Raw genomic sequence first — 57671 nt, forward strand, 5'->3', positions numbered from 1 at the left:
AGCCGTCCGATCTGATGGTCGACGAAATCCGCGCGATGGGCGGCACGCCCACGCCGATGCCGACTGCCGAGGTGTACACGGGTCTGAAGACGGGTCTGGTGGATGCCGCGGAAAACAACCTGCCGACTTATGAAGAAGGTAAGCACTTCGAAGTCGCACGGGTCTATTCCGAAACCCAGCACTCGATGACGCCGGAAGTGCTGGTGTTCTCGAAGAAGGTCTGGGATACGTTGTCGCCGCAGGAACAGGACATCATCAAGAAGGCTGCGGCCGACTCGGTGCCTTACTACCAGAAGCTGTGGACCGCGCGCGAAGCCGACGCGGGCAAGCTGGTGACCAAGGGCGGGGCGACGATCGTCACTGCATCGCAGATCGACCGGCCGGCTTTCGTGAAGGCGATGCAGCCGGTATGGGCGAAATACGAAAAGACCCCGCANTTGCAGGAAGGTCTGCGGGCTTGCGCCGCCGCGCCGTTTTTTCGTCCGCGCCGCTTGCCTGATCGCCGTCCAATCGAATCGAAATAACAGAAGTTCAAATTCGATATTGGACGCCAGGTCTCCTTCGTTTGAAGATTCCCTTCGTCGGCGTGTCGCGCGATTCGCGGCACGCATGCAGGTGATCCACAGAAAAACCAGGAGACGACGTGGTCAAACGATACCAGCTCTATATCGGCGGACGGCGCGAGGACGCGACCGGCAATCGGATGCTGCCGAGCATCAATCCCTACACCGGCGCCGTATGGGCCGACATCCCGGACGCGAGCGCGGCCGACGTCTCGCGCGCCGTCGCCGCGGCCAGCCGGGCGTTTCATGACGGCTGGCGCAACACGCCGGGCGTGCTGCGCGCGGCGCTGATGCACAAGCTCGCGACGTTGATCGAAGCGAATGCCGAGCGTCTGTCCACCATCGAGAGCACGGACAATGGCAAGATCGTGCGCGAGACGCGTCCGCAGATGTTGTGGGTAGGCCGTCAACTGCGTTACTTCGCGGGCTACGCCGACAAGCTGTTCGGCCAGCAACTGCCGCTCGATCAGCCCAATACGCTCGACTACCTGTCGCTCGAACCGTACGGTGTGGTCGGTCTGATCACCGCATGGAATTCTCCGCTCGCGTTGCTCGCTAACAAGCTTGCACCCGCGCTCGCGGCGGGCAATTGTGTGGTCGTCAAACCGTCGGAGCACGCGTCGGCATCGACGCTGGAATTCGCGTCTCTGGTGGAGGAAGCGGGCTTCCCGCCCGGCGTCTTCAACGTCGTGACGGGCGGCGCGGAAACCGGCCGCGCGCTGGTCGAAGACCCCGGCGTGTCACTGGTCAGTTTCACTGGCAGCCCGAACGTGGGCCGCCATATCGCCGCCGCTGCCGGCCGTCGGCTGGTCCCGGTCAAGCTGGAACTGGGCGGCAAGTCGCCGAACATCATCTTCGACGATGCCGATCTCGACAAGGCTGTCGTCGGCGCGCTGGCGGGCATCTTCGGTGCGACTGGCCAAACGTGTGTCGCCGGCTCGCGTCTCGTGGTGCAGCGCGGCGTGTACGACAAAGTGATCGAGCGGCTCGCGACGCGCGCCCGCGCGATCCGCATGGGCGATCCGCTCGACCCCGCCACCGAGATGGGCGCGGTCGCGAACGAACCGCAGTATCGCCGCATCCTCGCCGCGATCGACGCCGCGAAGGACGCGGGCGGACGCCTCGTCACGGGCGGCAAACGGGCCAGCGGTCCGGGCCTCGATCAAGGCTACTTCATCGAGCCGACAATCTTCGCGGATATCGACAATCGCAGCGAACTGGCGCAGGAAGAAATCTTCGGCCCGGTACTCGCGATCATTCCGTTCGATACGGAGGCCGAAGCAATCGCGATCGCCAACGACACACGCTACGGCCTCGCGGCAGGCATCTGGTCGCGTGATATCGCGCGCGTGATGCGCGTGTCCAAAGCGATTCAGGCGGGCAGCGTCTGGGTCAATACCTATCGGGCGCTGGCCGCCCAGGCGCCGTTCGGCGGCTTCAAGGAATCGGGCATCGGACGCGAGCGCGGCGAGGCCGGCCTGCACGAATACATGACCACCAAGAACGTGATGATCGATTACTCGGACGGCGTTCGCGACCCGTTCGCCATCCGCACGTAAAGACGTTCGCGGCGCGCCGACCTATTGCGCGCCGCGTCTTTGTCCTCGAAGCAATCCGCGACAACGATTATCAGGAGACACCATGAGTCAAAACCAGCGAATCGGCTTTATCGGCCTCGGCGTGATGGGTGGGCCGATGTGCACGAATCTCACGCGCGGGTCAGGTCAGCAGGTCCACGTATTCGACACGTCGAAGGAAGCGGTCGCCAAACTGGTGGAGGCCGGCGCGACGGCGGAAGACAGTATTGCGTCGCTCGCGAGCAAGGTGGACGTCGTGTTTCTATCACTGCCGTCGATCGATCAGGTCGAGACGGTATGCGCGGAACTGCGCGAGGCGGGCGACACCCTGCGCCTGATCGTCGACATGAGCACGAGTGATGTTTCGCGCACCAAAGCATTGGCGGAATCACTCGCGAAAGACGGCATCGCGTACGCCGATGCGCCGGTGGCCCGTACCGCCGAGGCGGCCGTCAAGGGCACGTTGCTCATCACCGTGGGCGGCAGCGAAGCGCTGTTCGCATCGATTCGTCCGTTGCTCGAATGCATGGGCAGCGACATCCTGCACTGCGGCGAGGTCGGCGCGGGCCAGATGGTGAAGATCCTCAACAACATGATGGTCTTCATGACGGTGAATGCGCTCTCGGAAATCATCACGATAGGCCGGCGCGCGGGGCTCGACGGCCAGGTGCTGTTCGACCTGCTGTCCAAGGGTTCGGCCGACAGCTTCGTGCTGCGCAACCACGGCATGAAGTCGTTGGCCGCCGACACGTTCCCGGAGAAGGTATTCCCGCTGCTGTATGCGATCAAGGATGCCGGCCTCGCGTTGACGCTGGCCGAGCAGGGCGATTTCAAACCGCACATCGCGCAGTACACCTACGATTTGTTGTGCGAGGCGCGCGATGCTGGCTTTGGTCAGAACTATCATCCAGCGATCGTGCAGATCGTCGATGGCCGCGCGAGCGGGAAGGCGAAATCCGCAGCCTGAATGATGAATGGCGGCCGACTTCATATTTTGCAGCCGGCCGAATGCTTAAGCGAGCGCGGCCCGCTCAGCCGGGCTCGCTCTCGTCTCCCGCGAGTCGCGGAAGAATCGACGCCACGATTTTGCGCGTCAACGCGGACGCATGACGTTCGCACCAGATCGCTTCCATGCGCACACTGCCGGCGGTCATCGGCAATTCCCGAAACCGCACGCCCGGAAACGCGCTGCGTGCATACGCGCGCGGGACGAGCGAAACGCCGAAGCCCAGGTGCACCATCTGGAAGATGATCAGCGGATTGCGCGCGGTATGGCGGATTTCCGGGCTGAAACCAGCCTGGTGGCAACACGCGACGATCGCATCGAAAACCGCCGGAGCGTGTTCGCGCGACAATCCCACCATCGCTTCATTGGCCATATCCGCGAGCTTGAAGTCCGGTTTGGTGGCCAGCCAGTGGTGATCGGGCACGACGGCGACTAACGCCTCGCTGAAGATCGGCGCGTGACTGAGTTTCATCCGATCCGGCCGCACATGAACGATGCCGAGATCGAGCACGCCTTGCGCGACGGCGACGACCTGATCCTGCGACTGCATGTCGTTCACCGAAATCTCGACGTGCGGAAACGCCTCCCGCATCAGCGTCAGAAACGTCGGCATCACGCTGAACAGCGCGGCCGTGGCCACGCCGACGCGCAGCACGCCCGCGTCGCTATTGGCGGTTCGCACGGTCGCATTGACGGCCGTGCGCAGCTGATCGAGCAGCAGCCGGCTCTCGCGCAGAAAGACCGCGCCGGCGTCGGTGAGTTTGACCTCGCGTTTCGTGCGCGCGAAGAGTTGCACGCCCATCTCCGTTTCGAGCGCCTTGATGTGCTGCGAAAGCGGCGGCTGTGAAATGTGCAGACGCTCCGCGGCGCGGCTGAAACTCAGTTCTTCCGCGACCGCAACGAAGGAGCGCAGATGCCTCATGTCCATGACGTATCGCCTGTGAACGCAGAATGACGGGAGGAGCGGCCTCGCGGACGACACCGCGCAGGCCCGGATATGGTGGGAGATTCTATAGGCAGCGCGATTGGCGATAAAGCCTCGTGCGAATGCGGTCGCGAAAACGACGAAGCCCGGCGGGTTCCATAGCCGGGCTTTGCCGCTGCGACGAGAGAGGCGCTGCGAAGAAGTATCGATGCACCCGCCGCGTCAGTGTCAGCCGAGCGCTCGCATGACATCGCGCACCGGCGTCTCGGGCGTGGCCGACAGCAAGGCATCGAGTACGGTGTCGACGCCTTGTGCCGGCAATGTCAAACCGGCGTTGCCGCGGAATTTGCGGACGATCTCCTCGAGCGACAGCGCGCGCTCACCGCTGCCGAGGTTCATCGGCACATCCGCGCGCAGCGTGCGGCCATCGCCAAGCGTGACGCTCACCGCGCCCGAGAAGTACTTCGGGAAGTTCGAAGCGGCTTCCTTAATGCACTCGGTTTTCGCGGCGAGTGACAGGATGTGCGGATCGCGCAGGCTCTCGTCGCTGAGTTCCGCGAGCGTGAAGCGATCCCGTACGAAGCACGCGGCCACGACGAACTGCGCGCTGAACTTGGCTTCATAGTCGCTTTTCGGCACGATCTTGGCGCTCGCCGGTTCTGCGACGATGGGCAGTGTGGCTTCGGGCAATTCGCATACGATGCGCTCGATCTTCGCGTCGGGGCCGAGTTCGCGGCGCAGTTGCAGCGCGGCTTCGGCGCAGCCATGAATGAAGTGGCACACGGGGTAGGGCTTGATCGACGTGTCGAGCATCGTCCAGTTCGAGCCCAGTTCGTCGGCGATCGAATCGGCGTCGACTTCGCTGGCGAAGCCTTGCAGATGGGTGTCGATGAGGCCGAAGCGGCCTTCGTACGGACGTTGCGGACCGGCGAAACCGGCCTGCGCCATATGCGCCGCCGTGATGCCGGCGAGTGCGCCCCAGCCGGGGTGCATGCGCTTGGTCCATGCGCCGTTTTCGAGGAAAACCTGCACGCCGGACGCGGTGCTCGCCGAGATCCCTTGTGCGCAGACGATCTGTTCGGCCGTGAGGCCAAGCAGCTTGCCCGCGACGACGGCCGAACTGAAATGCGACACGATGCCGGTCGCGTGGAAGCCGACGTGGTGAAAGCCGCCCTTTACTGCGCGGCCCAGCCGGATCGCGGTTTCCATCCCGGCGACGTAAGCGGTGATCATGTCTCCCCAGCTTGCGTTGCTCGATTCGGCCAATGCGAGAGCAGCGGGCAGACATGCCACGGAGGGATGAACGATGCTGGCGGGATGCGTGTCGTCGAAGTCGAGTCCGTGTATCAGGTAGCCATTGGCAAGCGCCGCATCGCGCGCAGCGAGTTGCATATCGGCGCCGATCACGGTGGCGTTGCCCGAACCCGCCGCCGCGCGGATGCCGTTCATGCCGGGTCCGGCAAACGGAAAGTGATGCGAAGCAAACGCGAGCCCGATCGCATCGACGATGTGGTGGATGGACTTGACCCGGACAGTCTCGGGGATCGCGGCAAGGGTCAGGTCGTGCGCGAAAGTCGCCAGGGCTTGCGCGATATTGCCGGCGGGCTGGCGTAGAACGGAGGTGCTATGCATGAATGGTCTCTCTGGAAACTGGCGCGACGGCGTGCTGGCCCGGCGCAAGCGCGCCGGGCCAGGTTATCGCGTGAATGAATGCGTGGTGTCGTGAACGGATGCGCTCGCGTCGCAGGTCAGTTTTCGCACGCGGCGTCGCCGATACGATAGGTCCGCGCGGCAGTGTCGTAGAACAGATCGGTTTTCTCCGACTCGCTCGAATTGGCCGCGAGCCGCTTGAAGGCGTTCCACACCGTGGCGTAGCTTGCAGACGCGCGATCGACCGGGAAGTTGCTCTCGAACATGCAACGGTTCGTGCCGAAGGCCTCGATCACAGCGTCCACCGTCGGACGCCAGGCCTGGGCGAGTGTGATCGAAGACGGCGGCGCCGGCTGGCTGACGAAGTCGTAGCCAAATACGGTCGTGCCATAGCCGCCGATCTTCATGACGATGTTCGGACATGCCGCGAGCGGCGCGAGCAGCGGCAGCCATTCTTCGAACGCGGCCTGCTGACGGCCGGCATACGGGCCGACTCCAAGCAGCCCGCCGATGTGGTCGAGCACGATGGTCGTCTCCGGCACTGCGCGAGCCAGATCGATGACGTCCTGGAGTTGCGTGTGATAGACCCACGCGTCGAACGTCAGACCGAGTCTGGCGAGACGCCGCACGCCGGCACGAAAAGCGTGGTCGGCATAGAGGCCGAGTGGCGGCCGTGACAGCACGCCATGCTGAAACGATTCATGACGCGAGGCCGCTACACGAATCCCGCGAAAGCGGCCCTTGCCGGCATCGATCTGCGCGCCCAGCACGTCTTCGATCGCGTCGCCGAGCAGCAGGTCGGCATAGCCGACGATTCCTGCCGCGACGTCGGTCTGCGCGCCGCCTGCGCGCGCGGCTTCGGCGAGCCGTACCACCGCTTCGGTTTCGCCCAGCGGCCTGAACCGTTCTTCACCGGCGTGGCGGTATTCCCAGCCGCATTGCACATACACGGTGCTCTCGATCTTGTGACCGGCGCCGGTGTCGCGCAGCAGATCGTCGAGGCCGTAGCCGCCCCAGTGATGCGAGAAGTGATGATGCGGATCGATGATCCGCCGCCCCGGTTCAAGCGGCGGCTCCTGGCCGCTTGCCAGCCATTCGGCGTGCGGATGGCGGGTTTGCAGAAGCGGCGGATTCTCCTGGGTTGGGGCCGGGGCGGCGTGCGCAGCCTGCGTTGAAGCGTTCACGAAATGTCTCCTCCGAAGGAAGTGGCCAAGGTGTTCGCAATGACGGGACAGTGGTCAGTGCGACTCGCTGGATCTATTCGTCAAGCGGATGAATGTCTGCGCACGGTGCGGATTCATTCGTCCGAAAGCAGGGAATGAGGCGCGAATCAGGCTTGGCGACAAGCATACCCAAATCGATGCGGCCTCCATAGAGGGCGATTCATTCGATATGCCTATAGATCTATCCGACAGTGCAAATTGTCCTCGGCACCCGCTTGGGAATACCTTTGCTTCCGTGCATCCCACTGCTCAATTCATCACGAGGACAACTACATCATGAATTCCGCAAAGCCACGGCAAATGGCGCTGGTCGCATTTCTTCAGGCGCAAAACTGCAGCAACTACGCGGGCTCGTGGCGGCATCCGTCGAGCATGACGGACTATCTGTCTCCCGAGTATTACCAGCGCGTTGCCCGCACGCTCGAAGAAGGCAAGTTCGACATGGCGTTCTTCGACGATCGCCTCGCGATGCCCGACATCTATGGCAATGGTCATCGCGAAACCGTCCGGTACGGCGTGCGCGCAATCAAGCTCGAACCGACCTCGGTGCTGATGGCGATGGGCATGGTGACGTCCCGTCTCGGCCTGGGCGCGACGTATTCGACCACATATTACGAACCGTTCCACGTCGCGCGTCTGTTCGCCACGCTGGACCTGATGACGAAGGGCCGCGTGGCCTGGAACGTCGTCACGTCGATGAACGACTCGGAGGCCGCCAACTTCGGCGCCGACGAGCACCTCGATCACGACGTTCGCTACGACCGCGCCGACGAATTCATGGAAGTGGTGATGGGCCACTGGGATACCTGGCGCGAAGGCGCGATCGTCGCCGACAAGCAGGAGAGCTATTTCGCCGACCCGTCGATGGTGACGCGCCTCGACCATAAGGGACGCTTCTTCAATTCACGCGGCCCGCTGACGGTGCCGCGTTCGACCCAAGGCCACCCGGTGATTCTGCAGGCGGGGCAGAGCGGGCGCGGGCTGGCCTTTGCCGCCCGTTGGGCCGAAGTGGTCTTCGCGAAGTATCCGACGCTCGAAAACGGCATCAAGCAATATCAGGCGTTGAAGGCGGGCGTGGCCGCGGCGGGGCGCGATCCGGGCTCGGTGAAGATCTGCGCCGAAGTCAAGCTCATCGTTGGCGACACCGAGGCCGAAGCGCGCGAGAAGCACGACCTGATCGCTTCGCTGTCGCGTCCGATCGACGGCCTCACGATGATCGGCGAAACGCTGAACATCGATTTCGCGGGCCGCCCGTACGACCAGCCGTTCACCGATGAAGAACTCGCCGCGGTGTCGTGGCAGAGCCTGCGCGACAAGGTGGTTCAGGTCAGCGGCAAACGCAATCCGTCGGTGAAGGACTTCGTCGAGGCATCCGGACGCGGCACGCTGCGCGATGGCCCCTGCTTCGTCGGCACCGGCGCGCAGGTGGCCGAGCAGATGATCGAATGGTTCGACAAGGCGTGCGACGGCTTCGTGTTGTCGGCGACCTATGTGCCGGGCACGTACGAGGACATCGTGCGGCTCGTGGTGCCCGAACTGCAAAAACGCGGCGTGTTCCGCAAGGAATACGAGGACGGCACGTTGCGCAGCCATCTGGGCCTGCGCAAACCGCGCGCCGGCGACTGGCGCAATCCGTCGTGATACGCGCGTGAACAGAACCACATAGGAGAATCCGTCGAAATGACGTCCAAGACAGTACGCATGATGTCGGCGAGCGGCATCCTGGGGTATGGCTTCCCGGAGGCATCGATTCGCGCGGCGATGGAGCGCAAGCCGCATATGTTCGGTGTCGACGGCGGCAGCTCCGACCCCGGCCCGTATTACCTCGGCTCGGGCAAGACGTTGAACTCGCGCCTCGCGATGAAGCGCGACCTGTCGCTGCTGCTGCGCGCATCGATCGCCGCGGGCGTGCCGATGATGGTCGGCACCGCGGGCGGCGCGGGTGGTGAGCCGCATTTGCAGGTCTGTGCCGAGATCGTGCGCGAGATCGCACGTGAGCACGACCTGCATTTCAGAATGGCGCTGATTCACGCCGAGCAACCGAAGGATTATCTTACGCGCCGGCTCGGCGAAGGCCGCATCCGTGCGCTCGACGACGCGCCGCCGCTCGACGCGGCCGCGCTCGACAGCGCGCAGCGCATCGTCGGCATGATGGGCCCCGAGCCGTATCGCGCCGCACTCGAAGCGGGCGCGCAAGTGATTCTCGGCGGACGCGGCACGGACCCGTCGCCGTGGGTCGCGCTGGCGATGCATCACGGCATGCCGGCCGCCTCGTCGTGGTACGCGGGAAAGATGCTGGAATGCGCGTGCAATGCGGCGATTCCGAAGAAGCACGACTGCCTGCTCGTGACCGTGGGCGAGGACTATGTCGAAGCGGAGCCGCTGAATCCCGAACTGCGCTGCACGCCGCTATCGGTCGCGGTGCAGGCCTTGCATGAGACGTCGAGTCCGGTGATCCGCTATGAACCGGGCGGCCTCGTCGACACGACGCATTGCCGGATCGAGGCGGTGACCGAGCGCGTCGTGCGCGTCTCGGGCATGCGCTGGGAGCCGCAGCCGTATTCGATCAAACTCGAAGGCGTGCGCAGCGTCGGCTTCAGCACCGTGACGTTCGCCGCGACCCGCGATCCTGGCCTGATCTCGCAGATCGACACGTTCCTCGATTTCGTGCGCGAATCGACGCGCACCAAGGTCACGGCGCTTGGTATCTCTGCCGACGACTATCAACTCGTGCTGCGCGCTTATGGCCGCGATGGCGTAATGGGCGCATGGGAGCCGGCGGCGAATGTCGTGCCGGTCGAGATGGCGATCATCGCGGAAGTGATCGGCAAGACGCAGGAGGTCGCCAACGCGGCGCTGTCGCTCGCGCGGGTGACGCTGCTGCATTCCGACTTTGCGGGACGCATGTGCCGCGAAGGCAACATGGCGTTCCCGTTTTCGCCGTCGGACATCGAGCGCGGCGAGGTCTACGAATTCATGCTGCAGCATGTCGTGTTTCCAGACGATCCGCTGGAGATGTTCCCTATCGAATACGAGGAAGTCTGACGATGGCCCGGCTCAAAGACATCGCGAAGGCCTGCAAGAGCAAGAACGCGGGACCGTTCCACATCACACTCGACATCATGTTCGACGACCCGGCGCTGTACGAAAAAGTGCGCGCGACGGGCGTCATCACGGCGCAGCGCATTGCGTCGCTGTATCACGTCGATGTCGAACAGGTGCGCTTTACCGAGTACCCGCCGGCACTCGCGTGGAAGGCGACGCTGCCGCGCCGCATTGCGTCGGGCGCGATCGGCGACACCGATATTTACGGCGCGCAGCAGCATGCGCCTCTGCTGGATATCGAGGTGCCGCTGTGATGCGCGGCGCCACCGACTTCGACCCTCACGGACAGACAGGCAAGGGCATCCCTATGCAAGACGCCAATTCCATCATGGAGGCACGCGCGGACGCGGAATGCTGCGATGTGCGCGAATTTCCGGAGCGCGATGCCTCCGTTTCCCGTCGGCTCGACGAACCCGCCGACGCGCGGCACCCGTTGTATGAGCCGCCGATGCCGAAGTCTGCGCGCCACATGACGCCCCGTCTGCGCGACGCCGCGACGCCCGCGTTCGACAGCTTGCCGGCAGCGATCCGTGCGATCGAGCGCGGCGAGTTCGTCCTCGTGGTCGACGACGAGGACCGCGAGAACGAAGGTGACCTGATCATCGCGGCCGATGCCGTGACGCCGGAAAAGCTGGCGTTCATGGTGCGCCACACGAGCGGCCTCATCTGCGTCGCCATGCCGGGACGCGTGCTCGACCGCCTGCGCTTGCCGCCGATGGTCCAGCACAACGACGACCCGTTTCGCACGGCGTTCGCGGTGAGCGTCGACTTGCGCCTGGGCGTGACGACGGGCATTTCCGCCGCCGACCGCGCCGCAACGATCTCGGCACTCGCGACGCAGAAATCGGTGGCGGACGACTTCGTGCGCCCCGGTCATGTCTTTCCGCTACGAGCCCGCGAGGGCGGCGTGATGGAACGCCCCGGCCACACCGAGGCCGCCTACGACCTCGTGCGGCTCGCCGGGCGCGGCTATGCCGGTGTGCTGTGCGAAGTGGTCAACGAAGACGGGACGATGGCGCGGCGGCCGGACCTGGTGCGCTTCGCCGTCGCACACGGCATTGCGCTCGTCTCGATCGCGCAACTGGTTGCGTACTGCGGCGCGGCCGACATGGCCTGAAACGCGGGAGAAAAACATGAATGTCATCGACAGCAAGAGCCTGCGCAAAACACTCGGCGCATTTACCACGGGCGTCACCGTGATTACCACGCTGGGCGGCGACGGGCGGCGTTACGGCGTCACCGCCAACTCGTTCAGCTCCGTGTCGCTCGATCCGCCGCTCGTGCTGTGGAGTCAGTCGACCACCTCGCGCAGCCATCCGGCGTTTCGCGACACGGAGCGTTTCGTCGTCAATATCCTGGCGGTGGACCAGATCCACGTGTCGGATCGTTTCGCGAAATCGGGCGACGACAAGTTCGACGGCTTCGAGACCGACGAGGGATTGGCCGGCTTGCCGATCATTCGTGGCGCGGCCGCGTATCTCGAGTGCCGCAAGATGGCGACGTATCCCGGTGGCGATCACGTCGTGTTTCTCGGGCTGGTGGAGAACCTGTTTCGCGGCGACCGTGCGCCGCTCGCCTTTTGCGACGGGCAATACCTGACGCATCTTGCCCAGCACCTGGCCGAAGCGTAGCTCGCATCCACCACCCGCGCCGATACGCCGTGCGGCGTGGGTGCGCTGTATCCGTGGCGAGCGTTCGGCCGTGCGCCTGAGGCGCTCACGCCTACGTGTTTTCCCTACGCGACGCGGCGTTTCCGACGCGGGTGCGTGGGCAGGCTGCGTGCTACCATCGCCGCTACAATTTCAACGCGGTACTGCCGATCTGTTTGGGGGCTGCGGCGCTGGACGCTGGTGCGTCCGGCGAACTTCGACTCTTGCCCGACCTCATGGATAATCCCTCGTTTCGCTTTCACCTTCCCGAGCTGGAAACGTTTCTGGTCGTGCTCGAAGAGGGGCAGTTCAGCAAAGCGGCGGAGCGGCTCTGCATTTCACAGCCGACGGCGTCCAGCCGGGTGAAGAAACTGGAATCGGTGTTGCGGGTGCAACTGCTGGTGCGTACCACGCGCAGCGTCGAACCCACCGAAGAAGGGCGGCTGCTGCAAGCCGCGGCCACCGACGCGCTCAGTGGCCTCTATGACGTATTACGCCAGTTTCGCGGCCGTTCCGAAGCCGCGCGCAATCGCGTCGTGGTGGCCGCGACGCCGATGATCGCCGCGACCTTCCTGCCGCAAATCATTCACTCCTACTGCGAGCGCTTTCCCGACGTGAGTGTCCAGCTCAAGGACATGCCGTACGAAAGCGTCCTCAAGACGGTGGCCGACGGCGCGGCCGACCTCGGCGTGGCGGCGGTCGATGGCGATTACGACAACCTCCTGTTCCGGCCGCTGGCCGAGGAACCGGTGGTGCTGATGGCGCCCGCCGCACATCCGATCACGCAAGCGCAGAGCGTGACCGTGGAGATGCTGCTGCCTTACCGGCTGATTCTGCTCGCGCGTTACAGCGATCTGCGCAAGCGGCTCGCGCAGGCTTTCGACGAACGCGGCGCCGTGTTCGATGCAACGACGGCGGCTACGCTGCCCACGCTGCTTGGCATGATCGACACCGGCGGCTTTCTCACCTTCATGCCGCGTTCGCTCGCGGAGTCGAATGCGCGCCGCAATCGCACTACGCTCGAACTCACGGACTTCCAGGCGACGCGTTGCTACGGCAGCATCGTCACGCGCAAGGCGGTCCCGACCAGTGCAATCAAAAGTTTTCGCGAGCATCTTCATCGGGAATTCGAGGCGTTGATGCAGGGTGCGGGCACGGCGGCGTAAGCTGTCGGCCATCGTTCCTGTTAACCGAGCTTTATCCCAGCCGCTTTTCTTCCTGAACTTTCGTGCTTTGATTCTCGTGTCCGGTGCACAAGTTTGCGCGTGACGTTCGCGCCGTGTCCGCAGCTAACCCGGTTTTTCATCGCGCCAAAGAAAAATGGCGTCACGGCTGAGAGACCATGACGCCATGCGAGAGGCGCGGATGTCCGGCAGAGCTACGTCGTGCTGCTACCGATGACCGGCGCACCCGACACGGCGGGCTCATTGGCCGCGTGCGTGCGCTCGCCGACGTAGCCGACCGAGTGGGCGCGGTGACGCAGCTTCATGTAGCCGATGCCGCCGAGCGTCGCGATGAACCCGGCGACCGACACCATGCCCGCAAGGTAGACCCAGGAGCCCGTTTCACGCATTAACCATTCGGCAACGAGCGGTGTAGGGGCGCTGAACAGAATCGAAGCGATCGCGCCCGACACCGCCACGCCGGTATAACGGTACTCCGCCGGAAACAGCTCGGCGCTCATGCTGCCGACCACGCCGTACGTCGTGACCTGTCCGCACACCATCGTGAGTGATAGCGCAATGCCGACCAGAAGCGGGCTCGCCGTATTCAGCGTGAGGAACAGCGGGACGCTGCCCAGCACGGCGAAGAGCGTCCCGAAGAAAAAGACGCGGTGAGCGCCGATACGATCCGCGTACGAGCAGATGATCGGAAAGGCGATCAGATCGATGAGCGAGGCGATCATCACGAGTCGGAACGTGGTGGCCTGCGGCATCTTGAGATGGAACGTCGCGTACGACACGAAGTACGTCGCCACCATGTAGAAGACCACGGCGAACGATGCGGACATCGCGGTGGCGACGAGCGTCGGCAGCTTGGCGTGACGCAGCAGGTCGGCAATAGGCATTTTTACGCGGCGCCCGGCGGCCTTCACGCGCTCGAAGTCTTCAGATTCCACGACGCCGAGACGGATGATCAGACCGATGAGCACGAGCGCGAAGCCCGCGATGAACGGCACACGCCATCCCCACGCCAGACGTTCTGCGGGCGGCAGCAGGCCGACGAGGGCCATTGCGCCGGTCGAGAGAAACAGGCCGAAGCCGCTGCCCATCTGCGGCGCGGCGCCATACAGACGGACCTTGTGTCGCGGTGCATTCTCGACGGCCACCAGCACGGCGCCGCCCCATTCTCCGCCGACCGCGAGACCCTGCAGCAGACGCAACGAAACGAGCAGTATCGGCGCGAATACGCCGATCTGCTGGTAGGTCGGCAGCAGCCCGATGGCGCCCGTTGCCACGCCCATGAGGACCAGCGTGAAGATCATGGTCGACTTGCGGCCGATGCGATCGCCGAGGTGGCCGAAAACGAACGCTCCAAGCGGACGGGCTAGAAACGCGACCCCGAACGACGCGAAGGCGATGAGCCGGGCAATGGCCGGATCCTTGTTCGGAAAGAACAGCGGCCCGAAGTAGAGCGCGGCGGCGGTGCCGTAAATGAAGTATTCGTACCACTCTACCGACGTCCCCACGCAACTGGATATGAGTGCGCGTCGCGCCTGTTTGACCTTGTCGACCCGGGTCCGGGCGTCTTGCTCTGCCATGGTGTCTCCTGATTTGAATAATGTACTCTGAACCGGTAGCCGCAATAAACGGCACCGGCCTCTGAGCCGGTTATTCACATTCTGGTCACCCAACGGCGAAGCATCTATGCGTTGACCAAATAGATTGATTGGATTTTTGGAAGAATGCCGGGCATGCGTTGGTGGATGACCGTGTCCCGACGTATTCCTTGCAGCGTGTTCAGCGAACTGGTCAGGGCGGTCATGTAAATCGCCGCGATTGCGGCGCCATGAAGAGTGAGCCGTTCGGTGCATCGCGCTGCGCTGTCACGCGAAGCCTGGCAATGCTGAAACGCGACGTCAGCGCGTTATGAACCGCCTCGCGCCATCCCCCATCCCATTCCCCCACCAGGGAAATCCCGCGTCTGCACGCAACCACAGGCACAATAGCGTGCAATAACATCGCGCGCACGTCCGGTTCTGCTTTCGAACCAGCCCATGCCGCGCCACCGGCATTTCCCTCTTGATGCAGTCATGACCCACGATAACGCCAACCACGCCGGCATGTCCGCCCCGGCACCGAACTCGCCGCGCTTCCTGCTGATTCTGATCTGCCTGTTCGCTTCCGCAGGACAACTCGCGATCGATATCTACGTGCCTGCGCTGCCCGCCATGGCGCGTTTCTTCGCCACGTCGCCGCAGGCCATTCAGACGAGCGTGACCGGCTATATGGTCGCCTACGCGCTCGGCCAGCTGATTTTTGGGCCCGTCGCCGATGCATATGGCCGCAAGCCCGTGCTGGGGTTTGGGCTCGTCATCTACACGATCGGCTGCCTGCTGTCGCTGGCGGCGCCGAACCTGGAGACGTTCATCCTCGCGCGCTGCCTGCAGGGCTTCGGCATCGCCACCACCAACCTGCTTGCGAAGGCGATCATCACCGATTCGTTCAAGGGCCAGGCGCTGATGCACGCGTTCACCTACATGTCGATTGCGTGGGGGCTTGCGCCGATCGTTGCGCCGGTGATCGGCGCCCATCTCCAGACGTGGTTCGGCTGGCGGGCCTGCCTTGTCTTCCTGCTGGTCTATTCGCTCGTGATGTGGGCGCTGTTGTGGCGCTATCGGGAAACACTGCCGCGGCCCGTGCACCTCGAACCGCGCACGCTGGTCACGAATGCGCGCAAGGTGCTCGCGAGTCCGGTGTTCCAGAGCTGCTTTCTTGCGCAAGGTCTGTGCTACAGCATCCTGCTCGTGTTCAACATCATCGGACCGTTCATGGTGCAGAACACGCTGCATAAGCCACCGACTTTCTTCGGCTATCTCGCGCTCGGCATCGGCATGATGTATTTTCTCGGCGGCCTGTCGAACCGCTTGCACGGTCCGCGTCTGCCGAGCGCGGAAGAGCGGCTGCGCATCGGTGCGCGCCTGATGGCGGCCGCCGCGGTAGCGATGCTCGTGCTTGCGCTGACAATCGGCCTGCGCGTGTGGACCCTCGCCACGCCGGTGCTCGTGATGGGCTTTTGCGCCGGCGCGATGTATCCAACGCTAATGGCCAAGGGCAATTCGCTGTTCCCCCACATCGCGGGGCTGACGAGCGCAATTCTCGGGTGCGCGCTGCTGCTCGTTTCCTCGGCGATGATGGCGCTGGCCGGCTTCGTGTCGGTGCAAATCCTGGCCCCGCTCGCGGTGTTTTTCGTGATCCTCGCGGGCATCGTGGTCCTGATGGTGACGAAGCTGCTGCGCCATCTGGCGCTGGCGCAGCCTGTCGCGGTGGCGCGCGCGGGCGGTGAGATGGTGTGAGAAACAGTGAGTCGGAGAGTGTGTCGCTCCGAACTTCGCGTCGTTGACATGCCGGTCGGCGGTCTGACTTCTCTCATGACCGCTCGATCACGACTTCGAGGTACTCGCTCGGCAGGACGAGCGTCGAGTCCCCCGACCGGTTGCGGCTGCCGATCAATGTCATCAGGTCGTCGAGAAGCGCCGCCTGCCGGTCACCATCGAGTGCGGCAAAGGCCTTGTTCATCGGCCCGTAGTATGTGCGCAATACTTCCATGAAATGCGCCGGTGAATGGTAGCGAAACGTGAAATAGCGGCTAGTCGCGACGATCTGCCGGACTTTTCCGCTAAATAGCGCCTCGAGTCGCGCCTCGGTACCCCAGAGCGCCGGTGACATCACCCCCGCAGGCGGAGGCATGTACTTGCCGATCGTCTTGAAGACCTGTCCGATGAAACTCTCCGGCGTCCAGTTCGCGAGACCGATCTGGCCGCCCCGCTTGCAGACGCGTGCCAGTTCGGCTGCTGCCTTCTCCTGATCCGGGGTGAACATCACGCCGAACGTCGACATGACGACGTCGAAGGAAGCATCGTCGTATGGCAATGCTTCGGCGTCGGCTGTCTGAAACCGTACGGGCAGCCCGTCTGCTCGCGCACGCGCACGCCCTGATTCCAGCAGCGAGCCGACATAGTCGGTGGAGGTGACGTCGCACCACCGGCGCGCGGCGGCGAGCGTTGCGTTGCCGTTGCCTGCGGCGACGTCGAGCACGCGGCTGCCGGCGCGCAAGTCGAGCGCTTCGCAAAGATTCTCGCCCACGATTTGCAGCGTGGTGCCGATGACGGCATAGTTGCCCGTCGACCATGTTGCCTGTTGACGCACCTTGAGGGCGGCGAAGTCTGCGACGGGGGAGAGAGAGGAATCAACAGCGGACATGAATAACTCCTGAAAGCAAAGGGCAGCGGTGCGGGAAGCGTGGTGGCTGCCTGTTTTTGATGACGCCGCGAATTGCACTCCGGGCATGCCCGCGCGACGATCGGGCAAATAAAAAGATGCTCTGCGAAATACGCGAGCAATCAGCAGCCGCAGTCGCCATGTGGTGATGCCGGCGCGTTCGGCAGTTCGTTGTGGAATTTCTTGAGTGCTAGTATTGGGAGGCAAGGCCAGTTAATGAATGACCAGGCGTCCAGATGTTTTGAGCAGGACGCCGAAATTGATCGGTTTCCCGGTGCTGCTGTACGCAAACGCTTTAATTTTCTGCCCCGACTCACGCAGGCATTACGCTTGCTGTACTACCCCTTGCGCTCGCGGGACATGACTCCGCCGCTCAGTCCCTGAACGCCCCACAATCCGCCATCGATCTATAACGGCCCCAATTTCCGCGCGTCTACCGCGAAAGATGCCGATTCCGGCCGCTCTTCCCACGAGGAGAAGCACGATGCAACAAACTGCCTCCACCACCGACACCCCGCATCAGAGCGCCGCGAGCCAAACCAGCCGCCAGTCTTCCGCCGACGCGGCGATGCCCGTCGAGTTGAACGTCAACGGCAACGTCTACAAGCTATTGCTCGATCCGCGCACCACGCTGCTCGACGCGCTGCGCGAACATCTGCACCTGACGGGCACTAAAAAGGGTTGCGATCACGGTCAATGCGGCGCGTGCACCGTGCACGTCAACGGGCGGCGAGTGAATGCGTGCCTGTCGCTCGCAGGCACTCACGCCGGCGACGAAATCGCGACCATCGAAGGTATCGGCCAGCCCGATGCGCTGCATCCGATGCAGGCCGCGTTTGTAGAATGCGACGGCTACCAGTGCGGCTACTGCACGTCGGGCCAGATCATGTCCGCGGTTGCCTTACTCGATGAAGCAGTCGGGCCCGGCGACGCCGACGTGCGCGAAGCGATGAGCGGCAATCTGTGCCGCTGCGGCGCCTATCAGAACATCGTCGCGGCGATTCAGCGCGTGCGCGGCCAGTCCTGAGGAGCGCCATCATGGACATGTTTCAGTTATCGCGCGCCAACGGCGTATCTGACGCGATCGCCGCAGCGGCGGCGTCGGCGACGGCCCAGCAAGGCGCGCAAGTCCGCTTTCTGGCCGGCGGCACGACATTGCTCGATCTCATGAAGCTGAACGTCGAGCGGCCCACGCGTGTCATCGACATCAGCCGTCTGCCGCTAGATCGCATCGAAGCGCTGTCCAACGGCGGCGTGAAGATCGGTTCGACGGCGCGCAACGCGGATCTGGCGTTGCACCCGCTGATTCGCGAGTCTTACGCCGTGCTGTCGCAGGCGTTGCTGGCTGGCGCGTCGGCCCAATTGCGAAACATGGCGACAACCGGCGGCAACCTGCTGCAACGCACGCGCTGCGTCTACTTTCGTGACACCGCGATGCCGTGCAACAAGCGCGATCCGGGCTCGGGATGTCCCGCGATCCAGGGATTCAATCGCACGCTCGCGATTCTTGGCACCAGCGACGCGTGCATCGCCACGAACCCGTCGGACATGAATGTCGCGCTCACCGCGCTCGACGCGACCATTCATATCGAAGGGACCGGCGGTGCGCGCAGTATCGCGATCGACGACTTTTTCCTGTTGCCTGGCGCAACGCCGCAGCGCGAGAACGTGCTCGAACCAGGCGAGCTCATCACGCACGTGACACTGCCGCCGCTGCCAGCGGGCGCACGCTCGGTTTACCTGAAGCTGCGTGATCGCGCGTCGTACGAATTCGCGTTGGCATCGGCTGCGGTCGTCGTGACGCTCGACGGCGGACGCATCGCGCAGGCGCGCGTCGCGCTCGGCGGCGTCGGCACGAGGCCGTGGCATGCGGTTGAAGCGGAGTCGGTATTGCAAGGCGCGACGCCCGACGCTGCAACCTTCCGCAAGGCCGCGGACGCCGCGCTCGCGAACGCGAAGCCGCAAAGCCAGAACGGCTTCAAGGTCGAACTGGCGCGACGCTGCATCGTCCACGCGCTGACCCAGGCCACGGCTACACCCTGAACCGCCGATCAAGAGGAACGCACCATGTCTACTTTGCCCGACTCCGTGCTGTCCGTGATCGGACGGCCCCATGCGCGTGTCGAGGGTCCGCTGAAGGTCAGCGGCGGCGCAACCTATACATCCGATGTCGATTTGCCCGGCTTGCTGATTGCGGTGCCGGTGTGCAGCACGATCGCGAGCGGCCGGCTGATGTCGCTCGACATCGCGGGCGCCGAGGCGATGCCAGGCGTGCACGCGGTGCTGCATCGGGGCAATATCGGCCGCTTCTACCGGATCTCCGGCAATTCGATGGAGACCGGCTACGTCGACGAAGCGCGGCCGCCGTTCGAAGACGACATCATCCGCTACTACGGGCAGTACATCGCGCTCGTGATCGGCGCCACCTTCGAGGCCGCGAGCGCTGCAGCGGCGGCGATCGGCGCGCGCTACGAACTCACGCCGCACGACGTGCGTGATGGCCTCGAACCTGACGACAAGCCCAAGGTCGAGAACGAACGCGGCGATCCGGATTCCGCGTTCGACACGGCGGCAGCGACCCTCGACGCAACCTACGCGACGCCGACCGAAACGCACAATCCGATCGAACTGCATGCGTCGATTGCGCAGTGGGACGGCGAAAACTACACGTTCTACGAGACGACGCAATCCATTTCGATCCACCTCGGCACGCTCTCGCAGATGCTCGGCGTGCCGAAGGAAAAGATCCGGGTGATCTCGCGCTACCTTGGGTCCGGCTTTGGCGGAAAGCTGTGGGTGTGGCCGCACACGCTGCTGGCGGCAGCCGCGACGCGTCAGACCGGTCGCCCGGTAAAGCTGGTCGTGAGCCGCAAGATGATGTTCCAGAACGTCGGCCATCGTCCGGTCACGCAGCAGCGCGTGCGCCTTTCGGCCGAACGCGACGGCAAACTCACGTCGTTGCGGCACGACTACGTCAATCACACCGCGATCGCTGACGACTACCAGGAAAGCTGTGGCGAAGTCACGCCGGTCATCTATAGCACGCCGAACCTGCGCGTGACCTCCGGCCTCGCGCACCGCAACGTCGGCTCGCCTACCGCCATGCGTGGCCCCGGCGCCGTGCCTGGCCTATACGCCATCGAATCGGCGATGAACGAACTCGCGCGCGAGCTGAATCTCGATCCCGTCGAGTTGAGGCTGCGCAATGAACCGCACGCCGACGAAAGCACCGGGTTGCCATTCTCGTCGCGGCATCTCGTCGAGTGTTTGCGCACTGGCGCCGAGCGGTTCGGCTGGTCGCAGCGTAAGCCGGGCATCGGATCGATGCAGCGTGACGGCCTGACGCTAGGCTGGGGCGTCGGCGCCTGCGTCTGGCCGGGCGTGCGCTTTTCCGCTGCGGCCAACGTCGATCTTCGAGAAGACGGCAGCGCCCGGGTGGTGTGCGGCACGCAGGACATCGGCACCGGCACGTACACGGTGCTTGCGCAACTGGTCGCGCAAGAGACCGGCATTCCACTCGAGCGCATCGAGGTCGGTCTCGGCGATTCGTCGTTGCCGCCGGGACCGGTTTCGGGTGGTAGCGCGGTGACGGCATCGGTGGTTCCAGCGGTGTTCGACGCAGTCCGTTCGGCAATCAAGCTGTTGCTATCGCGCGCCGCGGCGGTCGACGGCTCGCCATTCAAAGGCGCGGCGGAAGATACGCTCGCGTTCAGCGCGGGACGTGTGCATCGGAAGGAAGATGCTCCTGAGCGCGGCGTGCCGTTCGGCCAGATTCTCGAAGCAGCGAAAATGCGCGCGGCGTCGGGTAGCGGCAGCGCCACGGGCGGCTTCGACGATCCGCTGAAAAAGCGCTTCTCCATTTATTCATACGGCGCGCACTTCGCCGAGGTCACGTGGCAGCCGGAGATCGCGCGGTTGCGCGTGAGCCGAGTCGTCACGGTGATCGATGGAGGACGCATTGTCAATCCGCGCGCTGCCCGCAACCAGATCGAAGGCGCGGTTGTGATGGGCGTCGGGATGGCCCTGTTCGAGCACACCATGTACGACGCGCGGACGGGCGCACCGATCAATAGCAACCTGGCCGACTACATCATCGCGTCGAATGCGGATACGCCCGAACTCGACGTGACCTTTCTCGATCATCCAGACACCGTGTTCAATGAACTCGGCGTCCGCGGCATTGCGGAAATCGGTCTTGCGGGAATCGCGGCCGCGATTACCGACGCGACGCATCATGCGACCGGTGTGCGGGTGCGCAAGTTGCCGATCATGATTGAAGATCTGCTCGCGGCGGAAAGTGCTTGAGGGCAGTCGGTCATGCAAGTCTCCAGAGGACGATCGACGACCAGGAACTATACTGGGGCACCTGGAGGTTTCAATGACCGATCAAGACAAACTGCATCCGCTACGTCCGCTTCTGAAGAATTGGGTTTGGGAGCATGGCCATATCGGCACTCGCTATCTGGATTGCGTTGATGGCCAGATGAAGTTTGATGAAGGCAAGAAATCGCGGTTCGCCGCTGAAAAATATATCTATGTACCGCTTGATCAGGACGTTGCAGATGATGCATCCGTGGATGGTCCCGCTATTCAGGAGGCGGGACTCGCGCGGTTTTTGCGGGCCGCGCAGTTGGGCAAGCCAGAGGAGGCCGGCTCTGTCGCGGAGGTTCAGCGCGCGGTGCAGGACTGCGTGGAACTCGGCCTGTTCAGCGCATATCAATGGCAAGCTCAGGAAGCATTGGCCCGCTATACGCAGGAGCCAATGTTCGACGACGAAATTCGGGCGGCGGTTGTTGACGACATCCGGCGTATCTACTCCGGTATGCGGGACCAACTGGCGTTGTACGATTTCAGTGTGCTGTATGGGTTGTCCATGCCGCTGCTTATCAGCGATACGCCGTTCATCGACTGGCGAGTAGGCGCGAGTCCGGCACTTCCGTTTGTATCGCTGCCACTGGGACCTTACTGCCTGCTGGTAGGCGCGCCCTCGGGCAGGAGTAGCCGGGTTGGTCCGGTGGTATGGAAGGCTGCCAGCGCAATGGGCCCGCTGAAGGACCACAATCGGCTTATCGCGGAGCGCGCGCGTTTGTGGCTCGTGGCGACCACTGACGATCAACTCGTTGCCGTACAAAGCCGCCTCGCTGTGACATCGGACGCGAAGAGAAAGGATGCGAAGCCTTGACTGACGTGTGCGAAGTGCTGTGGTGAACGGGTCATCGCTCGTCGCTTCACCCGGGCGTTCGCACAGAGGCCTCGCGCCGCAAACGGCCACTTGATCGGTGGAGGCGAGCGTTGCCTTGGCCGCGGGCGTCAATCGTCGAGGTCAAGGACGCGAACTTCCTCACGGTAAAATGTCACATCGAGCAGGGCGCTATATACGGACACGAATACGGAGACCTGATGAGTCAATTGGACTGGTATCTAACGGCGAATTTGAAGGCGCGCCACTTGCGGTTGATCGTAGCGGTGAATGATTTTCGTAATCTGAGTGAGGTTGCGTCGAACTCTTTCATTACGGTATCTGCGGTCTCAAAGGCACTGAGCGAAATTGAGGGCGCACTGGGTGTCAAACTTTTCGAACGCACTGTGAATGGATTGAGGCCGACGGCATACGGCGAATGTGTTGTCCGCCATGCGCGCGTTCTGCTCAGTAATCTGAGTCGTGTGGCGGAAGAGATCAAAGCGTTGCAGACGGGGCGTGCTGGAAAAGTCAATGTCGGCGCGTTGCCCAGTTTGATTCCTACGATCATGCCTAAGGCGCTCGCCCTGCTCAAGAAGCAGTCGCCGCACGCGAACGTATCGATATTCGAAGGGCCGATGACCACGCTGTTGCAGGATCTGCGCCGGGGCGAACTGGATCTCGTGGTGGGACGCCTGCCGAATCAATCGGTGATGGTCGGCTTGCAGGATACGGTTCTCATGAACTCCCAGGTCAAGCTGGTGACCGGGCCCCATCATCCGCTGGTCGGAAGAAAGAATCTGCAGTGGAAAGATCTGGAGGACTTTCCGTGGGTGCTCCCGCCGCCTGGGTCCTTGCTGCGAGAACCGATCGAAAGCACGTTCGCCCGTAACGGCATGTCTATGCCGCTCAATTACATCGAGACCTTATCGGCGCATCTTATCCGCGCCTACATTCAATCTGAGGACGCGATCGCGCTCTACACGATCGATATCCAGTATCCGTACGCTGCGGTCAGTCCGATCCACGTGTTGCCGTTGGATCCTGGTTTTGTCAGAGCGCCGCTCGGCGCCGCCTGGAGAGCGGACAAGCCGCTCGTGCCCAGTGCGACGCTAATGCTACGCTGCCTTGAAGAAGTGAGCCCGTTGCTGATGTCGACTGAGGTCGAACATGCGCTTGCTGACGTGAACGCAGAGCAACGGTAATTCACCACGTGCTGGCCATCACGGGTCAGCCTCGATAGTCTCCGATGCAACCGCGCGGCGCGTCACCAACGGTGTCGCCAGTTCTCTGCGCCCGATTGACGCCCCGCGATACCTCGTCTATTCCCCACGTTTTACCGTCTGGTTAAGTCTGACGTAATTTTATTCAATCGACTCGACGGCCGCTGACTGGCAACATCCGGGTCGCCCAACAGCCGAACATTTGTAGAGAACGTGAACCACGGTCTTGACTTCTCGGCGCTGGCTACCAGGCCCAATCCGGTACGCCAGGCGGTTCGTGGCAACGCGTCGCGCGCGGCGAGCTGGCCGCGCGACGCAGGAAACGAATGCTTTGCGCCACCACCCTGGAGTGCCAGGCGCCGGACGCTGCGCGAGCATCCGTTCTCCATAACCCAGCATTCAGGAGAGACATATGTCAGCAAAGGTTCATCTCAAGATCGCAATCGCCGACCATCCGCAAACGTCCGCCGTCCGCAACGGCTCCATCCCCATCGAGGGCGTGGAGGCTGAATTCGTCACCGTCAAGCCGCAGATCGGCGCGTTCCGGCGCATGGTGCGCGACGTCGAGTTCGACGTTTGCGAGTTGGCGCCCACGACCTACATCATTGCCCGAGCCTATGGCGCACCGTTTGTCGCGTTGCCTATCTTCGTAGTGCGCCGCTTTCATCATGGCGGCCTGCTGGTTCGTCCTGACGCGGGAATCAGGACGCCGAAGGATCTGGAGGGGAAAAAAGTAGGCGTGCGTGCCTATTCGGTGACGACCGGAGTATGGACGCGACAGGTGCTGATCGACGAGTTCGGTCTCGATTCATCGAAGGTGACCTGGGTGGTCGATGACGAAGAGCACGTCACGCAACTCAAGCTGCCGTCGAACGTCATTCATGCGCCGCCGGGCACCTCGCTTGCCGCGATGATGGCGAGCGGCGAACTGTCGGCGGGTTTCGGTGCTAACGCAGGCATCGGCCGCACCGGCGATCCCACCGGTGGATGGAAGGAAGTCGCAGCCGACTATCCCGATCTGCTGTCCAACGCGACTGAACTGGAAAGCGAGTACTACGCCCGCACCGGCGTCTATCCGATGCACGGCACGATCGTCGTCAAGGACGCGGTACTGGCCGCGAATCCGTGGGTCGCGAAATCGATCTTCAACGCATTCACGCAGGCGAAGCAGGACTGGTTGGCGCGTCTTGATGCAGGTGAGGATCTCAGTGCCGGTGACAACAAATACCTGAAGCTACGCAAGATCGTTGGTCACGATCCGCTGCCGTACGGTATCGAGGAGAACCGCAAGACCATCGAAGCGCTCGAAGCCACGGCGTTCAAACAGGGTCTTACGCCGCGTCGAATGTCCATGGACGAACTGTTCGTCGATCCCCGCGTCTGAACAAGCGTCTCAAGTCCGCTTTCCAGCATCATCCCGCAGCGTGACCTCGAGTCATGCCGGGGTGAATCATGTCCGCCTGCTTCAGGTTGTTGCCGAAGGCGGATATCTTCCTTTTTTCGTTCCTTTTTCCATTCCTTTTACCAACGCGTTTGCCAAATCGCGGGGCCTGCCCGCGTCATGATGATCATCGATCGGCTTGATGAGTCACGTGGTCCAGGCGCCTCGCCCCGGACAGGCGGCCTGCAAATTTTTTCACGAGTGGGATAACGCGCGCAGCCCTTTCGCCACAGTAAGCTTGACCATCCGCTCAAGCCTCGACCCGCTTTTTTCAATAGACCTGCGGCGTCAAGCTCGCAAAAATTGCGGTGCTTCATTCAATAAACAAACCGGAGACACCGCGATCCAGCCCGAGACGACTTCCGTCTCTGGCGCGCCACAACAGTGGATCGCGGATTAAGGAGACAGAAGCGGATATGAACTACAGGATTGCATTGTGCGCGTGTGTGACACTGCTGGGTGTCTCACCGGCACGGGCTCAACAGAGCGACACAAGCTCGGTCACCCTGTATGGTTTGATCGATCAGGGTGTGGAGTACCGCAACAACGCGGCCATGGGTAAGACCACTGCCGACAGTTTTCGCATGGCATCAGGCACGGCTACTTCGTACTTCGGATTCCGCGGTACCGAGAATCTGGGCGGCGGTTTGCAAGCCATATGGGATTTGCAGGGCGGCTTTGCGCCGAATAACGGCACGTCGAGTCAGGGAGGACGATTGTTCGGGCGGCAAGCCTATGTCGGCCTGAATGGTGACTTTGGACGCTTGACGTTCGGCCGACAGTACACCATGCGTTTTTTTGCCACCTCGCCTTCCAATCCGTTCGGGACGGGCGCTCAAGGTATCACCACGCTGGATAACGGTGTTGCCAATGCTCGCGCCGATAATTCGATCAGTTACCGCTACATCTACAATGGATTTGAAGCCGGAGTGAACTGGAGCTTCGGCAGGGACGCCGTCGCCGGCAACAGTGCGCCGGCAACGAATTGCCCTGGCGAAACGACCCCGTCAAAGCAATGCAGGGAATGGTCGGTATTGCTCAAATACGACAACAAGATTTGGGGCGTAGCGACTGCTTATGAGAGAAACTATGGTGGCACTTCAGCGACGTGGGGTGGTCTCACTTCGCCGGATCTGACGGATAGCCGGTTTATTCTGGGTGGCTATTTCCACCTCTATAAGGCCAAGCTTGGAGCCGGTTGGATAAAGCGCATCGACGAAGGCATTGCGACGCCGAGAAGCAACTTGTTCTGGGTTTCCGGCACGGTACCCGTTACGCCGTTCTTTTACATCGACGGCATGCTGGCGCAACTCAAATACGAGCATTCGCCAAACAAGGCGCTTGTGGAGGTATTGCGCGCGTCCTACCACCTGTCAAAGAGCACTTTCGTTTATCTGACTGGTGAGCACATCAATAACGGTGGCACGCTCGCGCTTTCAGCGTCCACCATTACACCGGTCGTTGGCCCGCCGGCGGGTGGCGCGCAAATCTCCGTGATTGCGGGTATCAGGCACGTGTTCTGAGGGCGCTAGAGAGGGGCCTGCACGGTTCTTTATTGCCTGGCCGCTATGGAATGCGCGGCTAGAAAGATGGAACAGCATGAGCCCTCCCGTCTTTCTGCCATTCACAGGGAGGAACTCGCAGCCCCACGGGCCAGAAGCAGCCGTGGCTCGGAATGCCATTCCTTCGCGCCATGGCTGCTTCAGGCACGTAACTTTGCCGCCTCTCTTGCCGCCGACATGTCCGCCACTTTGGCGATGGCTTGCTTGCGCTTCAGGCTGCCGACTCCAATATCCATGTCCTGCAGATAAGCGATGTCGCCGTCGCTCAGCGACAAATCTCTGGAGTAGGGCCGCTGGATCTGATTGAAGTCCCAGACTGCCTGCGCAGAGGCCTTGTCAAATCTCTTCTGGGCGCGCCGACGAGCTTCGAAGAAGGCGTCGTGCGCTGTCGGCGACATGAGGTGATCGTAGAGTGCGCCGTAAGCCGCCATTACCGCGACCAATTCCTCGTGCTTGTCCCTGATCGCTGAGTCGGAAGCATAAGCGGTCTGGAAGATGAATTTGGGGAGCGCCTGCCACATGTTGGCCCCGCTGACCGCCACCAACCCATCGTCGTCGTTCAGATGCGAGACACTCGAACAGCAGGCATCGGCCTCCCTCGTTACGACCGCCTCATGACATTCATCGTTACTTCCCTTGTTGACGAAGTTCACCAGCGAAGGGTCGATGTTCGCTTCTCTCAGGAGCTGCAGCATGGTCATGTGCAACAAGCCCTTGGCGGGACCGATCGCGACCGATTTGCCTTGGAGATCGGCGAGCGTGTTGATACCGTCGGGCCTCGCGAAAACCGTCAGTGCGCACTTTCTCATTCCGGCACCGACGATCTTGACCTGGGCACCTCGTGCGATTTTGGGTAGCACCATGTTGTAGCCCGACACCATGCAGACATCCGCGGCGCCAGAGGCAATCGCATCGAATGGACCGCTGACGCCAGGGACCTCGACGATGCGTGCGTTAGCGCCGACTTTCTTCAGATAGCCCTGCTGTTCCATCAACGTGTTCAGCGTCGCGTTTTCCAACCCCGGGTTACTGACGACCCTAAGCTGGGTCGCGCCGGCTCGGGCAATATACGGCGCGGCAAATTGGCCGGTGGCAAGGCTTAGGCCTAGAAGTCCGGTGCCGCGCAGAAATTGGCGGCGGTTTAAGGTTTGCGACATGGGCAGTCTCCGTGCACCGGTTAAGTCGGCGAGTTGTATTGAGCAGTGGTTGTGGAGCGCCCCGCGATCCGCGAGAGCCTATACGGGCATTGCGAACGGCAGGCACGGCCAGGTGTGTGCGGTGCGGCTAGTTCTGGAAGACTCGTCGAAGACTTCACACGCCGACGGCGAGTCTGTCGAACGGTCCCAGTGATTTGAACCCCGGGATCTTGCGCGCAAGTTGCCCGTCGGTCGATTGAATAAAACGACTTCAAACTTAACCAGTTCGTAAAACCTGCGGAAGGTACACGATGTGTCGGAGCTTGATTGGTATTGACCATCCTGCATCATGGCCTGCGACGACCTCAGGATTCCAGGTTCGGCGGTCCATGTTGGCATGCTGCCGGACTCGGCCACGGCGCTGCTGCCGCAGGCGCTCAACCTGCTGAAGCAGCGCTCGGCGGTGCCAAGGTGCCGGTCGAAGGAACCATGGGGTTGCCGCTACCCGAGTTTTGACGAGGGAACAGGACCGGGTCGTCGGCAGCCGGCCGCGATGCAGCTACAAAGGGAATAAGCCCGACAGTCGCGGCCGCGAGGCCGGACGTCAGCATACGCGCATCCTGCCGTCTTTCCGACTGACCCTGCAGGGCTGGTCGGATGCTGCCATCATTCCTTTTAACGCAGCTTGACCATTTGCTCAAGAGCAGCCCAGTTTTTATCAATTGACCTGAAGCGGCACACTGGCAAAAATTCGTTGGGTTGATTCAATAACGAATAGCGACGACGTGACCCGCCATTGGTAGCGGTGACCGTCACCGGCTTGCCGTGATGGCGGGTCGCGCAACACTATCGGAGACATGCAGAGCTATGAACTACAGGACCGCACTACGCACTTTCGCGGTGCTGATGAGTCTTGCCACGACGGCGGTTGCTGCGCCGGCTTCTGATCAGTCGGCTGAAAAGTTCTATAGCGGAAAGACCGTCACGCTGCTTGTCAGCGCCGATGCAGGCACGCCGACCGATATCATCGCGCGGCAATTTGCGCGCTTCTTCATGAAGTACATGCCGGGGCATCCGCAGGCGGTGGTCATGAACGTGGTCGGGGCTGGCGGTATGGTCGCTGCGGCTTCGCTTCAGTCCAGGCAGCCCAATGACGGCACCGTGATTGGCTTCCTTCAGCGCAACAACCTTTATATTCCGCTGCTCGATCCGAGGCAGAGCAGATTCGACCCGAGAAAAGTGCGGTGGCTTGGTAGTCTGAACAAGGTCGACTACTGCATGGTCGCGATGACCCGATCCGGCGTGACCACCGCCGGTGATCTGTTCAAAAAGAAGATGTTCAGCGGCGCGACCGGGTTCTCCAACGAGGATCGAACGCTGCCGGCTCTGCTGAACAAGTACCTTGGCACCAAGATGAGCATCGTTCCTGGTTATACGGGACGAGGCGAGGTGTATCTTGCGATGCAGCGTGGCGAAGTCGACGGTTGGGCCTCTACCGTTGACGGGTTGAAGCAGGGCGATCCGGTACGGCTGCTAGCCAATGGAAAGATGAAAGTCCTCCTGGAACTCGGCTGGAAAAGCCCACCTGAGTTTCCCGATGTGCCGAACCTGAGCTCCTATATCACCAACCCGGAGGTCAAGGCGGTCTTCAATCTGTTCCTGCTACCTTTCGAGGCGGGTCGGCCCATCGCGGTGCCTCAAGGTGTGCCTCCCGATCGTCTTGCAGCGCTGCGCTCGGCCTTCTCAAGGACGATCGCGGATCCCGAGTTCGACGCGACGATGAAAAGCGCCGGGTTCCCGATCGATCCGATCGACGGCGACGCGGTAGAGCAGATAGTCAGCAAGCTGTACGCCACGCCCGAGCCGCAACTGGAGAGCGCCCGTCAGCTCATCTTCAGCCCCGAGTGACAGGCAACCGGGGCATGCGGGCCCCGGTTCCAGACCCCACGTTTTCTGATCTGCTGCTGACGTAGCCAGAAGAATGTCATGCATCCGTTCTGGATGATTTACGTAACAATAGTTAGAGATACTGATAAATGAAACCGGAAATAATCGATATTCATCCCCATATCATTTCGACGGACACGGTCCGCTATCCTATCGCTCCCCAGCACGGCCATCGCTCGAACTGGTCTGCTACGCGCCCGGTCACGTTCGAACAGATGATCGCCGAGATGAGTGAGGCTGGAGTTGCGAAGGCTGCAATCGTGCATTCTTCGACGACCTATGGGCACAACAACTCTTATGTAGCTGACTGCGTGGCGCAGCAGCCGAAGCGATTCACGGGTGTCTATTCTTTCGATCTGCTGGCACCCGACGCGCTGAATACTTTCGACTACTGGCTGGCCCGCGGCATGGGCGGAATTCGACTTTTCACCGGTGGCGCGACGCATCAGGGTGACGGGCGCTGGCTGGTCGATCCGGCGACTTTCCCGATCTGGGAGCGTTGTTCGGAGATCGGCATGACCATGGTGGTCCAGACGACGCTGAGCGGTGTGCCGATGGTGGCCGAACTGGCGGCGCGCTTTCCCAACGTGAGAATCGCGGTCGATCACTGCGCGCGGCCGGTCCTCGAGGGCGGGCCGCCGTATGCCGCCTGCGCGGAGTTGTTCGAACTGGCGAAGTTTGACAACGTCTATATGAAGATCACGCCGCGTACCTTCGACCTGGCGCAGGCGTCGCCGGGCGGAGCAGAGGCGTTCTTTCCCCATCTCGTGAAGGTGTTCGGCGCGGATCATCTCGCTTTTGGCTCGAACTATCCGGCCTCGGCGGGGCCGCTCAAGACGCTGATCGATCAGGGGCATGCCTGTTTCGTGTCTCTCAGCGAGGACGACCGTGCTTGGATCTGGGGCCGCACCGCGCGAATCCTGTATCCCTCTCTCGCCGATTAGAGCCTGTAACGTGCCGAAGAGACAGGTGCTGGACTTCCGGAAAGGACGACCGTTAGCCATCGTCTGCTGGTGCGCCTTTCCGGCGCCGCACCGGCGGGGTACTCGGGCAGGCGCGACGCTTACGGCGGCTGAACCCGGCCTTCTGGAAGCTGCGCTATTTGCTACGATGCGCGCATCTTCGCCCTCGGCTGGCTTTTAAAGCGGGCTTGCTGAGCTTGCTCGCTCATCTGGATGACTCATGGAATTTTTCAACGATGCAACGTTGCTGGCGGCAGGTCATGCGCTGTCGACGCTCTTGCAGTTCCACCGTCTTATCTTTCTCTGTTTCGGCGTCGTGGTGGGGCTGGCAATCGGACTGTTGCCCGGTATTGGCGGCCTGACCGGCTTTGCTTTACTGGTGCCGTTCACCTACACGATGGATCCCTATGCAGCCTTTGCGATGTTGCTCGGCATGGCTTCGGTCATCACGACTTCGGACGTGATCCCGGCCGTGCTGTTTGGCGTGCCGGGTCACGCGGCCTCGCAGGCGACCGTACTGGACGGTCTGCCGATGACCAAACGCGGTGAAGCTTCTCGCGCCCTGAGCGCGTGCTACACGTCCTCGCTTTTCGGCGGGCTGATCGGAGCAGTCATCCTTGCGGTCTCGTTGCCGCTGGTACGGCCATTTGTTCTCTCCATTGCCACCCCCGAGATGTTGGGGCTGACTATCTTCGGTGTCTCGATGGTGTCGTCGCTATCGGGTAATGCGCCACTGAAAGGCATCGTCGCAGCGTGTTTCGGCATTCTCGTCGGCATGGTCGGCACGAATGTCGAAACGGGGCAAATGCGCTGGACGGGTGATCTTCTTTATCTGCAAGATGGAATTCCATTGGTGCCGATCATTCTTGGCATCTTCGCGCTGCCCGAACTGTGTGAACTCGCTATTCGACGTACGGCGATCGCCGAGAATATGCAGTTCAGTTCGCGCGTTGGAATGCGGCAGGGCGTTGCCGACACGCTGCGAAACTGGTTCCTGGTACTGCGCTGCGGCGGGTTGGGGGCGCTCCTCGGTGCGATTCCCGGCATTACCGGCGCGGTGACTGACTGGATCGCCTATGGTCATGCGATGCAAACGGCGAAGGGCGCCAAAGAATCCTTTACCACAGGCGACGTACGCGGCGTCATTGCCCCGGAGGCTGCCAACAACGCGAGAGAAGGCGGCAGCCTCGTGCCAATGCTCGCTTTCGGTGTTCCCGGCGGCGCAGCGCAGGCAATTTTGCTCGGTGCAATGATGGTGCATGGGTTCATACCCGGCCCCGACATGTTGACCAAGCATCTGGACCTGACCTATTCGATGGTCTGGTCGATCGCTCTGGCCAATATCTTCGGCGCGGGCTTGTGCTTCCTGCTTAGCGGGCAATTTGCGAGGATCTCGACGCTGCGCTATACGCTCATTCTGCCGGTCATCATGCCGATCATCTACGTCGGCGCGTTCCAGGGTTCGCGGAGTTGGGGCGATCTGTTCGTGCTGCTGATTGCCGGGGTAATCGGCTGGACCATGAAGCGTTTGAAGTGGACGCGTCCACCGCTGATCCTCGGTCTGGTGCTTGGCGTGCTGATGGAACGTTACATGACGATCTCCTTCATGCGATATGGCACGGACTGGCTGCTGCGGCCTGGCGTCATGGTTCTTCTTGCACTCGCCGCGCTGATCTTTCTCAACCCGCTGTTCAAACTGTTACGAAGGGGCGGCCTTGCCCGGCTCAAACCGAGCGGGACGATCGCAATTAAACCCGAAGATCTCACGTATCTGTTCTTCATCGGCATAGGGATTTACATGCTGGTGACCGCGCAGGGCTGGCTTTTCATGGCGAGGATTGGGCCGACAGTCGTGGCAAGCATCCTCGTCATTGCCGGGGCGATCAGTCTCGCGAACAAGGTCTTCGTTGCGCCGCCACCCGCCGGGATGGCGCATGGCGGCGGTATCCACATGGATGTCGCGAGCAATGAGGACGGAACCCTCTCAAACACGACCACTTTGCTGCGGGCAGCAAGGTTCTTCGGCTGGTTCCTCGCGTTTCTCGCCTGCATGGCGCTGATCGGCATGATCCCAACGGTCCCGCTGATGATCGTGGCTTTCATGCGCGTCGAGGGGCGCGAGTCGTGGCGGCTCAGCGTAATCCTCGCGCTGTGCGTGACTGCGCTTATCTACGGGATATTCGATCAGATCATCCACATATCGTGGCCGAGTAGTCTCATCGGTCAGTGGTTCCCCATGCTGGCAGTCGGCGGCGCATGACGATGTCGCTGCGAGTCGCGATGCTCGAGTAGAGCGCGGAGCCTGTCCGCCGCTGTCAGGCCGACACGAAGTTAGTTTCCCGAGCAGGAGTCGATTGGTATGAAGCGTATGCCCATGCGAGTCCTGTTGCGGCATCGTTTCATTGGAAGGAGAAAGCATGATGGACAATCGACTCGAACGTATCGACCCGGAGAAAGCCACCGACGAGCAGCAGAAAGTGATCTCGCGGCTCGGCGAAGGGCGAGGGCGTATTCCGACGCCGTTCAATATCTGGCTGCACAATCCGCAGTTGGCCGAAGGCATGGAGATCATCGGCACCCATGTCGATCGCTCGCCGGTGCTCAGCGAAGCGGAGACCGAGGTGGCGATCCTTTCGACGGCGGTCTTCTGGAATGCACCCTATGTGATCGTCAACCACCGTCGCCATGCGCTGAAAGCCGGCGTTCCCGACGCCGTGGTCGCCGCCATTATCGAAAAGCGGCGCCCCGAATCGGTCGGCGGGCGTTTTGGTGCGGTTTGCGAAGCCGTCGGCGACATTCTCGCAGGAGGCGCGATCGACGACGCGCGTTTCGCCCGCTACGAAACCGAGCTTGGCCGCGCGGTGATTGCCGAGTTGCTGATTACCGTAGGCTATTTCACCTCGGTATCGCTCGCCATGACGCTGCACGCGCTCGAGCCCAAGAGCTGATAGCTCATCCCGCGCCCGGGGAGACCTGATTTCGTGACGCGGGATGCTGCTTGTGCATTACCCTGCGGCGCGACACTGCGACCTGCTTGTGCGTGTTTCACAGTTATTCGCTATCCGAATGAATGCGCGCTTGGGAAAGTCTCGGCAATGCCGTCTCCGAGCTTCAATGGGCGCCATGTCGCCAAAGATAAATATGCATATTCCCCCACACCTGCATACCGCGGCACGTAAAGCATTGGCGCGAACTCCGGCATGACGCGCGTATCTGATTCATCGTTACCCGCGATGGACGCGGACGCGGGCATGTCAGCCTTGCTGAGCCGTGCGTCATTCAGGCGGTTCATGACCGCGCGGGTCGGCTCCATCACTGCCCAGCAGATGATATTGCTTGCAGTCAGCTGGCACATGTATGACCTGACCTCCAGTGCATGGGATCTCGGCCTCGTTGGGCTCTTTCAGTTCATGCCCGGGCTTGCCACGACCTTTGTCGCAGGGCACTGTGCCGATCGCATGCATCGTGGCCGGATCGTCGCGGCGTGTCTTGCGGCCCAAGCCGTCACGGCCGCACTGCTCGTCGTAGCGACCGTCACGCACGTTGTGACGCGCGACGTGCTGCTCGGGCTCTCGCTCATCCTCGGCGCTATCCGGCCATTCCAGATGTCGGGGCAGCAGGCGCTGTTGCCCATGCTCGTTCCGCAGAAACTGCTGGCACGAGCGATGGCGCTCAGCACGGTGGTCCAGCAAATATGCGTGGTCGCCGGACCCGCACTGGGCGGCCTGTTGTTCGCGATTGGAGTCAATGCCGTCTACCTGACTTGCGCCGTGCTTTTCTGCGTGAGCGCCTTGATGTGCGCATTCGTGCGTTACGACTACGTACCAGCGCCGCGCGAGCCCGTCACGGCAGGCACGATCCTCGCCGGTTTGCGCTTCGTGTGGAGCAACCCCCTGCTGCTCGGCGGCATTTCGCTCGACCTGTTCGCTGTTCTGTTCGGAGGCGCCACTGCTCTGTTGCCTGTCTACGCGCGAGAGATTCTGCATGTCGGGCCGCAAGGTCTGGGATTGATGCGCTCTGCGCCGGCCATTGGGGCACTTTGCGTCGGCCTCGTTCTGTCGCGGCATGCCATTCGGCGCGGGGTCGGCAAGAAACTGCTGACGGCTGTGGCCGTATACGGTATCTGCATCATTGGCTTCGGGCTCTCCCGATCGTTTCCAGTGTCGTTGGTATTGCTGGCGATCGCCGGTGGTGCCGATACGATCAGCGTCGTCGTGCGGCAGACGCTTGTTCAGTTGGAGACGCCTGATCGGATGCGCGGACGAGTCTCCGCCGTGAACACGTTGTTCATTGGCGCGAGCAACCAGCTCGGGGAGTTCGAATCGGGTGTAACGGCCACGGCGTTCGGCGTGGTTGGCTCAGTCGTGTTCGGGGGATGCGCGACGATTCTTGTCAGCATCGCATGGCGCCGTTTGTTCAAGCCGCTTGCGCAACGTGACGCGTTGCACTGAGTGATGATAATGGCGGCTTCGCACAGAGCCTGATTTGCGCAGGGTTGGATCTCATCAGCATCGCGGTATCGAGCAGCGGGCGTTATCTGTCCGTTCACGGTGTCAGGCTCGGCACGCGCGCCGACTTTGAAAACATAACCAGTAAGAAGCTCCAGTGTGACGGTCGCGCTGGCGACCTTCGCTTGCTCGAACTGGAAAAGTGTTTTCGGGGAAATTTCGCGAGTGCGATTCTCGACGCGACCGGCACCGAGCGGCGCGACGTCTTCCACGCGCGCGCCGTCGACGGGTTCATGTTTTTGCGGCGCCACGCGCGTGACACATTCGTCAATTCAAATCGGCTGAAGGCCTGATGAATCGTGCTGAAGGTTTGCTGGCGCGCGGCTTACGCGCAAGCCGCAAACAACTTGCGCACCACATACGTTCCGCATCGGCGACGATTCAAACCGCCGGGCCCGCAGTTTAGACAACTTCAGCTTGTGTGCACACCCGTCAGTGCAGAACTGCCAGACCATGTACCACAATCGCGATTGGCGGTTTCTAACACGCCGATCAAGTTTATCTAACGGCCCGATCAACTTTAACGATTGGCGGTTGCCGCAATCCTCTACATTATTCCTTTATCACCTGTGCACTACCGAGGTCTGGGTGATTGGACGACGAAAGAGCATAATTTGTAGACCTTCAGGAGGATATCCATGTCTGACAAAGGGAAGTGTCCGTTCCAACACGCCGCCGGTGGCGGCACGACGAACCGTGACTGGTGGCCGGAACAGCTGAGGCTGGATTTGCTGAGCCAGCACTCCAGCAAGTCCAATCCGCTGGATCCGGACTTCAACTACGCCGAAGCTTTCAAAACGCTCGATCTCGCGGCTGTCAAGAAAGATCTCGCCGCGCTCATGACCGACTCGCAGGACTGGTGGCCGGCCGACTTCGGCCACTACGGTCCGCTTTTCATCCGTATGGCATGGCACAGTGCCGGCACCTATCGCATCGGTGACGGCCGTGGCGGCGCTGGACGCGGCCAGCAGCGTTTCGCGCCGCTCAACAGCTGGCCGGACAACGTGAGCCTCGACAAGGCCCGCCGTCTACTCTGGCCAATCAAGCAAAAATACGGCCAAAAGATTTCCTGGGCCGACCTGCTGGTCCTCACCGGCAACGTCGCACTGGAAACCATGGGCTTCAAGACCTTCGGCTTCGGCGGCGGTCGCGAAGACACGTGGGAGCCGGATCAGGACGTCTACTGGGGCAACGAAAAAACCTGGCTGGGTGGCGACGTCCGCTACGGCAAGGGCGCAGCCGGCAACGAAGACGACAACGAAGGCGTGATCGTCGCAGACGAAGAACTCCACGGCGCCGAACAAAGCCGCACCGACGCCGGGCGTAATCTGGAGAACCCGCTTGGTGCAGTGCAAATGGGCCTGATCTACGTGAACCCGGAAGGCCCGGACGGCAACCCCGACCCGCTTGCGGCAGCGCATGATATCCGCGAGACCTTCGGGCGGATGGCGATGAACGACGAGGAAACCGTCGCACTGATCGCCGGTGGTCACACCTTCGGCAAGACACACGGCGCCGGTCCTGCCGACAACGTCGGCGCCGAGCCTGAATCGGCCGGCCTCGAGCATCAGGGTCTTGGCTGGACGAACAGCTTCGGCAGCGGCAGGGGCGCCGACACCATCACGAGCGGTCTGGAAGTGACGTGGAGCAGCACGCCGACGCAGTGGGGCATGGGCTTCTTCCAGAACCTGTTCGGCCTCGAATGGGAACTGACGAAAAGTCCGGCAGGCGCGAATCAGTGGGTCGCTAAAAATGGCGGCGAGACGATTCCGCATGCGCACGACCCGTCGAAGAAAATCCGCCCGACGATGCTGACCACGGACCTGTCGCTGCGGCTCGACCCGGTGTACGAGAAGATCTCGCGCCGCTTCATGGATCACCCCGACGAGTTTGCCGACGCCTTTGCACGCGCCTGGTTCAAGCTGACGCACCGCGACATGGGTCCGCGTGCGCGTTACCTCGGTCCTGAAGTCCCCAGTGAGGAACTGGTCTGGCAGGACCCGATTCCGTCCGTCGACCATCCTCTCGTCAGCGACGCTGACGTCGCCGCGCTCAAGCAGAAGATCGCGGCTTCGGGGCTTTCGGTTGCTGAACTGGTATCGACCGCGTGGGCGTCGGCCTCCACTTTCCGTGGCTCGGACAAGCGCGGTGGCGCGAACGGCGCGCGCATTCGTCTCGCGCCGCAGAAAGACTGGGCGGTCAACCAGCCGGAACAGCTCGCCAAGGTGCTCAAGACGCTCGAAGGCATTCAGAGCGAGTTCAATGGTGCGCAGTCGGGCGGCAAGAAGGTGTCGCTTGCCGATCTGATCGTGCTTGCGGGCGGCGTGGGCGTCGAGCAGGCCGCGGAGAAGAGCGGGCACAAGGTGACGGTGCCGTTCGCGCCGGGCCGCATGGACGCATCGCAGGAACAGACCGACGTGGAATCGGTTGGCGCGCTCGAACCATTGGCGGACGGCTTCCGCAACTACCTCCAGCGCAAGTTCCCTGCATCGGCTGAAGCGTTGCTGATCGACAAGGCGCAACTCCTCACGCTCACTGCACCGGAAATGACCGCGCTGGTCGGTGGCTTACGTGTGTTGGGTGTTCAGGCGGGCAAGGAAGCTCATGGGGTGTTCACGGATCGTCCGGGCGTGCTGAGCAACGACTTCTTCCGCAATCTGCTTGACATTGGCACGCAATGGAAGCCGCAGTCCGAGGCGAATGACCTGTTCCAGGCAAGCGATCGCGCAACCGGCGAGGCGAAGTGGACGGGCACGCGCGTGGATCTGGTTTTCGGTTCCCACTCTGTATTGCGTGCGCTGGGCGAGGTCTACGCAAGCGCGGACGGTCAGGAGAAGTTCGTGCGCGACTTCGTCGCTGCATGGGTGAAGGTGATGAATCTGGACCGCTTCGATCTGGCTTCGGCCTGAAGCACCACGCCCCCGCCGGTGATGTTTGGTGGGGGCGTGGGATCGGGTTGCTGGGTGTTGTCAACGATGCGCCGCGGGGTGCAGAATCTTTCGGGTTATGGGCAGCACTTTCAGCGCTCTTCTGGCGCGCACTCTCCGCGAATTCCGATGCAAGCTGCCTCCTTGAGGGCGGATCGAAAACGAACGCCTCGGAGCGCATCGGAACGTGGCGGAGAGAGAACATAATGAAGGCCATTTGGTCGAGCTCGGGAGGCTAGGTGGCAGGCGTGTCGGTCCCGCGAACACCGCTCGCTGGCGCCGCGGAGACAGCGCCGATGCGCTCGCCAGTTCTTGCATTACCGCCGGGTGCCCGAACATGTGCAAGCCGGCGTCGTGCAGTGGATCGTCCCGTTCACGCCAACCCTCTCCACCCATATCTCGCCAGTGGGTGCGAGCGCTTGCAGAGACCTTGCAAACGGATCTATCGAGATCATTCCTTCTCAACGGCGGGACGCGTTGTGGCCTGTCTCGCAGACCAGGCGGCTTAATGAGGGCATCGAGTTGCGAAGGTTAGAGTGCACGCTGTTCACTCCCGTGAATGCGGCTGCATCTATCGCCTGCGCTGACGCCACCATTTGCGCTGTTCATGCTGCCATAAGCAGGAGCGCCGCGAATACGCCAATCGTCCGATGCTGAAGCGTCTTGCATTGTCGCATTGCTTTGCTCCGTGCCACAGACTGCCCTGATTTCGATCGGCAACCTGCCGCGCCAGGAGATATTGCCGATTACATCGGCAAGAAGTCAGTCCTGTCGCTGCAAACCTTAGCTGGTGGCCGCAGACAACTCCAGCTTATCGTGGAGCAGCCTCTGCATACGTTGCAGCGAAAAGAGGTGCAAATAAGCTCGGGACAGCCAGCCGTTTCGGTGCCATTCCATCACAGTCTCTTCTCCAAGTTGGGCGAGCCTGCCTTCGTTGATGCCAAAAAAGCCCGACACGTTCCAGCTTTTCTTATCCGCTTGCGTGAACGTGGCTGTTAAGGGATCAAGTAGTTTCAGTTCAACTAGACGCCTGCAAAAAGCGTTAGTCCTTTCGAGGTCCGCTTCGTATTCGCGCAGAAACGTTTCAACCTTCTGCCATTCCTGAGTTGCCTTGCCATCGTCATCAAAGAGTCGCCGGTAGCCGTCTCTCGCTTCGCCGACGACATAGTCTTTCTCGACACACACCAGCCGGTTAGGATCGGCCTGTTCGTTGGCGGATACCTTTGCCATGCAGAATGGAAAACGCCGGATATAGGCTGGCTGGTACGCATCCGTCTTCCAACCCGAGGCGGTATAAAACAGGTTCTCTCCTGTAGCAAGACCCAACATGGCGACCAGGCCAACGCGATCATTCAGGGACTCTTGCACAAATACCAGCGGGTAATGCCATGCTGCCGCCATCATCTCGCCGATGCTAAGTGGCACGATGGCCGTATCCTTCACGAACGGTGGCACTTCTCCCGGGGCTGAAAAGCGTACGTAGTCGATACGATTGAGTGCCTTGATATCCCGGTAACCAAAAGGAGGGCTAATATCCATCATTAAACTCCGTCAAAACGAGCATGAATTTTGCGGACAGACATCAAGGACCGTGCCGCGCCGCTAAGACCACAACCGGCTTTCAGGCCGAGAGAAGAAACTGGTATGGAATCATACGCCAGTGCTCTCGCCATAACCTACCCTCTGCAAAGTTGTTGTATTTCGTTATCCGAAATTATACATCCGAGTTGATCAGTTGTTGTTCATATCGTACCTCCCATGCTTTCGTGGCAGAAGCTGCCGCGCAACGCAAGCCACGATCGGCAACCGCTAGAACGCGAGCGCAGCGATTGTCAGGCAACGAAAGCCGCTCGATGACTCGGCGTTCGGACGATCGATCGCGAAGACCCGGTGAACAGGCTGCATACCATCGGATCGTACAGGCGCTTCATGATATTTTTCAAACCAGCGACCCCACTTCCTGCGTTCAATGTTCCTCTTCGCGATACGGCGTGCCCTTTGTCTGCCGCTGATCTTACCTTGCGATTGTTAGCGCGACAAACCCCCCAATCAAATGGCTAGTGTCCTCCCCGACTGGGGGGCTTATTAATGTTTGACACTTAGTACTCTCTATCTACGACGTCATGTCACGGCATGCGGCGGTTTCTAGCGTGAAGTTTAACGGTGGGGGTTGCATTAGGAAACTCTCGGAGGTTGACATGCTGAGACAAGGGACGTGGCGAAGACCTCGGTTGGCGATTGGAAGGCGTGAGTGGCGCGAGTTCAGCCACCGCCTATGGCGCCGAGCTGGTCCTGACAGGCCGAAAGATCTGTGCTTTTGGGCAGGGAAAGGCGCAGAAGTCCGTTGGTGTTTTCGCAGGCGTCTTATTGCCATGGGTTGGGTGGGCCGCGGAAGTACCTCATCACGCCGGTTGCGGCAATGAATTTTCCTCTACTACAGAAGTGAACAACGCGCTAATACGCCTCCGTTGGGAATTTCTTAATAACTTTGGTTCCAGGAAGGAGCAGAAGATTATGAGTATCCTGCTGGTAGACGCCGAGCCGGCACGAGTCGATGTAATTGAAAGAGTACTTCATTCGCTCGGAAAGGATGTAATTCAGGTAGGCCGTGGCGAAAATGCAGTTAAATTTTTGGAATGCGAACCAATTGACCTGGTCATCCTTGACTGGCAATTATCAGGTATGAAAGCACTGGATGTATTGCGTCGGATACGTTCGAATTTTGGAAACGAACTGCCCGTCCTGTTTCTAACGAGTCAGCTTTTCGAGGTCGACATTGTTCATGCGCTCGAAGCAGGAGCTAATGATTATGTATTAAAGCCATTCAGTCCGGCCGAACTTGGTACGAGAGTAAGCGCACTTCTGCTTGAGGCCCAGCGAAACTCCGTGGCCTCTCACTCGAAGACTATCGGTGCATACAGTCTCGACGCCGCTCAGCGGAGAATTTCTGTCGAAGGTAGAGCCGTTAAGCTGACGGAGAAGGAATTCGACATCATAGCCTACCTTTTCAACAATGTGGGTCGGGTCGTTTCACGAGACATCCTGGCGAAGTTGGCGTGGGGTAGAGAGCTGGATAGCTCATCTCGCACAGTAGATACGCATATCTACCGTCTTCGCCGAAAACTGTTGCTGAGTCCGGAAAACGGCGTACGTCTAACTGCGATTTATACGCATGGGTACCGCCTCGATGATATAGGGAAGCCCGCCACGGTGGCCAAGTTAGATAGATCAAGTGATCGTGTAGCTCAATGCATCGCAGGTTGATGAAGCCCGCTCCACCATGAAGTCTGCTTACCAAGAAGAAATGCAGTTGTATCGATTTTATCTTTGCTTGAGTTGGAAGAAAGAAGGAATTGCCTTCCTGTGCCGATTCAAATGATTTCAATCGTGTCCGAATTGCCCAGCTTGCGTACGCGGCAAGCTGACATCGACAGTACGTTACAGCCATTGAAGAGTGCCCAGCAGGATGAAAAATCTACAACAGGACGCCTGGATCGACTTGTCGGATCACCACCTGCGTGGGTTGTCCTGCGCCGTCGATTCGACCACGACCGCGCTGGCCTTTGACATCCCAGCCAACGCACACTTTGAATCAGCGCCGTTCAACGCTCCAGTGAAAATTCCATGTGATTATGGTGCGACTGAGTTCCTGATGAAATGGATTGCTGTGTGCGACGCCGGTTTGTGCCGGAGGACGGCAATCTGCTTTTTCTCCAGGCTGCGCTGCGTAGGCTTTCCGAAGCAACATCGTCGCCGAGTTTTAACCGGCACCGTCCTCAAAGAAAGGGCTCCAGGAATGCTGGACGAGCGGCTACCGGAAGGCGCCTGCAGGGCGGACCATCGTCCTGTCGGTTATGGTTGCTGATGAATCACAAAGCCGCCCTCCCACGAGACTCTCAACTACGCTCCCTACAGGCGCTTGACAACAGTCTGAAGCGCGAGCGTCGCGTTTTCCTGCTGGTGATATCACTTCTCATCTTCTCGATCGTCTGCGCCGCGAGTGTGATATTGGCAATCAGGCTTGCCAACATGCTTTCGTTTGAAGAACAGGCTGCACGTGCGGCGGCCGAGGAGGTCAACGCCATGCTTATCCAACGGTATGGCATGCTGACCACTGCGAGGCTTTTGCTCGAACTGCACGAGCAAGACCTCCTGACCGCGCCTTCGGAACATGTGACGCACCCGCAATGTACTCCGGTCTTTGCGGCGCAACCGGAGCGAACTTCGCTTCGCTTGATTTGCGATGAAGCAGTGCAATTGCTTACCACCATGGGGACTGCGCCACCGCTAGAGTTCATGGTCGTGGATGGTAGCGCCGCGTACGGCTACCAATTGGTTGCCGGTGCGCCGCCCAATAACGCACAGCATGCAGGTTATGCTCCCGGACTTCTCGTTCATGCTGTGTTGACCGTGATGGAGCAGCGAGGCTTCGGGCCACATGACGATAAGAACGGACGCGGCATCATCTGGTTTCCCGCGCTGCCCTCGCTTGGGCTTAAGCCGCAGCTGATGCTTGGCGCGACGGTGGTCTGGAAAGGCGATCAGCCGCAAACAATCGTGCTGACAAGTATCGATCCGTCTGAATTCATGTTGACTTCGGCGGCTGATCTGCTCAACCTCACGCCATCGCTGGTAAGCGCCGATGGTTCGCTGCTGGTAGGCGACATTCCTGCCGAAACGGCACGGGTCATGAACACACGTATTGCTAACCGGTCACCTGGTCGTTTTCACTGGCTTCCAGATTACGGTTGGGGCTTGTCTTTGCCCCCGCTAGCATTTGGTGTGGGCCATCTGATGTTCGCGTTGCCTTGGAGCGAACAGATTTACCTGATGCGCACCGATCTCACCATCGTGATCTTCGTGATGGTCTTGCTAGTCGGACTGTTGATAGCGGTGAGTCGTTACTGGAACCACCGATTCCTGACGCGTACGTATGCAGACGCTTCCCGTGCGCTGGAAGGCGAATTGCTGAACTATTTGCTGGTACACGCGACCCCCGTCGGCCTAGGCATCGTGCGCCAGCATGACCTCGAGATAATTCTGGCGAATCAGATCGCCCGCAACGTGCTTGGGCTCACCGATTCGGCTGCCCGCTTTCCCGAAGGCCTGTGCGAGGAGTTTGCGCGGCGCAGCATGGAGCCCATGCTACCCAAAGGCATGGCACAGGTTTCCCAGTTTCTTTTCTCTATTGCTCGCAGCGACGGAAGCAGTGCCCACCTTGAAATAACATATGCGCGTGCTGTGCTGAATCGGGAAGGCGTGCTCTTTTGTGCGATAGCAGATGTAACCGAGCAACATAAGGCTGAACAGCTGTTGCGAGAGGCGAAATTGACGAGTGAGGCAGTAGCGAAAGCCAAGGTGAGCTTTTTTGCCTCGATGAGTCACGAGATCCGTACGCCGCTCGCTTCGCTCCTCGGCAACCTCGAACTGCTCGCCCTCGGTCCGCTCGCGCCAGAACAGGAAGCCCGCACGCATGCAATGCAGATGTCCGCGACAAGCCTGCTCCATGTAGTCAATGATGTGCTGGATTTTTCGCGGATGGACCTGGATGAGCTGCAGCTCACAGAGAACTGGTATTCCGTGAAGGAATTCCTTGAGCGTATCGTGTTGGCACACGTGCCGCTTGCGCTTAGACAGGGTCTGAAGTTTTACATTGTCATTGATCGCAATGTTCCTTTCGAGGCCCTGTTCGATCAGATTCGGGTTGCACAAATCCTCAACAACCTGCTTAGTAACGCGTTCAAGTTCACCAATTCTGGCAAGATTGTGGTTCGCGTGTACTGGGTTGACGAAGCACTTGAGATTCACGTGATGGATTCCGGCCAAGGCATTCCAGACGAACTGAAGGAGCGCCTTTTTCAACCTTTCACGCAGGGCGAGGGACAAAGCCTCTCGCGAACGCCCGGCACCGGGCTTGGCCTGTCAATCTGTGCGCGCCTGTGCAAGCTGATGGGGGGCCGCATCGGGTTTGAAAGTAGCGCCGGTGTCGGTACACACATTGACGTGACATTGCCGCTACGAACGCGTGATGACCGCGGGAGCGGGGCGCTTGAGTGGACGCTACCGGAACGGCGTCCCGCGATTCTTTGCCGAGCTATAGAAAATCAGGAATGGCTTATCAATCTTTTTGATCCGCAAACGAGTGAGCCAGTCCTGCTTTCTGCTCCCTCCAAACCGCTGCCGGTCGGGTCATTTGACTATTTGCTTGCCACTGACGAGTTTGCGCCAAAGGACGTGTTGAAAGCCGGGGCCGCGTTGTCGAACGTAGTGTGGGTTGCGCAGAATGGCCCAATGGTGCCTGTCATGCGCGAAGATGGCAGCGTGGAGGTTAGCATCTATAGTGTATCCAGTATCCGGGCGGCCACCCAGATGTTGCGTACACGACCGGCGAATGCGGGGCGCACTACGGAATGCGCGAATATTCGTCTGGAAACGCACCATTCTGGATTGCTGAAAGTGCTCATTGTTGAAGATAACTTGCTTAACCGGGGGGTACTACGTGATCAGTTACGCACGCTCGGCGCGAACGTGATTGAGGCGGAGAACGGCCGGGAAGCACTTGCGCGGTTAGAAAAGGAACATGTTGACATAGTGCTTGCCGATATCAACATGCCGGTTATGAACGGCTATGAACTGATGCGCGCCGCGCGGGAAAAATATCCGTCGCTTCCGGTGTACGCGGTGAGCGCAAATGCTCGTCCAGAAGACGTCGCGCAAGGCCGCGATCAAGGTTTCATCGACTACCTGAGCAAGCCCACGCCGCTAGCCGCTCTCGCTGCGATATTAGACGCCGTACCGAGCCCCGACCGCGCGCCGCGTGATGAGCCGATTCCAGAGGCGCCCATCCCGCATTTTCCGCATGTGCCGCAGTCTTGTTGCCAGGTATTCATGGAGCAGGTAGATCACGATCTGGCCGACCTCAGCAACATTGTGGAAACACAGGACGTGTACCAACTAAAGGACTGGGCACACCGACTGTCGGGAGGGCTAGTGGTACTGGGTCCTTCCATGCTGTTTGAAGTGTGTGAAGAATTGCGGACCTTGCTTGACGCTGATGAGGAGTGGAGCGAGGAAGTTAAAGCGCTATTAGCGGTTATCGCTGAAGATTTGCTCGAAATGCGCCGGTATATCGAGCGGCAGATCACAGGGCCGGGCGATTCTGCGTGATGCCGAGGGGGGATCCGAAAGGTCGCTTGTGTTCAGTCAGACGTGCCTCACATGGCAAGCTTCGGGCTCGCTGCGAGCGGTGGAAGTAGCTTTATGTAAGCGGTCATTAGGCAGGAGATCGTACCTAACAGGGGCCACAATGACCGTAGCGAAACGGAAGCAACGCGTGTGACCGGATCTTCAACTCGTCAAGCTGGTGGACGGCTTGCTGGCAACTACCAGAAACCGTCATCAGCTGTTCTACCTCCCACTGAACATCAGCAAGAAGCGGCCGATGCCGTTCCGCGACCGGAAGGCAGCTCTGAACCGCTTCACGATCCAGTTTGAAGAAAGGCTGGTACCGGGTTAGACATAAACCCGTTTGCACGAAATCCGGGACAACCCTGCCACTTGTAATAAGGGGAACCACCGCAGACAAGGACCACAGCGGATGGTTTTTGTCTTTTCAGTCTATACGGCGTTCGCCACCTGGGCTATATCAGTCAAACAGCTTCCACCATTTCCACGATCCGGTCACCGTTGCTGAGAAGGCTGCCTACAAATGCAATTAACTTTGAGCTAGACATCAGCGGGAAGGACACGCCGTCCACAATCGTGGCTTTCTCACCATTGGGATAGGCAACGATGTCGCCGACACACGCAATCTCTTTCCCCCAAATGTTGCTTTCACTCGTTGCAGTGGCAACGCGTCCTCCCCGAGCCGTCAGTGAATCGACCGTTGCGAACATATGTGGCTGGAGAAATGTTGTGTTCGTCAGCATGACCTAGCATCCTAAAAATATTGCAGGGTCGAACTATATACAAATTGCATGCTGAGGCACATAGGGAAAATTTAAAACATTGTCAATGGCAAGCGCTTATTTTGTTCGGGGGACTTGCATGAGAGATTAAGCTTTGCTTAACAAAATCAGGGACAAGGCGTTGGATCTGCTCGTCTTGGAGGTCAAACGCCGCGGCGAGGTTGTACCCCGCGGTCGCTGCTTCAAGCCTTTGGATGAAGGCGACGAAGTCACGCTTCACCATCTTTACGAAGTGCAAAGGCATAGCTCGCCGTTGCGCAGCGAAACTCGAAGCACAGTTGTGTTCCTACAGACCCCGTTTAAGTGAAAGACGCTGTCCCGCGACTCGAAGGCCGCTCCAAGGGGCCTTGAAGCTCATTGTCGGTTGAGCTCGTGGCATGGTTTGATGATTGCGGTCGTGTGTTGTGCCCCCCGCCGAACGAACTTGATTCCTCCCTGATAGGGGGGCTTTGTTCTGTCTCAATAATTCCTATCATCTCCTTATGAAGCCGAGGAAGAATAGCGAAAGGGGCAAGCTGCCAATAGAGGAAACAATGCGCAATTCCGACGAAGAACTGGGTAGGCTGATTGCCGCTATCGACTGGCGCGCCAAGCCGTTTCAGCAGGAGATCATTGGCTTTGGAGAATCGACCTTAGCTAAGATCCTTGGCCCGGCGTCTGTATTCAAAAAGGTGTCGGGCGCGGCTCAGAGCGGAATAGAAGCTGCATATTCGTTCCTGCTGAGTCAATTTGGTTTCAAGCAGATCTTTACGTTAGCGGAGATCGCACCAATGATTTATCGGAACCGTACATGCGGTTGGACAACTGCGTTTGCATTCAGGCCACGGTTCCTGCATTCGCCAGTAAGACTATCGTCGTCGCAACGATTCGTTTCCGCCGCTGAAGGAACTTCCATGGACGATATGAACAATGAAATCCGTGCCACGCTATTTGCCCTTCAACAGCTTGCCGCTTATGCACTGGTCCTTGCAGATCACAAGAGCGCGACTCGAAACGGCTCGCTAAATGACCTGCGAGATGCGTTCATAGCACAGTTTCAATGGAGCATGGATCAAGGTCAGCCCCTCCCTCAGGAAACGGCGCAGATAGCGGCTAGATACTCGGTTGCCTACGAACAAGCCATCGAGTTGATTTTTTCCATGGCGGAGGGCTTTGCGCGCTAGGGTCTCTACTCTTGCGTCTATTCTGGCCGCCTGGTCGCAGCAGTTCATCGCCCCAGGCCTATTTCTGGCGAGACCGAAACTTTCTATCGGATGATCCATAACATGCTTTCGCCCTGTTTTTCCGACGCTCGGGTTCAACGTTCGAGCATCTGAGAATCTCGCGCGATGCCCGGTGTTTTAAGGGTCGTTGCGAAAATCGAATTATTGCTATATCGCTGCTGAACCGCGTGCGATAACTTCTGAAATGTCTAATCAGGAGCGTGCTTCTCGATGACAACCTTCCGCGAAGTGACTGACCAGGAGTGGACGCGCATCGTGCCCCTGTTGCCAGAATTAACCGAACGAAAAAAATCTCGCGGACGCCCGCCGACCGACGCGCGCGCCGTCTTCAACGGTCTGCTGTGGGTTATGTACACCGACTCACCGTGGCGCGATCTGCCGCCCCGCTTTCCGGCTTACACTACGTGCCATCGACGCTTCAAGATTTGGCGTGACTCCGGCATATTGATCGGGGTGGCAGATGCGCTGTCCGATACGATCGGTGTCGATTTAAGTCGCATGATAGGCTCACGAAAATACTGGCGCCCGGCACGTTATCGATCAGTAATGCGCAGAACAAGAGGTAGCGTCAATGTTGATGGGGAAATTGAGTCGTGCTCTCGAGATGATTGTCCTTAGCCTCTAAGGGGCAGTCGTCCCGGCCAGTGCGCTTCCAGTAGTCTATGTCACCAGACGAAGAGAGCAGCATCTGGCTATTCATGGGGTTCGTCAATGACGTGTGACATGTCAAAGGCAATCTGGACTGAAAGACGACTGCGCGCTCCCGCCGCCGGACGACGGTCTGTTCGGTGCGACCGACACGTTTAACGCCCGGACCAGCCATTTCTTTCCGGGCGCGGTAGGTGCATCCTGAAAGGAGACGTTCACTGCGAACCACTGCAATGAAACAAGCGACTTGCAAAGACCGCATCAAGACTCGAAGCTCGCGCACTCTGCGCAATGGGGCGATTCACGTGGCAGTGTCGCGACGGCGAAACGTACAAACTATGGCGTAATGAAACCTACCATTTCTTCAAGGTCGCAGGCTAATAGCAGGAAGGCGCACCTGCTGGTCGGCGCGCTCGGCAAACGCATCCAGCAGGCTTACGCCCACGGGCGCTATGCCGATGCGCTGAAGTTATGCCACCAGGCCATGCGCATCGCCCCCGGACTTGCTCAGCCCTGGATCGACGCAGCTGCCTGTCATCTCCAGTTCGACCGTTGGGACGAGGCGATCGGGTGTGCGGAGCAGGCGCTGGCACGTAAAGGCAACACGCTCGCCTTATTCGACGCGCTGGCAGAGGCGTGGGGTGGAAAGGGCGTGATGGATCAGGCCCACCGCTGGGGCAATCAGGCTCTAGCGATGCGCGCTGCCCAGTTTACCCGCGCCCCGGTACTCGAACATGATACGTTGGCGGCGCCACTTCCTCCGCCACCTTCCGCTGAAACGCGAGCACAGAATGTAATCGCTTTCTCGCTGTTCGGCGCAAGCTCGAAATACTGTGAGACTGCGGTGCTCAATGTCATTGAGCAGCCTCGTGTCTATCCACACTGGATCTGCCGATTTTACGTCGACGAAACAGTCCCGACAGGTATCCTCGAGCGGCTGCATGAGGCGGGCGCGGAAGTCGTGCCTGTCGATGGCGCGCATAGGCACTGGCCCGGGCAACTATGGCGGTTCTTCGCTTACGACATGCCCGGCCTGCACCGCGTAATTTTCCGCGATGCCGACTCTGTCGTCGGCGAACGAGAAGCCGAAGCCGTCGCACAATGGGTGGCGAGCGGCATGCATTTTCATCACATGCGTGACAACGCAACTCATACCGAGCTGTTGCTCGCCGGCATGTGGGGCGTCAGCGCCGGCGCATTGCCACCGATGCAACAGCTGGTCGAACGCTTTATGTCGCGGCCGCTCCAGTCAACGCATTTCGCCGACCAATACTTTCTGCGCGAGTTCATCTGGCCATACGCTCACCAGAGCCTGCTACAGCACGATTCGGTGTTCGGCTTTATGGATGCCCGGCCATTTCCGAGTGAAGCCATGCCAGCGGATTCGCACGTCGGCTACTCGGAAGGTTCACCGTTCTTCGATGTTCTGACCGATTTGGGAGAGGGCACGCCTGTTCATTGGGAACTCGTTGCCGTGTCTGCGGAGAATGTGCCATTCATCTGCCGCTATCCCGCCATCGTGACCGCTGGCGCCGTGCGAGGGAATTTGCCGGCCAGGTACGCCCGGAGACTTGAGCGCGGCGAACTGATCATCCGCGTTAAAGCCGATGCGAGGGCGTAGAGCAGATGTTCGCAGAGGTTGGCTCCGCATTCTGTTTGCGTGGACGTCCTGGATCCGCTATGTTGGAAATTGTTGGATTTGCTAACGATCTGGACATTGTTAGCTGCGATAGTTCGCCGCCGTTGGCGACAATGAATCCGCTGCACGAGGCTACCAACTGGAGACGACGCTGGTTTTGTCCACGGGGAGCCGACGCGGCGGAGACGCGATTCGGAGAGGCGGTTGGACGCTGCCCCAATTGTTCACACCGCAGGGGTAGTGCATAGCGTGTTCACATACGGTCGATGGAGAGGCTCGAGGACATGATGTCAACTATTGCGTTCAGCCCGGTAAGGGGGCTCATTGCACAGCCGAGGATCATGCCGTTCGGTCGCGCGCTGGTCCCGTTTGGTCACGAATGGGTGTTGCGATTGCCCGCCTTTGAAATCGTTGCGCTTTATGAGGCTGTATCTCGAACCTCTTGCCTGAGCGCCGAATTGTTTCGGTCAATGTGCTGCTGGGATCGCGCTCGCGCGAGCGTGCGCGAGAACACCCCAGGCGTTGTGTCAGACGCCGGTGTGTCGGGCGATGCCCGGAAAACGCAGGCTGTCGAGACTTATTCCGCTACCGCGACGGATCTGGGTGTGCCGGTTCATCCGGCGTGGATGGAGGCCGCGGGTTACTGCATTGTCAGCGCAGCGGTGCTACTTGCGTGGATGATGTCTCACTACGTGGTGCAACATGGTGTCGCGCTCCAGGTTCAGCAGCAGGAAGCGCCGAATTCGCTGCCTGGCGTGCCGCTGTCCGCCTTGGGTTCCGCGCTGCCGACCCGAGACCCAGAACAGCAGAGTCTGACGGTTGGTCATCGTTCCTCTGCTCGGCAGGAAAGCCTTGCCGAGCGTGTGCATGAGTTGCGAACTCAGCTATCAGCGGAAGTATCTGCCGCGGCGGCACCGAGGCAAATGCGTCCGGCCAAGCACGCAAGCCAGAAACAGGCGATGCGTGCGGCTGTTGTCAAGCAACGCGACACAGGCCAATATCGGACAATACGCGCAGATGCGTCTCTCGCGACGCACCGCCCGCATGGTGCGCATTCACTCGCCGGTATGTATTCGCCGCGTCAGCCTCTCATGGATACGAGCGATGAATACGGTCCGATCAAGGCACTAGCAAACACGTATACCAGCGCAAGCCAACGGACGGTACGTGCGGCACGCAGCGACAGTACGGACTGGGCCGCCCATGTCACACAACGACATATCATGGAAATTCCGGATCAATTTTCCAAGTAATGCGCTGACGCGTGAAACAAAAGTATGTTGACTAATTGTTTGTCCGTCAGGCGACGTCCTTACTTGCGAGCGCAATACGGTTTCGTCACTCCGGTACGCGCTCGCACGTTTGCGCTGCATATAGCCATTTTTTGCCTGCCGCCCAGCGCCGATCGGGTATTTCGCGTGTACTAGCTAGCGCCCTGTTGGTTATGCGCCAGTGTGGCTCGCCCAGCGCCTCAGTTGTAGGTGCGCCTTTGGCTTCGTGATCACATACTGTACCAACATAACGGTTTAATTTTCGACCCAGAAATCTTGCTTACCGATCAGTATGTGAACCACGTTGACTGGACGAATCCGGCTGGAAGCAACAATCGCTGCGGTGCTAATCGTTGGACGGCCCCCCGCTGAACGGACTGCTGCCCTACCTGAGTGGGGGGCTCTGTTCGTCGCTGACAATCCTTATGATTTTTTTATTCACTCGTCAACTGAGATGAAGACAAGAGCATTTGAAGTTGAGCAGATGATGTCTGGATTGACGACGTACTCGCTATTGCATTCGAAATTTTTGATGCCATTGATTATGACGCAACATCGGGAAAATCCAGACCGACCACGTCGCTGACGAGTTTTGGTTTCCAGATAGCTCGATGTTTGGGGGCGGCACAATCAGTTGCAAATTTACATACTGACTTAGTTAGTTGGGAATCTATCCACCGCCCCGTAGGTGGCCCCCCTTCGGGGACGGATGGCAACGTCGAATGTAGGAACGCGTATCTGCGCTACAACTAAGGATTTCTTTGATTTCAACCATCAAAGAGGTCGGAATCACAGCGGGCCCAGCCTATGCCGGTGCAATGAGCACTGCGGGCTGTGGCGCGATGCCGCCAATGTCCGTGTGCACTGCTCAATCGGACTGATACGGAGCGAGGCGTTGCGACGAGTCTGGACATGTTTTCCCGCTGCCGGCGTCTCGAAGTCGGCAGCCGTGATTTCTTGTGGTACGTGCCGGGAGTGTCGTGCTGCTGGCGGTCCGTAGCCGGCAACACTCGTCTTTCGGTAATCTTTGGACCGCGTGCAACGCAGACAAGGTCTCGCACCCCTTCATCAAGGATCGATCCCATTCCTGCGTCTAAAAAAAATCAAGCGAACGACGGCAGACGTCGCCGTAACTCAATTAAGACAACAGCCGACCTATAGCCGCGGGAGTCCGTGCAAAAAAAGCATTTGCCGACAGTTGACGAGAAGGTGGTCCAAATGATCCGCGAGCACTGCAGTGGGCATGAGGCGCAATCGAGAGCAATGGTGTCGGTCGCTACCGATGAGAACTCTCCCGGCGCAACGCTGCGCAACGGGGTGCGGCGAAGCGAACGCCGAAGGAGAGGCCATTGTCCGCGGTACACCACTCCGACTTTCCGATTTGATAATCGGCGCGGTTCCCCCCTAGATCCCGCTCAGCCTTTCACGACAGACTTGGCAGTAGCAGAGTTTTCACAATTGCGTATCCGGGTGCCCGGTGCACGCCATAACCACCGATCGATATGAACAAGGTTTACCTCATCGCCTGGAATGTTGCCACCAATACGCCGGCAGGCACGCTGGAAACACACCGCGCGCGTGGGAGAGGGTCTGCGAGCCTCATGTGGTCCGGTATTGCGGCGGCTGTTTCGGTCGGCATTCCCTACAGCCGGATCGCCCAGGCAGCACCTTCGGCGAGTTACATGATCGCAGCGAGCGGAGGGTCCGGTCTTGCGCAGGACTTCTCTGGGAATGTATCCGCCTCGACCAGCGGCCATTCGCTTGGGAACCATGCGAGGTTGTTCGTCCTGACGAATGAAGCGTTTTCGTCGGATGACTTCTGGCGAATTGCGGGTCCGCGGGTACCCGCATCTGATCGTCGGCCGGCCGTCTTTGGAAGTGATACCCACAGGGGTCGAGCCATCAGGCCCAAAAGGCATGGTGCCAGGCACGTGCATAGCCCTATCGTGGCCAAAGCTCGGGCGGGTGGCGGTGTGCGTTACGATTCGACGAGTGGTGCAATGTCTGCGCCGTTTTATAGCATCGTTCATCGTAAAGATACGCCACAGCCCTTTTCTGGTGACCGTGACGCACGCGTCGGAAACCTGGCTGAATCGTGGATGACAGGTCGGCCGCAGCAGTATCTGTGTGCGGCATTGACGAGGCCGGACCCGCGCACAGACGGGGCAATGGCCGAGATGGCGGTTGTGTCGGATGCTGCTCTGCTGTCGGTCGCGGACTGCTCGTATGATCTGTCGACGGCGGACAGGTACTCCGCCAACGCGTCGGAAGGTATAACACCGGGCAGCGTCACGTTGGGTCACGCCAGCCTGGACGGGGACATGTCGGGCAGCAACGCGGATGCAGTGAGGCTGTCAGCGCCCCCGGTGCCAGACTACAGTAAGAGTTGGACCGAATCCCGCAATGGCAGTGAAATGCAGGTCAGCACGAGTGCCCGCGTGTTGGCGAGCGCAGCTCCTGTTATGGCCGAGGAGGAGGCGGCGGTCGGCACGATGGCGAAGGATTCGGCTGGCCACGACGGCGACCCTTCCGCAGACTCTGGCGTGCCCGATGTATCGTCCGGTTCCGGCGGAAGCGGGCAGGACGCGGGCCCGGTTGGCAGAAAGGCAGATTGGGGAGCGTCACCAGAGGCTCTGCGAGAGGGTGGTCCGGGAGAAGGCACGGTGAACACGGCAGTGCGCAGTGGCGAAGGCAAACTCGCTCCCGCGCCGAATGAGGCGAGCGAGACGTCTGCCGCACGCGTGCCTGCCCGCGAGCTGTCGGCAGCGAACGTCGATATCGCACACCATCCGCAAGACGGATCAGCAACCAGCGCCGGCGGCACTGGCAAGGGACAGCTCGAAGACATAGGTACAAACGCGGCCGGCGCAACAGTCGACGGTGCCGCCGGAGTAACAGCTGAGGTCGGCAATCCGAAACCGGATAGGAAAACGGGCGTTGGATTGGACGTGGCTCCTGACGCAGCCCAAAATACTGCGAAAGGACAGGTCGCAACCGCTGCCGGGACGACGCCTAAGGACGGTGCGAAGTTTCATGAGATCCGCTTCAGCGGCAACAGCGTTTTTAGTTCGAAAGCGCTGCAGGACGAACTGCAGTTGTTCGCGACCGATTGGACTTCGTGGTACGCACAGAATAACGTCTACTCGCAGGACAGACTGGCGACCGGGCTGGAAAGGATCCGACAGTACTATCTGGATCACGGTTATCTGGAGTTCAAGGCAGAGTCGGTCGCGACGCCGGTCGACAACGGGGTGTCGCTGGCAATAGTGGTACATGAAGGCGAGCTTTATACGCTTTCGGCGGTCCGGATCACAGGCAGTCCGCCAGAACTCCAGGCAGAGCTTGAACGCTTGGTCCAACTCCGCGCCGGCGAGGTCTTATCTGTCGGAAAACTTCTAGCCAGCACGAATGCGATTATCGACAAGCTCGGCGAACAAGGCTACGTATATGCCACGGTGAACCCGTTGTCGCGAGTCGACGCGGACAACCATGCGGTCGACATGACACTGCAGATCGACGTGGGTCGGCGGACTTCTGTTCGTCAGATCGCCGTGACTGGCAATACAATTACCCGCGAAAAAGTGGTGCGCCGTGAAATTCTCCAGTCTGAGCACGACTGGTATGACTCGAAAAAGGTGGCGGCGTCGCAGGATCGTCTCAACCGCCTTGGCTATTTCTCCAAGGTCGAGGTGACGACGGTTCCAGTCGAGGGCGCGTCCGATCAAGTCGACCTGGACGTGAAGGTGGTTGAAAAACCGGGTGCTACGGTTAGGCTGGGCGCTGGCTATTCATCGACGGACCGGACCGTGCTATCGGCCGGTATTACCCAGGACAACGTGCTGGGTACGGGAACCAGTCTCGGGGTGGACGTCACTGCCGCGAAGCTGTTTCGTACGTTTAGTGTGACGCAGTCCGACCCGTACTTCACGTCTGGCGGGGTAAGTCGGACGACTAGCGCTTACTATCACTCCAATCAGCCGCTTTATTATTCGAGCGATTCCCGATTCAAGATAGTGACGACGGGACTCGACACACGGTTTGGCGTTCCTGTTGGGGACGCCGATAAGGCCTATGTCGGCGTGGCCTTCGAGCATTACAGGCTCGATCCCGACGACAAGGCGCCGCAGAGCTATATTGCCTACGTCAACAAATACGGCCGCGATTCGAATGGCGTACCGATCATGGTCGGCTGGTCCCATGACAGGCGGGACAGCGCAGTGTTTCCGAGCCAGGGCTACTTCGCGCAGGCAGGTGTGGAATATGGGACGCCTATAGGCGGGAACCAGTACTACAAAGCCGATATCAACGCGCGGTATTACTACGCTTTGGCGCGTGGGGTTGTGCTGAGCCTGAACCTGCAGGGCGGATACGGCGATGGACTTGGCAACAAGCCCTACCCGTTGTTCAAGAATTACTTTGCTGGAGGCATTGGGTCCGTGCGAGGCTTCGAGCCGAACTCACTCGGCCCTCGCGACCCGAAGACTGGCGTGCCGATAGGTGGCTCGAGGATGCTGACCGGTAACGTCGAATTGAAGGCGCCAGTACCGGGTTTGCGTCGTGATGACCGGCTGGGAGTGTTTGCTTTTATCGATGGGGGGAATGTATGGGGCACCCAAGGTCCCAGCGTCGGAGCAAACGGCGTGCGCTTTAGCTATGGCGCTGGCTTCGCGTGGAATTCGCCGATTGGCTCATTCAAGATAAGTGCAGGTTTTCCGATTACCAGACACAATTTCGACAACTACCAGAAAGTTCAGATGCAGTTCGCGACAAAATTCTGAAAGCACCGTCGCCCGGAGGTACCGGCGCGCGCAGCGGATGCCTGTGCCGGCGCCGCTTTTATTGAGCAGTGTTAGTGACTTGACTGGTTGGCGGCGAGCTGCGAGTGCAGGTGAGCCTGCGACCCTGAGGAAAACGCTAGCCGAACGGGGTTTAAAGGTCGATCACGCAAGCGTGCACCGCAGCATGATCAAGCTCATGTCGTTGTTCCAAACGGCGCTTCGGTAGCGGCCGACGAAAAAAAAGCGCGCCGAAAGAGGGCGCGCGTAAAAGAACCTTAGGTTGAACAACCAACGGTTACACCCAGGGGAGAGATAACCGTCGACATTCATGCTACTTGAGAGCGGAAGTCAGATTGACAACAATAGTGAATTTGATTACTTGAAATAGCGGAATACAAACCGCCTTTAGTCTTCCTCTGGCCGCGCCGCGTAGTGGCTAAGCGGGGCATCGGCGCCCGGCTGTCCAATGGCGCCTTGCGTTTGAGTGTGATCTGTTCACTTGTCAGCCCACGACGTCAGCAGGGATGAGTAACGTCTTAGGCTTTGGCGATCGTCTTCGCTTTCGACCTATTCCTGTTTGTATCCGCTACGTTTGGTCGATCTTCACGAAGCTTTTATCGAATTCGACTGCTGCCTGATCCGTTGGAACACCGCGCAGCGAGTTCAAGAGTCTTTCCGAAACTGTGTCTTACGAATGCGTCGCTCGTCGCGGTTGTTAAAGGGACCTCGTCCAGTCTGTATCCGTGGGTATAGACGGTACTCAGGCACACGCCATTATCCGGATGCAGGAATAGTTTTCGCCGAAGCCGATAGATATGCGTATCGACCGTCCGTGAGGTGATGTCCAGTTCTCGGCCCCAAACAAGCTTCGCAAAAAGGTCCCGGGAAATCACTCGCCCGACGTTCGCAAAGAGATACGCAGCCATGTCAAATTCCTTCGCTGTCAACTCTACCGGCATGTCACGAAGAGAGACGGTGCGTCGGCCCCTGTCGAGAACATATGACCCCACGGACACTGGCTTTCTTGTGTTCTCAGTGCGAGTGGTCCGACGCAATAATGCACCCGCTCTGGCGGCTAACTCGTCCGCTCGAAACGGCTTGACGACGTAGTCGTCCGCACCTGCCTCAAGCGCCTGCACAATGTCGACCTCCGAGAGTCTGGCAGTAAGAAATAACACCGCTGGTTCGCGTCCCAGATTGCCACGTATCCATTGGAGCACCTCAAACCCGGTTGTTCCTCGCAATTGCCAGTCGAGCATCACGAGATCGACTTCATTACTTCTGAGAAAGCGCATCGCGTTATCGCCGCAGTTGACCTGACTTATTCTGTGCCCCGATTCCTGCATGGCGTTCTCGACAGCGGCAGCTTGCGCAGGATTGTCTTCCACTAACAATATATTCATATATGACCTCTTTCATCCGAATCAGCAGATCGGCGAATGGAGAACCCGGCAGAAGAAATGGGAGGAGTGCGAAATTGGAACTTTGACCGTAGCAATGGAGTAGTTGGAAGGATGCAAAATCCCCGTGTAAAGCTCAACGTGGGTATATGAAGGCTTGTGCCTTTGGCACTGTCGAGCCACATAACTTGCGAGCTTCGTAAAATCAAGATAGGCGCTGTCGCGCGTCAAAGCAGCCCCCCATAAGAGGGGCGCTGCCTCTTTGAATGGGTAGGCTTGTTCTGTGGCGTGCAGGGCCAGGAAAAGCAGGGGCAGCGGAGCGGGCACGAAGCTCGAGAGCCCGGAACTGTCAACCCCGCGTCACGCCGGCATCAATCGATGTTGCGCAACGGCGGTGCGAATGCGCTCTGCCATCTGCGCGTCGAGCGGTGTGTACACGAGCATGGTGAGGTCCGGCCGCCCATCGACAGCGAACAGTGAATACTCCATCTCGATCGGGCCGAGCTTCGGGTGCAGGAGGCGTTTGACGTTCTCGCCCTCACCGTGGCTCAGTACCCGGTTTTCCCGCCACAGGCGGTCGAAGTCAGGACTCGTGCGGCACAGGTCCTCGACGAGATCACCCACTTCGGAAGTGAGCCCGGCACGCGCTACGTCTGCCCGGAATGCCGCCACGACGAAGTACGCGACGCTCTCCCAGTCGTGCTGTTTCGCGCGGACGTTC

Annotated in this window: 41 protein-coding genes (1 of these 41 running past the window's edge); 31 read left to right on the forward strand and 10 right to left on the reverse strand. The window is 60.2% G+C overall.

The genetic code is table 11. The features are described from left to right. The 3 genes from dctP to CIC12_RS18140 form a co-directional block, all read left to right on the forward strand. Positions 1-524, forward strand: a 524-nt coding sequence (dctP, locus tag CIC12_RS18130) for a TRAP transporter substrate-binding protein DctP (RefSeq protein ID WP_168665573.1), incomplete at its 5' end; no start/stop codon positions are given. A gap of 179 nt (positions 525-703) precedes the next feature. Beyond that, positions 704-2122: an aldehyde dehydrogenase gene (locus CIC12_RS18135; RefSeq protein WP_168665637.1), complete on the forward strand. Its 1419-nt coding sequence runs from the start codon at positions 704-706 to the stop codon at positions 2120-2122. Positions 2123-2204: 82 nt separating this feature from the next. Next, positions 2205-3107: an NAD(P)-dependent oxidoreductase gene (locus CIC12_RS18140; RefSeq protein ID WP_168665575.1), complete on the forward strand. Its 903-nt coding sequence runs from the start codon at positions 2205-2207 to the stop codon at positions 3105-3107. 64 nt (positions 3108-3171) lie between these two features. Here the strand turns inward: CIC12_RS18140 and CIC12_RS18145 are convergent, their stop codons facing one another. The 3 genes from CIC12_RS18145 to CIC12_RS18155 all read right to left on the reverse strand — a co-directional run bounded on the left by CIC12_RS18145 (position 3172) and on the right by CIC12_RS18155 (position 6905). Then, positions 3172-4074, reverse strand: a complete 903-nt coding sequence (locus tag CIC12_RS18145; protein ID WP_168665577.1) for a LysR family transcriptional regulator — start codon at positions 4072-4074, stop codon at positions 3172-3174. A gap of 225 nt (positions 4075-4299) precedes the next feature. Beyond that, positions 4300-5703, reverse strand: a complete 1404-nt coding sequence (locus tag CIC12_RS18150) for an MmgE/PrpD family protein (protein WP_168665579.1) — start codon at positions 5701-5703, stop codon at positions 4300-4302. A gap of 116 nt (positions 5704-5819) precedes the next feature. Then, positions 5820-6905, reverse strand: coding sequence for an amidohydrolase family protein (locus tag CIC12_RS18155; RefSeq protein ID WP_342030548.1), 1086 nt, complete (start codon positions 6903-6905; stop codon positions 5820-5822). 315 nt (positions 6906-7220) lie between these two features. Here CIC12_RS18155 and CIC12_RS18160 point away from each other — a divergent pair, with 315 nt between their 5' ends. From CIC12_RS18160 to CIC12_RS18185, 6 genes are all read left to right on the forward strand, one after another. Further along, a complete protein-coding gene (locus CIC12_RS18160; protein ID WP_202984876.1) occupies positions 7221-8585 on the forward strand; it encodes an LLM class flavin-dependent oxidoreductase in 1365 nt (454 codons plus the stop codon). Between the two features lie 39 nt (positions 8586-8624). Then, positions 8625-9989: an acyclic terpene utilization AtuA family protein gene (locus CIC12_RS18165; RefSeq protein ID WP_238812694.1), complete on the forward strand. Its 1365-nt coding sequence runs from the start codon at positions 8625-8627 to the stop codon at positions 9987-9989. Between the two features lie 2 nt (positions 9990-9991). After that, positions 9992-10303 (forward strand): DUF4387 domain-containing protein, encoded by a 312-nt coding sequence (locus CIC12_RS18170; RefSeq protein WP_168665582.1) that lies wholly within the window; start codon positions 9992-9994, stop codon positions 10301-10303. A 53-nt stretch (positions 10304-10356) separates the two neighbouring features. Beyond that, positions 10357-11166, forward strand: a complete 810-nt coding sequence (gene ribB, locus CIC12_RS18175; RefSeq protein ID WP_238812696.1) for a 3,4-dihydroxy-2-butanone-4-phosphate synthase — start codon at positions 10357-10359, stop codon at positions 11164-11166. 16 nt (positions 11167-11182) lie between these two features. Next, a complete protein-coding gene (locus CIC12_RS18180; RefSeq protein ID WP_168665584.1) occupies positions 11183-11680 on the forward strand; it encodes a flavin reductase family protein in 498 nt (165 codons plus the stop codon). Between the two features lie 254 nt (positions 11681-11934). Then, complete coding sequence (locus CIC12_RS18185) at positions 11935-12864, forward strand: LysR family transcriptional regulator (RefSeq protein WP_168665586.1); 930 nt, start codon at positions 11935-11937, stop codon at positions 12862-12864. A gap of 212 nt (positions 12865-13076) precedes the next feature. On the opposite strand, the gene CIC12_RS18190 is transcribed toward CIC12_RS18185, so the two are convergent. Beyond that, entirely contained in the window at positions 13077-14459 is a 1383-nt protein-coding gene (locus tag CIC12_RS18190) for an MFS transporter (protein ID WP_168665588.1), read from the reverse strand. 492 nt (positions 14460-14951) lie between these two features. Between CIC12_RS18190 and CIC12_RS18195 the strand changes: the two genes are divergently transcribed. Next, positions 14952-16214: a multidrug effflux MFS transporter gene (locus CIC12_RS18195; RefSeq protein WP_174772095.1), complete on the forward strand. Its 1263-nt coding sequence runs from the start codon at positions 14952-14954 to the stop codon at positions 16212-16214. Between the two features lie 73 nt (positions 16215-16287). On the opposite strand, the gene CIC12_RS18200 is transcribed toward CIC12_RS18195, so the two are convergent. Beyond that, a complete protein-coding gene (locus CIC12_RS18200) occupies positions 16288-17121 on the reverse strand; it encodes a class I SAM-dependent methyltransferase (protein WP_168665655.1) in 834 nt (277 codons plus the stop codon). Positions 17122-17623: 502 nt separating this feature from the next. Between CIC12_RS18200 and CIC12_RS18205 the strand changes: the two genes are divergently transcribed. From CIC12_RS18205 to CIC12_RS18235, 7 genes are all read left to right on the forward strand, one after another. Further along, complete coding sequence (locus tag CIC12_RS18205; protein ID WP_168665590.1) at positions 17624-18166, forward strand: 2Fe-2S iron-sulfur cluster-binding protein; 543 nt, start codon at positions 17624-17626, stop codon at positions 18164-18166. A gap of 11 nt (positions 18167-18177) precedes the next feature. Next, on the forward strand, positions 18178-19182 hold the full coding sequence (locus CIC12_RS18210; protein WP_168665592.1) for an FAD binding domain-containing protein: 1005 nt from the start codon (positions 18178-18180) through the stop codon (positions 19180-19182). Between the two features lie 24 nt (positions 19183-19206). Beyond that, positions 19207-21444, forward strand: a complete 2238-nt coding sequence (locus CIC12_RS18215) for a xanthine dehydrogenase family protein molybdopterin-binding subunit (RefSeq protein ID WP_168665594.1) — start codon at positions 19207-19209, stop codon at positions 21442-21444. Between the two features lie 73 nt (positions 21445-21517). Beyond that, positions 21518-22321, forward strand: a complete 804-nt coding sequence (locus CIC12_RS18220) for a hypothetical protein (protein ID WP_168665596.1) — start codon at positions 21518-21520, stop codon at positions 22319-22321. A 218-nt stretch (positions 22322-22539) separates the two neighbouring features. Further along, a complete protein-coding gene (locus CIC12_RS18225; RefSeq protein WP_168665597.1) occupies positions 22540-23523 on the forward strand; it encodes a LysR substrate-binding domain-containing protein in 984 nt (327 codons plus the stop codon). 430 nt (positions 23524-23953) lie between these two features. Continuing rightward, positions 23954-24925 (forward strand): ABC transporter substrate-binding protein, encoded by a 972-nt coding sequence (locus CIC12_RS18230; RefSeq protein ID WP_168665599.1) that lies wholly within the window; start codon positions 23954-23956, stop codon positions 24923-24925. 473 nt (positions 24926-25398) lie between these two features. Next, positions 25399-26505: a porin gene (locus CIC12_RS18235; protein WP_168665600.1), complete on the forward strand. Its 1107-nt coding sequence runs from the start codon at positions 25399-25401 to the stop codon at positions 26503-26505. Positions 26506-26684: 179 nt separating this feature from the next. Here the strand turns inward: CIC12_RS18235 and CIC12_RS18240 are convergent, their stop codons facing one another. Continuing rightward, positions 26685-27701 carry an ABC transporter substrate-binding protein gene (locus CIC12_RS18240; protein ID WP_168665602.1) on the reverse strand — a complete coding sequence of 339 codons (1017 nt, stop codon included), beginning with the start codon at positions 27699-27701 and terminating at the stop codon, positions 26685-26687. An 846-nt stretch (positions 27702-28547) separates the two neighbouring features. Between CIC12_RS18240 and CIC12_RS18245 the strand changes: the two genes are divergently transcribed. The 6 genes from CIC12_RS18245 to katG all read left to right on the forward strand — a co-directional run bounded on the left by CIC12_RS18245 (position 28548) and on the right by katG (position 38006). Next, positions 28548-29588: a Bug family tripartite tricarboxylate transporter substrate binding protein gene (locus tag CIC12_RS18245; protein WP_168665604.1), complete on the forward strand. Its 1041-nt coding sequence runs from the start codon at positions 28548-28550 to the stop codon at positions 29586-29588. Positions 29589-29716: 128 nt separating this feature from the next. Beyond that, a complete protein-coding gene (locus CIC12_RS18250) occupies positions 29717-30571 on the forward strand; it encodes an amidohydrolase family protein (RefSeq protein WP_168665606.1) in 855 nt (284 codons plus the stop codon). Positions 30572-30809: 238 nt separating this feature from the next. Further along, on the forward strand, positions 30810-32849 hold the full coding sequence (locus tag CIC12_RS18255) for a tripartite tricarboxylate transporter permease (protein ID WP_168665608.1): 2040 nt from the start codon (positions 30810-30812) through the stop codon (positions 32847-32849). Between the two features lie 157 nt (positions 32850-33006). Continuing rightward, the gene (locus tag CIC12_RS18260) at positions 33007-33537 is read left to right on the forward strand and encodes a carboxymuconolactone decarboxylase (RefSeq protein WP_168665610.1); all 531 of its coding nucleotides are present in this window, start codon (positions 33007-33009) and stop codon (positions 33535-33537) included. A 303-nt stretch (positions 33538-33840) separates the two neighbouring features. Continuing rightward, positions 33841-35040 (forward strand): MFS transporter, encoded by a 1200-nt coding sequence (locus tag CIC12_RS18265; RefSeq protein WP_168665657.1) that lies wholly within the window; start codon positions 33841-33843, stop codon positions 35038-35040. Between the two features lie 695 nt (positions 35041-35735). After that, complete coding sequence (katG, locus tag CIC12_RS18270; protein ID WP_168665612.1) at positions 35736-38006, forward strand: catalase/peroxidase HPI; 2271 nt, start codon at positions 35736-35738, stop codon at positions 38004-38006. Positions 38007-38807: 801 nt separating this feature from the next. Here katG and CIC12_RS18275 read toward each other — a convergent pair. Then, a complete protein-coding gene (locus CIC12_RS18275) occupies positions 38808-39566 on the reverse strand; it encodes a SapC family protein (protein ID WP_238812700.1) in 759 nt (252 codons plus the stop codon). Between the two features lie 972 nt (positions 39567-40538). On the opposite strand from CIC12_RS18275, the gene CIC12_RS18280 reads away from it, so the two are divergent. The 3 genes from CIC12_RS18280 (at position 40539) to CIC12_RS18290 (ending at position 45191) form a co-directional block, all read left to right on the forward strand. After that, the gene (locus CIC12_RS18280; protein WP_168665616.1) at positions 40539-41288 is read left to right on the forward strand and encodes a response regulator transcription factor; all 750 of its coding nucleotides are present in this window, start codon (positions 40539-40541) and stop codon (positions 41286-41288) included. 202 nt (positions 41289-41490) lie between these two features. After that, positions 41491-41889 (forward strand): hypothetical protein, encoded by a 399-nt coding sequence (locus tag CIC12_RS18285; RefSeq protein ID WP_168665618.1) that lies wholly within the window; start codon positions 41491-41493, stop codon positions 41887-41889. Next, entirely contained in the window at positions 41889-45191 is a 3303-nt protein-coding gene (locus tag CIC12_RS18290) for a hybrid sensor histidine kinase/response regulator (protein WP_168665620.1), read from the forward strand. Before CIC12_RS18285 ends, CIC12_RS18290 begins: the two co-directional genes overlap by 1 nt. A 482-nt stretch (positions 45192-45673) precedes the next feature. Here CIC12_RS18290 and CIC12_RS18295 read toward each other — a convergent pair whose 3' ends face one another. Continuing rightward, entirely contained in the window at positions 45674-45952 is a 279-nt protein-coding gene (locus tag CIC12_RS18295; protein ID WP_121324500.1) for a PAAR domain-containing protein, read from the reverse strand. 572 nt (positions 45953-46524) lie between these two features. On the opposite strand from CIC12_RS18295, the gene CIC12_RS18300 reads away from it, so the two are divergent. The 5 genes from CIC12_RS18300 (at position 46525) to bamA (ending at position 55550) form a co-directional block, all read left to right on the forward strand. After that, the gene (locus CIC12_RS18300; protein WP_168665622.1) at positions 46525-47154 is read left to right on the forward strand and encodes a hypothetical protein; all 630 of its coding nucleotides are present in this window, start codon (positions 46525-46527) and stop codon (positions 47152-47154) included. A 270-nt stretch (positions 47155-47424) separates the two neighbouring features. Further along, positions 47425-47832: a transposase gene (locus tag CIC12_RS18305; protein WP_168665624.1), complete on the forward strand. Its 408-nt coding sequence runs from the start codon at positions 47425-47427 to the stop codon at positions 47830-47832. A 376-nt stretch (positions 47833-48208) separates the two neighbouring features. Then, on the forward strand, positions 48209-49483 hold the full coding sequence (locus CIC12_RS18310; RefSeq protein ID WP_168665626.1) for a tetratricopeptide repeat protein: 1275 nt from the start codon (positions 48209-48211) through the stop codon (positions 49481-49483). Between the two features lie 302 nt (positions 49484-49785). Further along, positions 49786-50754 (forward strand): hypothetical protein, encoded by a 969-nt coding sequence (locus tag CIC12_RS18315; protein ID WP_168665628.1) that lies wholly within the window; start codon positions 49786-49788, stop codon positions 50752-50754. A 2018-nt stretch (positions 50755-52772) separates the two neighbouring features. Continuing rightward, positions 52773-55550 carry an outer membrane protein assembly factor BamA gene (bamA, locus tag CIC12_RS18320; RefSeq protein WP_168665629.1) on the forward strand — a complete coding sequence of 926 codons (2778 nt, stop codon included), beginning with the start codon at positions 52773-52775 and terminating at the stop codon, positions 55548-55550. A 614-nt stretch (positions 55551-56164) separates the two neighbouring features. Here the strand turns inward: bamA and CIC12_RS18325 are convergent. After that, on the reverse strand, positions 56165-56953 hold the full coding sequence (locus tag CIC12_RS18325; RefSeq protein WP_168665631.1) for a response regulator transcription factor: 789 nt from the start codon (positions 56951-56953) through the stop codon (positions 56165-56167). 357 nt (positions 56954-57310) lie between these two features. Beyond that, positions 57311-57671, reverse strand: partial view of a helix-turn-helix transcriptional regulator gene (locus tag CIC12_RS18330; RefSeq protein ID WP_168665633.1) — the end only. Its footprint extends 482 nt past the window's final position; 361 of the gene's 843 nt are visible here — the last part of the coding sequence; its start codon lies off the right edge, out of view; the stop codon is at positions 57311-57313.

It is taken from the genome of Paraburkholderia sp. SG-MS1, assembly GCF_012275575.1.
In the GTDB taxonomy this organism is placed as follows: Bacteria; Pseudomonadota; Gammaproteobacteria; order Burkholderiales; family Burkholderiaceae; genus Paraburkholderia.

Excerpts from the sequence above, each read along its gene's own strand:
- CIC12_RS18135 (WP_168665637.1), top strand. The coding sequence starts at position 704 with ATGCTGCCGAGCATCAATCCCTACACCGGCGCCGTATGGGCCGACATC.
- CIC12_RS18140 (WP_168665575.1), top strand. The coding sequence starts at position 2,205 with ATGAGTCAAAACCAGCGAATCGGCTTTATCGGCCTCGGCGTGATGGGT.
- CIC12_RS18145 (WP_168665577.1), bottom strand. The coding sequence starts at position 4,074 with ATGGACATGAGGCATCTGCGCTCCTTCGTTGCGGTCGCGGAAGAACTG.
- CIC12_RS18150 (WP_168665579.1), bottom strand. The coding sequence starts at position 5,703 with ATGCATAGCACCTCCGTTCTACGCCAGCCCGCCGGCAATATCGCGCAA.
- CIC12_RS18160 (WP_202984876.1), top strand. The coding sequence starts at position 7,221 with ATGAATTCCGCAAAGCCACGGCAAATGGCGCTGGTCGCATTTCTTCAG.
- CIC12_RS18165 (WP_238812694.1), top strand. The coding sequence starts at position 8,625 with ATGACGTCCAAGACAGTACGCATGATGTCGGCGAGCGGCATCCTGGGG.
- CIC12_RS18170 (WP_168665582.1), top strand. The coding sequence starts at position 9,992 with ATGGCCCGGCTCAAAGACATCGCGAAGGCCTGCAAGAGCAAGAACGCG.
- ribB (WP_238812696.1), top strand. The coding sequence starts at position 10,357 with ATGCAAGACGCCAATTCCATCATGGAGGCACGCGCGGACGCGGAATGC.
- CIC12_RS18180 (WP_168665584.1), top strand. The coding sequence starts at position 11,183 with ATGAATGTCATCGACAGCAAGAGCCTGCGCAAAACACTCGGCGCATTT.
- CIC12_RS18185 (WP_168665586.1), top strand. The coding sequence starts at position 11,935 with ATGGATAATCCCTCGTTTCGCTTTCACCTTCCCGAGCTGGAAACGTTT.
- CIC12_RS18190 (WP_168665588.1), bottom strand. The coding sequence starts at position 14,459 with ATGGCAGAGCAAGACGCCCGGACCCGGGTCGACAAGGTCAAACAGGCG.
- CIC12_RS18195 (WP_174772095.1), top strand. The coding sequence starts at position 14,952 with ATGACCCACGATAACGCCAACCACGCCGGCATGTCCGCCCCGGCACCG.
- CIC12_RS18200 (WP_168665655.1), bottom strand. The coding sequence starts at position 17,121 with ATGTCCGCTGTTGATTCCTCTCTCTCCCCCGTCGCAGACTTCGCCGCC.
- CIC12_RS18205 (WP_168665590.1), top strand. The coding sequence starts at position 17,624 with ATGCAACAAACTGCCTCCACCACCGACACCCCGCATCAGAGCGCCGCG.
- CIC12_RS18210 (WP_168665592.1), top strand. The coding sequence starts at position 18,178 with ATGGACATGTTTCAGTTATCGCGCGCCAACGGCGTATCTGACGCGATC.
- CIC12_RS18215 (WP_168665594.1), top strand. The coding sequence starts at position 19,207 with ATGTCTACTTTGCCCGACTCCGTGCTGTCCGTGATCGGACGGCCCCAT.
- CIC12_RS18220 (WP_168665596.1), top strand. The coding sequence starts at position 21,518 with ATGACCGATCAAGACAAACTGCATCCGCTACGTCCGCTTCTGAAGAAT.
- CIC12_RS18225 (WP_168665597.1), top strand. The coding sequence starts at position 22,540 with ATGAGTCAATTGGACTGGTATCTAACGGCGAATTTGAAGGCGCGCCAC.
- CIC12_RS18230 (WP_168665599.1), top strand. The coding sequence starts at position 23,954 with ATGTCAGCAAAGGTTCATCTCAAGATCGCAATCGCCGACCATCCGCAA.
- CIC12_RS18235 (WP_168665600.1), top strand. The coding sequence starts at position 25,399 with ATGAACTACAGGATTGCATTGTGCGCGTGTGTGACACTGCTGGGTGTC.
- CIC12_RS18240 (WP_168665602.1), bottom strand. The coding sequence starts at position 27,701 with ATGTCGCAAACCTTAAACCGCCGCCAATTTCTGCGCGGCACCGGACTT.
- CIC12_RS18245 (WP_168665604.1), top strand. The coding sequence starts at position 28,548 with ATGAACTACAGGACCGCACTACGCACTTTCGCGGTGCTGATGAGTCTT.
- CIC12_RS18250 (WP_168665606.1), top strand. The coding sequence starts at position 29,717 with ATGAAACCGGAAATAATCGATATTCATCCCCATATCATTTCGACGGAC.
- CIC12_RS18255 (WP_168665608.1), top strand. The coding sequence starts at position 30,810 with ATGGAATTTTTCAACGATGCAACGTTGCTGGCGGCAGGTCATGCGCTG.
- CIC12_RS18260 (WP_168665610.1), top strand. The coding sequence starts at position 33,007 with ATGATGGACAATCGACTCGAACGTATCGACCCGGAGAAAGCCACCGAC.
- CIC12_RS18265 (WP_168665657.1), top strand. The coding sequence starts at position 33,841 with ATGTCAGCCTTGCTGAGCCGTGCGTCATTCAGGCGGTTCATGACCGCG.
- katG (WP_168665612.1), top strand. The coding sequence starts at position 35,736 with ATGTCTGACAAAGGGAAGTGTCCGTTCCAACACGCCGCCGGTGGCGGC.
- CIC12_RS18275 (WP_238812700.1), bottom strand. The coding sequence starts at position 39,566 with ATGATGGATATTAGCCCTCCTTTTGGTTACCGGGATATCAAGGCACTC.
- CIC12_RS18280 (WP_168665616.1), top strand. The coding sequence starts at position 40,539 with ATGAGTATCCTGCTGGTAGACGCCGAGCCGGCACGAGTCGATGTAATT.
- CIC12_RS18285 (WP_168665618.1), top strand. The coding sequence starts at position 41,491 with ATGAAAAATCTACAACAGGACGCCTGGATCGACTTGTCGGATCACCAC.
- CIC12_RS18290 (WP_168665620.1), top strand. The coding sequence starts at position 41,889 with ATGAATCACAAAGCCGCCCTCCCACGAGACTCTCAACTACGCTCCCTA.
- CIC12_RS18295 (WP_121324500.1), bottom strand. The coding sequence starts at position 45,952 with ATGCTGACGAACACAACATTTCTCCAGCCACATATGTTCGCAACGGTC.
- CIC12_RS18300 (WP_168665622.1), top strand. The coding sequence starts at position 46,525 with ATGCGCAATTCCGACGAAGAACTGGGTAGGCTGATTGCCGCTATCGAC.
- CIC12_RS18305 (WP_168665624.1), top strand. The coding sequence starts at position 47,425 with ATGACAACCTTCCGCGAAGTGACTGACCAGGAGTGGACGCGCATCGTG.
- CIC12_RS18310 (WP_168665626.1), top strand. The coding sequence starts at position 48,209 with ATGAAACCTACCATTTCTTCAAGGTCGCAGGCTAATAGCAGGAAGGCG.
- CIC12_RS18315 (WP_168665628.1), top strand. The coding sequence starts at position 49,786 with ATGATGTCAACTATTGCGTTCAGCCCGGTAAGGGGGCTCATTGCACAG.
- bamA (WP_168665629.1), top strand. The coding sequence starts at position 52,773 with ATGTCTGCGCCGTTTTATAGCATCGTTCATCGTAAAGATACGCCACAG.
- CIC12_RS18325 (WP_168665631.1), bottom strand. The coding sequence starts at position 56,953 with ATGAATATATTGTTAGTGGAAGACAATCCTGCGCAAGCTGCCGCTGTC.